Genomic DNA, 57,671 nt, shown 5'->3' with positions numbered 1-57,671 from the left:
GCAGACGGTGACGATGGCGCCGATGGCGGCCAGCAATCCGCAGATGCCGACCCAGTCTCCGGTATGGCCAAAAAACATCCAGCCAATGCCGAACAGCCCCGCCGGGATGAAGGTGATGACCGACGACACGCCTTCGCGCGACAGCCATGAACTGCGCCATTGCGAGAACGCCCGCCACGCGCGTTCGGGTCTGCCGAGATGACCAGTCGAAGACAACAATCCGGCCGCGATCAGGCCGAGCGCCAGCCCCAGGCCGATGAGGCCAAGCCAGAAATCGGGCGGAATGATCTGGAAGCCGCCGAGCACGCCAAGCAGCGCCAGCAGCCCATAGCCGGCGCCGGTGGCGGTGGTGAAGAAAACGACGGAGAAGGCTGGATGCATGGGTTAGTTCGAAAGCATGCGGTCGACCCAGCCGAGGAAGCCGCCTTCGGCCCGCACCGGCTCCAGCGCCTTCGCCGGCACCGATGCCGCGCGTTGCGTATGCGCGCGGGGCGGCAGGTATTTGTTGGTCGGGTGATAGCCCAGCTCAGGCATCAGGTCGACACCGCCGCGCTCCGCCACCAGCTGCGAGACGGCGGAGTGGGGATCGCCGAGATCGCCGAAATGCCGGGCGCTGGTCGGGCAAGCGGCGACGCAGGCCGGCACGCGGTCTTCCTCGGCCAGATTGTCATTGTAGATGCGGTCTACGCACAGCGTGCATTTCTTCATCACGCCGACATCGGTGTCGAATTCGCGTGCGCCATAGGGGCAGGCCCAGCTGCACAATTTGCAGCCGATGCATTTGTCCTCGTCGATCAGCACGATGCCGTCCGAGGCCCGCTTGTAGGAGGCGCCGGTCGGGCAGACGGTGACGCAAGCCGGCGTCGCGCAATGCAGGCAGGAGCGCGGGAAATTCACCGTTCGACCGCCCATCTCGGTCGTGTGCTCGTAGCTGTGCACGCGGTTGAACCAGACACCGTCGACATGGCCGCCATAGGGGTCGATGTCGGTCAGCGGCGCCATGTGGCCCCCGGTGTTCCATTCCTTGCAAGCGGTGACGCAAGCCTGGCAGCCGACGCAGGTGTCGAGATCGATGACGAGACCGAGTTTCTTGCCGCTTTGGCTTGGCAGGCAGGTCATTCCGCGGCCTCTCTTGCCCGACGGAACTCGGCGCCGAAGCTCAGCTTGTCGGGCGCGGGCTCGAAATGCGGCGGTTGGCTGAAACGCTCGAATTGCGGTTCGGTGAAGCCGGCCTCCTCCGCCTCGCATTTTACGATGCGCACGCGCAGGTCGAACCATGCCGCCTGGCCGGTCACCGGATCCGAATTCGAATAGCGTTTGCCCTGTGCATCGGCCGAGGTCTGGTCGCCGATGATATGGTTGAGCAGGAAGCCGCGCTTGCTCTCGGCGGCGTCGTCCTTCAACCCCCAGCTGCCGCGCCTCTTGCCGATCGCGTTCCAGGTCCAGACCGTGCTTTCGTTCACCCCGTCGACCAGCTTGATCTGCCCCTTCACCCGGCCGTTGATGCTTTCGATCCACACCCAGTCGTCGTCGGCGAGATCGAGGCCGGCGCCGGTGCGGTGATGCACGAACAGCCGGTTCTGGCTGGTGATCTGCCTGAGCCACGCATTCTGCGAACCCCAGGAATGATACATGTGCATCGGCCGCTGCGTCAGCGCGTGCAGCGGGTATTTTTCGAGGTCGACCACCGCTTCCTCGAACGGCGTGTGCCAGAACGGCAGCGGGTCCATATAGGTCTCGATGCGCTGGCGCTCGCCCTCGGGTGGCAACACCCGGCCATGGCCGCGTGCGGCCAGCCGAAAGCGCTGCAGCGGCTCGGAATAGAGCTGGAAGACGATCGGCTCCGCCTTCGTGATGAAACCCATCTGCACCGCGAAATCGAGATAGGAGCGGTTGGCCATCTTGTAGTAGCGCTGATCCTGAGCGAAGTCGTGATGCCAGAAGCCGCCATTGTCGATGTAGCGCTGCAACTGGTCCGGATTGGCCTCGCCCTTGCCGATCGACGTCCCGTCCCTGCCGCGCCAGCCGGCCAGTGGTCCGATGCCCGGTGTGCGCTCATGGTTGACGATGTAGTTGGCATAGTCGGTATACTTGGCCGATCCGTCATCATTGACAAAGCCGGGCAGGCCGAGCCGCGCGCCGAGCTCGATCAGCACCGACTGGAACGGCCTGACGTCGCGGTCCGGCTCGACGACGGGATGGCGGATGGCGTCGCCCGGCCCGTCGGCATGGCTGATAGGCCGGTCGAGCAGGCTGATGCAATCATGGCGCTCGAGATAGGTCGTATCGGGCAGCACGAGGTCGGCGAACGGCACCGTCTCTGAATAATAGGCGTCGGAATAGATGATGAAGGGGATCTTGTAGTTGCCCGCCTCATCGTGGTCGGTCAGCATGGCAATGGTCTCGACGGTGTTCATCGAGGAATTCCAGGCCATGTTCGACATGTACATCATCAGCGTGTCGATCGGGTAGGGATCGCCCGCCAAGGCATTGCGGATGACGGTATGCATCAGCCCGTGCGCGGCGAGCGGCGCCTCCCAGGAATAGGCTTTGTCGATGCGAAGCGGCGTGCCTGCCTCATCGACAAGCAGATCGTCCGGCCCGCAGACAAAGCCGAGCGGCATGCCGTCCAGCGGCGTCATTGGCTTGACCGTCTTGCCCGCGGGTTTCGGGCCTGGCGGCGCCGACCGGGGATAGGGCGGCTTGAAACGAAAACCGCCGGGAACATCCACCGTGCCCAGAAGCACCTGCAGCAGGTGGATGGCGCGGCAGGTATGAAAACCGTTCGAATGGGCTGATATACCGCGCATGGCATGCATCGATACGGGCCGGCCCGTGATCGTCTCGTGGCGGCGCCCGGCCCAGTCGGTCCAAGCCACCGGCAATTCGATCGTCTGTTCGAAGGCGACATGGGCGAGTTCCGCGGCGATCCGGCGGATCGTATCGGCTGGAATGCCGCAGCGCTCCGCGACCGCAGCCGGCGCATAGCTGTCATCAAGGTAGCGGTCGGCGATCAGCTGGAACACCGGCGTGCAGCGGCGGCCGGCGACTTCAAAGCTGCCGGTCAGCGCCGGCTTCGCTTTCGGGTCAGCTGCCTTGACTGAGGTCTTCGCCACCCTGTCCCAGGTCAGCGGATTGCCATCGGCGTCGCGGACGAACAACCCGTCGTCGGAGGCGCCAGGCTCCTGCGCGACGAGGGCATGGGCGTTGGTGTAGCGCAGCAGAAAATCGAGGTCGACGCGGCCGGCTTTCAGCAATTCGTGGATGAGCGCGAAGACGAAAAGGCCGTCTGTGCCCGGCCGGATACCGATCCAGTCGTCGGCAATCGCATTGTAGCCGGTGCGGCACGGATTGATCGACACCACCTTGGCGCCGCGCGCCTTAAGCTTGCCCAGCCCGATCTTGATCGGGTTGGAATCATGGTCCTCGGCGACGCCGAACAGCATGAAGTATCTTGTGTTGTCCCAGTCGGGCTCGCCGAACTCCCAGAACGAACCGCCGATCGTGTAGAGGCCCCCGGCCGCCATGTTGACCGAACAGAAGCCGCCATGAGCGGCGAAATTCGGCGTGCCGAACTGGCTCGCCCACCAGCCGGTGAGCGACTGCGACTGGTCGCGGCCAGTGAAGAAGGCAAGCTTCTTCGGATCGGTGCGACGGATCGCGGAGAGCCGCTCCGTCGCGATCGAAAAGGCTTCCTCCCACTCGATCTCGCGAAACGCGCCGGAGCCGCGCGGCCCGCTGCGCAGCAAGGGCTTCTTCAGCCGGGCCGGGCTGTAATGCTGCATGATGCCGGAACTGCCCTTGCCGCAGATCACGCCGCGATTGACCGGATGGTCCCTGTTGCCGTTGATGTAGCGGACCTTGCCGTCTTTGATGTGCACGTCGATACCGCAGCGGCAGGCGCACATGTAGCAGGTCGTCTTGGCGATGCTGTCCGAAACACTTGGCGAGGTGTCGGCGCCGTCGCCCTCATCTGGCGCGCGCGTATCGGCTAGCGGGCGTTGCGATGGTGCCGAATTCGCGCCGCGCGGCGGTCGGTGGTTCATGAGCCGGCGGTGCCAGCGCGGCCGGCTGATTTGGCGCGCGTCTTCGGCCCGGGGCCGCGCATATAGTGCTCTTCGGGGTGATAGCGATCGCCGGCCAGCCGTCTGCGGATGCCGCGGGTCCAATGCGCGAGAAGGGACTTGAACCGCCAGATCATTTTAGTCTCTGCCATCCGCTGGCGAATTTTTTCTAACTTCGCCTGAAAATGTAGAATGAAGCTATCGATCCGTCTAATCAGTTGTTCTTGTAAATTCGATCGATATTGGTTCTTAATGTCACCATGACCCTGGATCAGTTGCGCATTTTCGTCGCCGTCGCCGAGCGCGGCCACATGACCAAGGCGGCGGAGCTTTTGGGCATTTCGCAGTCTGCGGCATCGGCTGCCATCCGCGCGCTTGAAGAGCAGCACGGCGTCCACCTGTTCAACCGCGTCGGCCGCAACATCGAGCTTGCCCAGACCGGCCACCGGTTCCTGCCGGAGGCCAAGGCCGTGCTGGAGCGAGCCGCCGCCGCCCGCAATGTGCTGGAACATGTCTCACAGACGGTCGCCGGCAGCCTCTCGATCGCCGCCAGCCTGACCATCGCCAGCTACTGGCTGCCGCGCCGGCTGGCGTCCTTCCACGAGGCTTACCCTGCGGTGCGGCTGAGCGTCAGCATCGGCAACACAAGGCAGGTCGAGGCCAGCGTGCTGGATGGAACCGCCGATCTCGGCCTGGTCGAGGGGCGCACCGAGTCTGACATATTGCGCCGCGCCAAGGTCGACACCGACCGGCTGATGCTTGTGGTCGCCGCGTCACATCCCGAGATCGCCGAAACCGCGCCGGGCCGCCCCGACATCAAGGGCCTGCGCTGGATCATCCGCGAAGGCGGTTCGGGCACGCGCGAGGTGCTGGAGGATCTGGCGCGGCGCGAGGGGATTTCGCTCGCCGATTTGCAGGTGTTCCTGGTGCTGCCCAGCAACGAGGCGGTTCGCCAGGCGGTCGAGGCGGGTGCCGGCGCCACCATCATTTCGGAGCTCGTCGTCGGACGCGCCGTCGCCGAAGGCAGCCTGCGCTCCGTGCCACTCGAACTGCCGAAACGCGACTTCGCCATGATCACCCACCGCGATCGCCAGGCAAGCCTGGCCCAGATGGCGCTCAAGGCACATCTGGGTACCGAATCCGCAGGGAGCGGCTCAGCGTAGTTAGGCGAACTTCCGTTGCGCATCCAGCGCCAGGCCAAACCCGACCGAGCCGAACATGTCGCCGTCGATCACCGAAGCCTGCGGCACCAGCGACAGGATTTCCCGTCTTGCCAGCGGGATCGCGGTCGAGCCGCCGGTCAGGAATACCGCGGTGATGTCGGACGGCTTGATCCCGGCGTCGCGCATGGTCTCAGCCACCGTTGCGGTGACCCGTTCGATGTCCCTGGCGATCGTGGCGTCCAGCCCGTCGCGCGTGATCTCAGCGGCGAACTCCACGTCAGATAGCCTCACCGCGACTTCGGCCAACGATTGGTCGGTCAATTCTATCTTGGCCTTTTCGACCAATGCCGCCAAAGCGTGCCCATAGCGGTGCTCGACGATGTGGATGAAGCGGTCGACCAGGTCGGCACGCGCGGCCTCGTAGCGGATCTGGCGCAGATGCGTCATCGCCTTGGCGGTGTAGACCAGGTTGATGCGCTGCCATGTCGCGAGATCGATGAAGTAGCTGGCCGGCAGATTGCGCTTGCCGTCCTTGGTCGGGGTCAAATAGCCGAGCTGCGGCATGACATGGGCGATGCTGAGCAGCCGGTCGAAATCCGTACCGCCGATATGGACACCCCGGCTGGCCAGGATATCGTCCTTGCGGTCGGGCAATCGGGCACGCTCCGGCGAGACGCGCACGACCGAAAAGTCAGACGTGCCGCCGCCCATGTCGATGATCAGCGCCAGCTCCTCGCGCGTCACCCTCTGCTCGTAGTCGAGGGCCGCGGCGATCGGCTCGAACTGGAAGGCGATGTGCTTGAAGCCCTGAGCGTGCGCGGCCTTTTCCAGATCGCTCTGTGCGTTCGCGTCGGCTTGCGCATCGTCATCGACGAACTGCACCGGGCGGCCGAGCACCACGGTCTCGACCAGATCGCCGCCATCCTCCTCCAGCCTTTTCCTGAGATGCCCAAGGAACAGGCCGATGATCTCCATGAACCCGATCGAACGCGCCTTGATGCGCGTCTTTTCATGCGCCAGCGAACTGCCGAGCACGCTCTTCAGCGACCTCATCAGCCGGCCCTCCACACTGTCTGTATAGTTGGCGATGGCCTGGCGGCCAAAACAGATTCGGCCATCCTCGAAGTTGAAGAATACAGCACTGGGCAGCGTGACCTGGCCGTCTTCGAGCGCGACGAGGTGGGGCTGTCCGTTGCGGACCACGCCGACCGTGGAGTTCGAAGTGCCGAAATCGATACCGGCGAATGCTGGTCGCAAAGCAGCCTCCTCATTGGCGCCAGGCAGCGGATCGGCGCTCGCGGGAGAAGCGTGCGCTGCGGTTTCGGGCGACCGGACCGCTCTGCCGAATTGAATTGTGCGTGCTTGCCCGTTGGGCGGGGAGGTGCGGTCTATAGCATGACGCGGGAAAGGGAAACCCCTTTTGGGCGCCTCAGTCCTTGCGGAAGATCAGCCTGCCGAGCCAGCCCGTCAGCATGGCCAGCGATATGGCGAAGACGCCATAGAGGAAGGAGTAGTTGTGGGCGACCCGGAAGATCGACTGTTCGAAACCGGATTTGCGGATTTCGAGCTGGGCCGAACTCTCCTTGATGAACAGGCCGCTCTTGAACAGGAACGCGCGGGCTTTATGGGTTCCAACCGGCACGTTCGGCGCCAGCCTGACAGTGGCGCGGAAAAGGTTCTGCGACAGGAACTGCACGCCGCCGACATTCTCGCTGTAGAGGCCGGTGGCGGCCTTGCGTTCGCGCAAGGCCGCCGTGAACTCCTCGATCGTCGCCGGGCTGTCGCCGGCGTCGGCTGGCTGCATGTAGAGATTGGAGGCGCCGAGCGACAGCTGCTTGTAGCTGTTCGGTTCGGTGATGTCCTGCAGCGGCCGCGTCGTCGCCACCGAATAGGACATCGGCACGTTCTCGAATGTTTCGGAATCGAGATTGACCCAGACGCCGAGCACCCGGTCCTTGCGGCGCACCACCACCGGCTTGGGTGGCCCTTCGAGCACGACGATGACGTCGTAGCGGCCCTGGCGCGCGACCAGCGGGTCGGGGTTTTCCAGCGAGCCGAAAATGGTCAGGTCGGCACCGGAAAAGCCGGCGGTGATCGAGACATTGTCGGTGGAGAGCCCGATCTGGATGCCTTCCGGCAGCGGCGTCTGTGCCTTGGCAGGTACGACTACCGCAAGCAGTGACAGGAAAATGGCGGTTGCGAACGCTTTGCGGCCCGTCATCAGTTGAGGCCCAAGGCAGACAGCGAATAGAGATTGGGCGGGGTGACGAAAAGATCGATTGCCAGCCTGATCGCTACCGCCAGCACCAGCAAGGCCAGCAATGCCCTGAGCTGCTCGCCGCGTAGCCTCTGGCCGGCCTTGGCGCCATATTGCGCGCCGGCCACGCCACCCGCCATCAAAATGAAGGCCAGCACGACATCGACCGTCTGGTTGGTGGTGGCGTGGACCAGCGTGGTGTAGGCGGACGTGAAGATGATCTGGAACAGCGAGGTGCCGATAACGACATTGGTCGGCACCTTGAGCAGATAGATCAGCGCCGGCACCATGATGAAGCCGCCGCCGACGCCCATGATCGACGACAGGAAGCCGATGCCGGCGCCAAGGCCCAGCACCGGGATGACGCTGACGAACAGTTTTGACGCCCTGAAGCGCATCTTCAGCGGCAGGCGGTGGATCCAGTTGTGCTGGCCGGATTTCTTCAGCACAGGTGCGGCGCCGCTGCGCGTGGCCCGCAGCGCATTGATGCTTTCGACCAGCATCAGCCCGCCGACCGTGCCGAGCAGCACGACATAAAGCAGCGAGATGAACAGGTCGAGCTGGCCGAGCCGGCGCAGGAAGGCGAAGACGTAGATGCCGGCGGTGGAGCCGATGATGCCGCCCGCGAGAAGCACGCCGCCGAGCTTGAAGTCGAGCGTGCCTCGCTTCATGTGCGAGAGCACGCCGGAGACGGAAGAGGCGATGACCTGGTTGGCGCCGGTGGCAACCGCGATCGCCGGGGGGATGTTGTAGAAGATCAGGAGCGGCGTGATGAGGAAGCCGCCGCCGACGCCGAACATGCCCGACAGGAAGCCGACCGCCGCACCCATGGCCAGCAGCACGAAGACGTTGACGGAAATTTCCGCAATCGGGAGATAGATGCCCACCCGTCAGTCTCGATCAGTTTGCCTGTCGGCGAATACAGCCGTTGTCGGCAGTCTCGCACCGAAAAGCCAATTTTTCCTTGCGCCGACGCGGCGGCGGGGTCAAACCCCGTCGCCGCGCCGAAACAAAAAATATCTCAATCAGTTAACAGGCAAATGTGTGGCAAGAGCGTCGTGGAAACGACGCTTCTTCTTGTTATTTGCGCGCCAGCAGCGCCCGCACCAGTTTTTCATCGACGGCGCCGGTCGCCGGCAGCTTGTTGTCGGTCTGGAAAGCGATGATCGCGTTCTTGGTCTTCTCGCCCATGACGCCGTCGGCGCCGCCGGCATCGTAGCCGTTCTTGTTGAGGATGAGCTGGATGTTCTTGACCGCCTTCTTCATGTCGATGCCGGCGGTCGTCTGTGGCGTGCCTTCCTGCCATGATTCGGGAATGTCGGCCGAATTGGTCGCCGCATTGAGCGGCTTGGCCTTCCACAATTCGGTCGCGGCACGCGCCCGCTCGAGCTGCTCGGGCCGCAGCGCGTTGGCGATCTCGTCGCGCTTGGCGGCCGCGTCCTTGTCGCCGGTCTTGGCGACGAGCGCGAACCATTTGTAGGATTCCTCGAGGTTCTGCTTCATGCCGACGCCCTTGGCGGCGAGGATGCCGAGATTGAACTGGCTGTCCTTGACGCCCAGATCGGCGGCCTCCTGGAACCAGTGCGCGGCCGATTCATTGTCGGTCACGCCATCGGCGGCCATGGCGAACAGCACGGCCAGATTGTGCATGGCGCTGGCATTGCCCTGCTCGGCGGCGAGCTGGTACCAGGTCTTCGACTTCTTGATGTCGCGGGCGACGCCGATGCCCTTCTCATAGAAATTGCCGATGCGGTATTCGGCCGGCGCGAAACCGAGTTCCGCCGATTTCTCGTACCATTTGGCGGCTGCCGCCATGTCTTCCTTGACGCCGCGCGACTCGGCGTAGCGCGAGCCGATCTCGAACAGCGCCTTGGCGTCGCCACCGGCGGCGGCATCGCGCAGCGCGGCCGGGCCGGCCTCGGCCGGAATGTCGAACTTGACCGTGGCTGCCGCCGCCGGCGCATCCGCCGGCGCAACGGCGCCGGTGGTGTCCTTGGCGGTGGCCTCGTTGGTCGCCGTCGGCGCAGCCACGACCGGCTGGGCATCCGCATCCGTCGCTTGCGCACCGCCGGTGACCGCGGCCGGCTCTGAAGCCGTCGCATCCATCGGGGTCGTAGCAATGGGCGCAGCTGGCGCCGGAGCGACCGAAGCGGTCGCATCGGAGCCAGTAGTGCTCGGGCCGGAAGAGGTGGCCGAAGCCGCAGGCGCCGCTGCGGGCCCTGCAACCGGCGCCGTATTCGCCATTGCATCCGTGTCCGACGGCATGGCCATAACGGGCTGCGCCGCCATCTCGTCCTTGCTTGCCGGCGCCGACGGTTCGGCCTGCCTGACGGCACGGGCCGGTGCGCTGTCCGTCGCTGCCGGCTGGGTTTCCGCCTTCGGCTGGCTTGCCGTGTCGACGGACGCGGTTTGCACCGGCTGCGCGGCGACGATCGGCGCCGCGTCGTTGCTGGCCACCTGGGCGGGATCCGAGAGAAACGCCTTGCCGAGCTGCAGTCCGGCAAGCGCCAGCATGATCGCCGCCGCCGCCATCAGGATCGGCTTGCGTCGCGCCTTGAGCAGGTCACCGATCCTGAGCGCCTTCACCGGCCCTTTCACCGTCGACTGGCGCTTCAAGGCGTCGGCCTCCGCGGCGGCGGCCTGTGCCGCACGCCGCGCGGCTGCGATGAAATCCGATTTCGCGGCGTCGCTTTCGCTAGGCTTTGCCGGTTGCCCGCGCTCGTCGCGCACCCGCTTCATGATGGCATTGAGGTCGGGCGCGCCGGAGCCGGGCTCCAGCGGCCGGTTGGCCATTTTCGGGTCGAGCGGCTCGTCGAGGTCGACACTCGGTATATCGCTGCTCGGCGCCGAGCCGGCCAGCGGCGGAGTTTCCGCCGCCTTCTTGCCCTTGAAAGCGCGGGCCAGCCCGCCGAACATCGATTTGCGGCCCGCCGGCTGGTCTTTCTCGGCGATGGTGTCGGACCCGAGTGCGGCCATGGCGGCGGCGGCGGCGGCTTCCGCCGGCGAGCGAGTGCCCAAGTCACCACGCGGGTCGCTGCGCGTACCGAAATCGCCACGCGGCCCCGGCTCGTTGCCCAATATGGCGGCGGCCCGGCCGTCGAGGTCGGCCATGTCGCCGGTCAGCGGCATCGGTTCGTCGATATCCAGGGACGGCGCCTCGACAGCCATCTTGGCGGTCCGCGCGCGGCGCTTGCCGACGGCCTCGTCGTGGCGCGTGTCGAGCAGCTCGCTTACCGCCTCGGACGGTTCGCTGGTCTCCAGCGAACCCAGCCTGTCGACGATCTTGAGCAGCGTGTCATGGATGGCTTCGAAGGTTCTCGAATTGCGCTCGTCGGAACGTCGCGTCAGCGTTTCCAGCGTCTTCAGATCCTGGGCGAGGCCGGAAACGGCTGACGCGTTGGCATTCGACCCGGCCAGCGAACGCACCGCGTTCTCGGCGGCTTCGCGTGCCGCGCCGAGGATGGAATCGCGGGTGCCGGCCAGCGTCTTCTCGATTTCGTTGAGGCGCGGGCTGATGTCCTCGAATTCCGGCAGCGGGGTGCTCGGCCTGGAAAGATGGGCGGACAGGCCGGCGACCTGCGCTTCCAGGCTGCGGATCAGCGCCGGATCGATGCCGGCCACCTGGGCCGCCGATGCGTCGAGCCGGCTGGAAATATCCTCGAGCCGGCTTTCCAGCCCACGGATCGCCGCTTCGCCGGCGGGATCGGGAGCGCGCGTCTCCATGCGCGTGGCGAGCGCGGTGAAGCGGGCATCGATGGCTTCCATGATGCCGGCGCTGTCGATCTGCGGCGTCATGCGCTGGTCGAGCCGGTCGGCAACCTCGTCCAGACGGCGCTCCAGATCGCGGAACAGCATATTGCCCTGTTCGATGGCGTCGCCCTGGCGGCGTTCCATCATGCCGGACAGCACGTCGAAGCGCTGCTCAAGCCCTTGGAAGATATAGTCGGCATCGGGCATGGCCGGCGCCTGGTCGATCTTGTCGGCGATGAGGGTGATCTGTTTGGCCAGCCGTTCCATCGCCTGTTCGGGCAAATTGGCGCGGCCGGCGAGTTCGTCGACCCGGCTCGACAGCGTGCCCAGGCGATCCATGACCGCATTGCCGGGGTGGTCCTGGGCCACTTCCTCGATCTGCCGGGCGAGCGAGTCGATCCGCTTCTCAATACGTTCAAAGGCTTCGTGGTCGACCGAATTGGCCTGGGCCGCGACGGTCGAGGCTACGATGGCGCGGGAAATCTCGTCCAGCCGCTCGTCGATCATGGCAAGCGTGTCGCTGCCGCGATTGTCCTGCTGGCCCGCGAAGTGTTCGACGGCGCCGGCGAGCGTACGGACCTTTTCCTCGAGCGAGCGCAGCGACAGCGATTCCGGCAGATTGTTGACGGCATTGCTGATCTGCTCCAGGCGGTCGGTCAGGGCCGCAAGGGCGGGATCGTCGGAACGTTTGCGCTGGTCGGCGTCGACGCGGTCCTCGAAAGCTGTCCAGCGGCGGTCGAATTCGTCCCAGCGGCGGTCGACCTTCTGCACGCTCTCCTCGCGCGCCAGCGTGTCGAGCGCGGCCTTGACCTGCTCGAGCTCCAGCCGCAGCAGGTTGACGCTTCTGTCGTCGCTCTTCTCCGACAGCGTTTTGATGGCGCCGGAAAGCCGTTCGAATTCGACGCCGAGTTCGGCGCTGCCCTTGCCTGCCGCGCCGGGCTTGGCGTTCGCCTGGAAAGCGCGATCGATATCCTTGCGCAGCGCGTCGAATTCGCGCTGCAGGCCTGCTGTCATCTGGTGACGCAGCTCCTCGCGCATGCCGCGCAGTTCGCCAGCGATCTTGCCAACCATGGCGACGCTGTCTTCCTGGCCGCGCACGCGGTCGATGTCGCGGGCGATGGCCTGGTAGTTCTGGTCGAAGCCGGGGGCGGGTGCCGGGTTCTGTGGGCGCGGCGCCGGCTGCGGGTTCTCGTACCAGCGCTGCTGGGCGGTTGGTTGCGTGGCGGGATAACGCGGCTCCGCGGTGGGAGAGCGCGGATCGGGGGCTGGGTAGCGCGGATCGGCGCCATATTGGCGCGGAGCGGGACGTGCCGTCACCTCCTCGCGGGTCTGCCCCAGTCGCTGTTCCAGCGTCTCCAGCGAGCGGTTCAATTGCTCGAGCGTGGTCTGCGGCCTGCGCTGCCTGCCGGCGTTGAGTGTGTCGAGATAGGACCGCTTGCTGTTCATCGGTGCGTCCGTCTTTCAGATTGGCCGGCTTGCGACCAGCTCCCCAAGTCCCTGCCGGAACGAAGGCGACCGCGCTGCCACGGTGGAAGACGAGCTTCCCGGGGTTTCACCCGCGCTCCGAAAAACCGTGAAGAATTCGATACAGGATAAACACGGGTAGCCGACGCGCCCACATTTCCCCCAACGTGGTAAACAACGCGTTAACCAAGCTTAAGAAGTTGCAAGGAAGTTGGCTGTCGGCGTCCGCGCTGCGGCATAAAGCACCTTCTCAGAACGCCCCTTGCGTCATGAGGCGGCTATCGGTATAGAATTGACGTAAACGTAAAAGGCGCATTTGAGTGTGCTGTTTGCGATTTTGTTTGTCGAAACCACGGCCGGAAGCACGCCCCCGCTTCCAGTCAGGCGACGCATGGTCCAGGACCGCGACGCCACCAGACGGGGAAAGCCAGTGACCATGAAGCTTATCTCGGCCGGCGAGACCGCGGCCAATACCAATAATGTATCTGTCGAAGCCGGTGAGGATCTCGCTCGCATCGGCGAAATGGCGAAGAAGTATGGTGTGACGCTGCGCACGCTGCGTTTCTACGAAGACAAGGGCCTGCTCAACCCGCAGCGTGACGGTTCGACCCGTCTCTACACGCGCCGCGACAAGGCCAGGCTGAAGTTGATCCTGCTCGGCCGCAAGGTCGGGTTCTCGCTGCGCGACGTCAAGCAGATGATGGATCTCTACGATCCGACCGGTTCCAACACCAAGCAACTGCGGTTGGCGCTGGACAAGTCGGAGAAGCAGCTTGCCCGCCTGCAGAAGCAGCGGGCGCTGATCGACGATGCCATCAACGAGCTCTCCGGCTCGATGTCGGCGGTGCGCCAGATGTTGGCCGAGCGCACGGCGCAGGCGAGCGTCGCGAGCTAAACAAGTCTGCTGAACTTCTGACGATCAAAGCCGCGTGGCTCTGCTGCGCGGCTTTTTCTATGGTTCAGGTCAGCGCGGCTCCCGCTTCAGGATGCCTGCGTCTGAGAGCTGCTGATCCGCAAGCCGGCTGTACCCGCAGCCTCAAGAAGCGCGAGCAAACTCCAGAATGCGTCGGGAGAAGCCGTTCCGAAGTCCACGCTCAGCGCCTTGGGCCGGATGGAAAGCGAATGGATGATGTTGCCGAACTCGGCGCCCTCCACGTAACGCTCGTCATCGGGGTCGAACCAGTGCTGGAACCAGGCCCCTATCTGGTCGAGTGGAGACGCCGCGAGCGTGTGATGGATCACGACATCATTCCATTGCAACTGCTCGATCAGCAGTTCGGCGAGTCCAAGCCGACCCGATATCGGCTCGAACGTGACGAAATCCGGCTGAAGTTCCGCAGGCTCGACCTGTCCGTCACTCTTAATAAAGTCGACGCAACAAAGCCCCCGAAAGAGCCCGCTCTCCTCGCCGATCTGGAATTTTACTTCCGCTGACCCCTGGATGCAGTTCCGCCGTTGCTCTTCGACGAACACCCGGAACTGATCCAAATAGTGGCTCTGAATGCTGATTATGAATGCGGCAGGGTTCATTCAACGAAATTGCCTCGCCGCGAACGGATCGACAAGCGGCCTTTTGGAAATCCCGATCGGCTAGAGGCTGTCAAAATTTTCTTCGACACAAAGAATTGACGTTTACGCAAACGTCAATATTTGCTATTGCGGCTTCGACATTGGCCCGCTTGCCGCGCACGGCTTGATTTCGGGGCCTAATCCGCATGGTGGAGGAAAAGCATGCCGATCTACAGGGCCCCGGTCCAGGACACGCTGTTCGTGCTCAACGAGGTGCTGGGCTATCAGCGCTATTCCAACCTTCCCGGATTTGCCGACGCCACGCCCGACGTGCTGGAGGCGATCCTCGCCGAGGGCGCCAAGCTCGCCGAGAACGTCATGCATCCGCTCAACCGTGTCGGCGACATGGAAGGCTGTGTGCGCCACGACGACGGCTCGGTGACGACGCCGAAAGGTTTTAAGGAAGCCTTCGACCATTATCGCGAGGGCGGCTGGATGGGGCTGGCGGCGCCGGTCGAGTTCGGTGGTCAGGGGTTGCCCTACATGGTGCACCAGGCGGTCTCCGAATACATGGTCTCGGCCAACATGGCGCTGATGATGTATCCCGGCCTGACCCAGGGCGCGATCGCGGCGATCATCACCCACGGCACCGACGACCAGAAGGCGACCTGGCTGCCGAAGCTGGTCGAGGGTGCCTGGACCGGCACCATGAATCTGACCGAGCCGCATTGCGGCACCGACCTCGGCCTGCTGCGCACCAAGGCCGTGCCGAACGGCAATGGTACCTACAGGATTTCAGGCCAGAAGATATTCATCTCGGCCGGCGAGCATGACATGTCGGATAACATCGTCCATCTGGTGCTGGCCCGCATCGAGGGCGCGCCGGAAGGCGTCAAGGGCATTTCGCTGTTCATCGTGCCGAAGCTCAAGCTCGATGCTTCGGGCAATCCGGGCGAGCGCAACACGCTCTCCTGCGGCTCGATCGAGGAGAAGATGGGCATCCACGGCAATTCGACCTGCGTCATGAACTATGACGAGGCTGAAGGCACGCTGCTCGGTGAGGAGAATGGCGGCCTCAAGGCGATGTTCACGATGATGAACGAGGCGAGGCTCGGTGTCGCCTTGCAGGGGCTGTCGATCTCCGAAATTGCCTACCAGAATGCCGTTTCCTACGCCAAGGACCGGTTGCAAGGCCGTTCCCTGTCGGGGCCGAAGGCACCGGACAAGAAGGCTGACCCGATCATCGTCCATCCCGACATCCGCCGCTCGCTGATGACCATGAAGGCGTTCAACGAGGCCGGCCGCGCGCTGGCCTTGTGGACGGCGATCAAGTCCGACATCGCGCATCGTTCCCCCGACGACAAGGACCGACAGGCCGCCGAGGACTACACAGGCCTGATGACCCCGGTGGTCAAGGGCGTGTTCACCGACAAGGGCTTCGACCACGCCGTCATGGCCCAGCAGGTGTTCGGCGGCCACGGCTATATCGAAGAGCACGGCATGAGCCAGTTCGTGCGCGATGCCCGTATCGCCATGATCTATGAGGGCGCCAACGGCATCCAGGCGCTCGACCTCGTCGGCCGCAAGCTCGGCCTGAATGGCGGCCGCGCCATCCAGGCTTTCTTCAAGGAGGTCGGTGAATTCTGCGAGGAAAACCGTGCCGACGAGAAGATGACGCCGTTCACCAAGGGGTTGAAGAAGGGCCTCAACGATCTGCAGGCGGCGACCATGTGGCTGGTGCAGAACGGCATGGCCAAACCCGACAATGCCGGTGCGGCCTCGACCGACTACATGCATCTCTTCGGCCTTGTCGCGCTGGGCTACATGTGGGCGCAGATGGCCAAGGCAGCACAAGGCAAGACCGGCGCCAACGGCTCCCAGCCCTTCTACGACAACAAGGTGGTGACGGCGCGCTTCTTCATGGAGCGGATCATGCCGGAGACGTCGGCGCATCTTGCCCGTATTTCGAGTGGCTCGGACACGCTGATGGCCCTGCCGGCGGAAGCGTTCTAAAGATGGTTGCCCTCTCCCTCGAGGGGAGGGTCGGTTGAGGCCTGCGTGACGTGCGCCGGCCTCAACTCCGACGATGCGCTCTGGGAGGAGTATCATATCCACATGACCAACCCCGCCGAAATCCTTGGCCTCCCCAAACCCGCCTGGGCGGCGGACGAGGTCGGCATGCTCTACGACATGGCGACCCGCTTCATGTCGGAGGAGATCGCACCGCGCTACGACGAGTTCGAGAAGAACGAGATGGTCGATCGCGAGAGCTGGCTGAAGGCGGGTGCTGCCGGTCTGCTCTGCGCGTCGATGCCGGAGGAATATGGCGGTTCCGGCGGCACCTTCGCGCATGAGAGCGCCATCATCGAGGCGATCGGCCATGTCGGCGTCGACGGTTTTGGCATCGGCCTGCATAATTCGATCGTCGCGCCCTACATCCTCCACTACGGCTCCGAGGAGCAGAAGAAGAAGTGGCTGCCGAAGCTCGCCACCGGCGAGCTGATCGGCGCCATCGCCATGACCGAGCCGGGCGCCGGTTCCGACCTGCAGGGCGTCAAGACGCGGGCGGAGAAGGACGGCAATCAGTACAAGGTCAACGGCTCCAAGACCTTCATCACCAACGGCCAGCTCGCCAACTTCATCATCGTCGTCACCAAGACCGATCCGGAAAAGGGCGCCAAGGGCACCTCGCTGATCGTCGTCGAGACCGACGAGGTCGAGGGTTTCGAGCGCGGCCGCAACCTCGACAAGATTGGGCTCAAGGCCAACGACACGTCGGAACTGTTCTTCAACGACGTGCGCGTGCCGACATCCAACCTGCTCGGCCACGAAGAAGGCCAGGGCTTCATCCAGCTGATGCAGCAATTGCCGCAGGAGCGGCTGCAAATCGGCACTGGCGCCATCGCCATGATCGAGCGGGCGCTGGCGCTGACCATCGACTACGTCAAGGAGCGCAAGGCCTTCGGCAAGGCGATCATCGACTTCCAGAACACCCAGTTCAAGCTCGCCGAGCTGAAGACCGAGGCGACGATCGGCCGCGTCTTCTACAATGACTGCGTCACCCGCCACATCAATGGCGGGCTCGATCCGGTGACGGCGTCGATGGCGAAATATTGGCTCTCCGACCTGCAGGGCAAAGTCGTCGACGAATGCCTTCAATTGCATGGCGGCTATGGTTACATGAATGAATACCCGATCGCCCGCATGTTCCGCGACGCTCGCGTCCAGCGCATCTACGGCGGCACCAACGAGATCATGAAATTGCTGATCGGACGCTCGCTCTGAGAGTGGCGACCGGCAAACCCAAGGAGCACGAAAATGGCTGAGGCTTATGTCTATGACGCCGTGCGCACGCCGCGCGGCAAGGGCAAGAAAGACGGATCGCTGCACGAGGTTCCGGCGGTGCGGCTTGCCGCCAAGACGCTGGAAGCGCTGCGCGACCGCAATGGGCTCGACACCGGCACTGTCGACGACATCATCTTCGGCTGCGTCGATCCGGTTGGCGAGGCGGGCTCGGTCATTCCGCGCGCGGCCGCCTTCGAGGCAGGCTACGACACTAAGGCGCCCGGCATGCAGATCTCGCGCTTCTGCGCCTCGGGTCTCGACGCCATCAATTTCGGCGCCGCCAAGATCGCGCAGGGCGCCGACGAGATCGTCATTGCCGGTGGCGTCGAATCCATGTCGCGCGTCGGCATGGGCGCCTCCGGCGGTGCCTGGTTCATGGACCCTTCGGTCGGCCTGCCTGGCTGGTTCGTGCCGCAAGGCATCTCGGCCGATCTGATCGCCACCAAATACGGTTTTTCCCGCGACGACGTCGATGCCTATGCGGTCGAGAGCCAGAAGCGTGCGGCCAAATCCTGGGCCGACGGCCGCTTCAAGAATTCGGTGATCCCGATCAAGGACCAGAACGGCCTCACCATTCTCGACCATGACGAGCACATGCGGCCTTCGACCGACATGCAATCGCTGGCCTCGCTCAACCCGTCCTTCGTCATGCCGGGTGAAATGGGCGGCTTCGATGCGGTCGCGGTGCAGAAGCACCCCGAGGTGGAAGAGGTCAACCACGTCCACCACGCCGGCAATTCATCCGGCATCGTCGATGGTGCCGCCGCCGTGCTGCTCGGCTCCAAGAAGGCGGGGAAAGCCATGGGGCTGAAGCCCCGCGCGCGCATCCGCACCTTCGCCAATATCGGCTCCGAGCCGGTGCTGATGCTGACCGGCCCGGTCGACGTCACCGAGAAGCTCCTGAAGCGCGCCAAGATGAAGCTGTCGGACATCGACCTGTTCGAGCTCAACGAGGCCTTCGCCTCGGTGGTGCTGCGCTATATGCAGGCCTTCGACATCCCGCACGACAAGATCAACGTCAATGGCGGCGCCATTGCCATGGGCCACCCGCTCGGCGCCACCGGCGCGATGATCTTCGGCACGGTGCTGGACGAACTCGAGCGCCGTGACCTCAACACCGCGCTGGTGACGCTGTGCATCGGCGCCGGCATGGGCACCGCAACGATCATCGAACGCGTCTGACGGGGAAAGAAACAATGAGCTACATCAATTTCACCCTCGACACCGACGCCGACGGCATCGCGCTCGTCACCTGGAACATGCCGGATCGCTCGATGAACGTGTTCACCGAGGAGGTGATGGGCGAACTCGACAAGATCATCGACCAGGTGGTGGCCGACGCCGGCATCAAGGGTGCGGTGATCACCTCGGGCAAGGACAGCTTCTCCGGCGGCGCCGATCTCACCATGCTGCAGAAGATGCTCGCCGTGTTTGCCAGGGAAAAGACCAAGGATCCGGAGAAGGCGGCAAAGCTTTTGTTCGACAATGCCGGCCGCATGGGCGGTCTGTGGCGCAAGCTCGAAACATCAGGCAAGCCTTGGGTTTCGGCGATCAACGGCACCTGCATGGGCGGCGCCTTCGAATTGTCGCTGGCCTGCCATGGTCGCGTCGCCGCCGATTCAGACAAGGTCAAGATGGCCTTGCCGGAAGTCAAGGTCGGCATCTTCCCCGGCGCCGGCGGCACCCAGCGCGTACCACGGCTGACCGATCAGCAGCAGGCGCTGCAGATGCTGACCTCCGGCCAGAATCTGTCGCCGCAGAAGGCGAAGGCCATGGGCCTGATCCACGAGATCGCCGAGCCGGCCAAGCTGGTCGAGACCGCAAAGGCCATGATCAGGAACGGACTGAAAGCCGTCCAGCCCTGGGACGAGAAGGGCTTCAAGCTGCCCGGCGGCCCGATCTATTCGCCGGCCGGTTTCAATCTCTGGCCGCCGGCCATCGCCATCCTGCGTCGAGAGACCTATGGCAACTACCCGGCCGCCGCCGCCATCCTGAAATGCGTCTACGAAGGCCTGCTGGTGCCGTTCGATACCGGCCTGCGGATCGAGCAGCGCTATTTCACCGAGATCATGCAGACCAAGGAAGCGGCGGCGATGATCCGCTCGCTGTTCGTGTCGTTGCAGGAGCTGAACAAGGGCGCCCGCCGTCCGGCCGGCGTGCCGGAAACCAAGTTCAAGAAGATCGGCATTCTTGGCGCCGGCTTCATGGGTGCCGGCATCGCCTATGTCACCGCCAAGGCCGGTATCCCGGTGGTTCTGCTCGACCGCGATATCGAGTCCGCCACTAAGGGCAAGGCGCATTCCGACAACCTGGTCTCGGATCAGGTCAAGAAGGGCCGCGCCAAGCCTGAGGAGAAGGACAAGCTCTTGTCTTTGATCACGCCGACAGCCGACTATGCCGACCTTGTCGGTTGCGACCTCGTCGTCGAGGCGGTGTTCGAGGATTCCGCCGTCAAGAAGGCAGCCACCGAACAGGCGGAGGCCGTGCTGAAGTCGTCGGCGATCTTCGCCTCCAACACCTCGACCATTCCGATCACCTCGCTGGCGAAGAATTCGGCGCGACCGAAGAATTTTGTCGGCATCCACTTCTTCTCGCCGGTCGACAAGATGATGCTGGTCGAGATCATTTTGGGCAAGAAGACGGGCGACAAGGCGCTGGCAACAGCGATCGATTTTGTCCGTGCCATCAAGAAGACGCCGATCGTCGTCAACGATACGCGCGGCTTCTACGTCAATCGCTGCGTGCTGCGCTACATGTCGGAAGCCTACAAGATGCTGATCGAAGGCGTTCCCGCGCCGATGATCGAGAATGCGGCAAAGGCCGCCGGCATGCCGGTCGGTCCGCTGGCGCTCACCGACGAGACCGCGATCGACCTTGCCCAGAAGATCATGAAGCAGACCATCCGGGATCTCGGCGACAAGGCCGTCGACCCCAAGCAGATGGCGCTGATCAACACCATGGTTGACGACCATGGCCGCTTCGGCCGCAAGAACGGCAAGGGCTTTTATGACTATCCGGCCAAGCCCGCCAAGAAGAAGCTGTGGCCGGGTCTGAAGGACCTCTACCCGCAGCTTGCTCCCGAGAAGGTCGATTACGAGGAACTGCAGCAGCGGCTGCTGGTCACAATCGCGCTGGAAGCGGCACGCGTAATGGAGGAGGGCATCGTCACCGATCCGCGCGAGGCCGATGTCGGTTCGATCCTGGCCTTTGGCTTCGCGCCCTATACCGGCGGTGCGCTGTCCTATATCGACGGCATCGGCGCCAAGGAATTCGTCAAGATCGCCAAGGGGCTGCAGAAGAAATATGGCGCCGAATTCAAGGCGCCCAAGCTGCTCATCGACATGGCCGAGAAGGGCGAGACCTTCTACGAACGCTTCGACCCCTACGCCAAGGGCGACGTGAAGCAAGCCGCCTGACGCTGGATTATGTACGTCTGGGCGCGCATGGCGCGCATGCTGGCCACGGCGCGAAGCCGTGGCCCCTATGTGATGGGCGGTGAAAGCCGGCTGGCCTTTCGCTGCTTGCCGACCGACATCGATTTCAACATCCATCTCAACAATGCGCGCTACATGATGCTGGCCGATCTCGGCCGCATTGACCTCTTTGTCCGCGCCGGACTGATCACGCTGGCGCGCAAGAATGGCTGGGCGCCGATGATGGGCGGGCTGCAGGCGGTCTACGCGCGCGAGATCAAGCTGTGGCGCCGCTTCGAAGTGGTCTCCTCGATCGAAACCTGGGAAGGCAGCCAGGCCATCGGCAAGCATCGCTTCGTCCTCGACAATGGCGAGACAGCCGCCTTGATCCTGACGACGGCCGGCGTCTACGACCGCAAGGCTCGTCGCTTCCTTGATATTGACGAGGTCGTCGCCGCGCTTGGTCGCTCGGTGAACCCGCGTCCGCCGACCGAGGCGGAGCGGATCTTCATGACGTCGCACCAGGGGCTGCGCAGTCTGACCAAAGGGGCCGACTGACCAGCGGAGATCATCATACCCGCAGCCTTCACGAAGGTGTGCCGTCAGAGTGTGTCCGGTGGACAAACCGGGATGCAGAGACTAGAAGGGAAAGGCATTTTTTCCTGTCTCGAAGGAGAGCACGACATGCTCTCGCACGACCGCGTCTGGGCTGCCATCGATGCTCTTGCCGAGCGTTATTCGCTTTCGGCGTCAGGTCTGGCAAGGCGCGCGGGCCTCGATTCGACCGCCTTCAACAAGTCGAAACGCCTGTCCTCGGATGGCCGGCCGCGCTGGCCTTCGACCGAATCGCTGGCCAAGATCATCGAGGCGACGGGAGCGTCACTCGACGAGTTCACCGGGCTGATCGAAGGCCGTATGGGCGCCGCGCCCGCTCCCAGACGAGCCGTGCCTTTGCTTGGCTTTGCCCAGGCCGGCGCCGGCGGCTTCTTCGACGATGCCGGCTTTCCTGCGGGGCAGGGCTGGGATCTGGTCGAACTGCCGGCGCAATCGACCGAGAGCTCCTATGCCTTGCAGGTGCAAGGTGATTCCATGCTACCGCTCTACCGCAATGGCGACGTCCTCATCGTCGAGCCGGGCGCGGTCACCCGCAAGGGCGATCGCGTCGTCGTCAAGACCACGTCAGGCGAGGTGATGGCCAAGGTGCTCGAGCGCCAGACCGTCAAGTCGATCGCGCTGGTCTCGCTCAATCCCGATCACCCCGACCGCGACATTCCCATGCGCGAGGTCGAATGGGTGGCGAGGATTGTCTGGGCAAGCCAGTAGGCCGGGCTGGTGCGGCTTCCCTATCTTGCCCTTGCGGTTGTGATGGTCCCGGTGATGGCGGCCCTGGTCGTCGCCGGCGGTCGCACGCTGAAAGGAAGCGAGGGCACCGTTACCGTGGACCAGATCGATCCCGACGCGGACACGATCTCGCAAGCGGGCGCCGATGCCGGGCCTGAAGAGCCGGCCACCTCAGCTATTCCTGCGCCTACCGCTCCGCTGCCGCCGAAGCCGGTGGTGCATTCGCGGGCAATCGATCCGGATGTCGTTGCGCCGCCGGAACTGCCCGCAGGCGAGCTTGAACGGGTCGAGCCGCGCGAACCGTTGAGCAAGCTGGCGCTGGCCGTGCCGCCCAAGCCGAAGATGCCCGATGACTGGAATGGCACGAAGCTGTTCCAGCCGGTCGCGACGGCTGCCGGCCTGATCGAGGCGAAAGGCTATTCAGTTGCCATTTCCGGCATTGATGTCGTCCCACAGGACGAGACCTGCACCACCGACGGCAAGTCCTGGCCGTGCGGCATCCGTGCGCGCACGGCGTTCCGCGCCTTCCTGCGCGGCCGCGCTGTGGTCTGCACGGTGCCGCCCGAAGGCGGCCGCGACCGGATTGCGGCGCAATGCCGGATCGGCAAGCAGGATGTCGGTCAATGGCTGGTCGACGATGGCTGGGCGCGTGCCGCCAAGGGCGGGCCCTATGCCGAGGCCGGCGAAAAGGCGCAAAGCGCCAGGAAGGGCATTTTCGGATCGGCGCCGAACCTGGCCGGCATCTCAGCGGTGCCGGACCCGCCGGCCCCTGCGCCTCAGGCGCCGGGTTCGATCCTGGAAGAGGTCGACGGTGCCCTCAAGCCAGCTGACCAGCCAGCGCCTGCTGAATGAGCGCGCGGGTCTCGGCGACGCCGTAGAGCGCGGCGAACGAGCCGAAGCGCGGGCCACGTTCCTGGCCGATGAGCACCTGGTAGATCATCTGGAAGAAGGCGCCCGACACGCCCGGGCCGCCTTCCGGGCTCTGCTTGGAGTGATCCTGATAACGTTCGATCTTGCGCGCCACGTTGAGGGAAGCGTTCTGGATCGCCTCGCCGCCGGCATCCGCCGGCAGTGTGCCAAGCGCTGCGTCCAGCGCCTGCAGCGCTTCTCGCTCGACCTCGTCGGCCGGGCGGAAGGTTTTCGTCGGCCGCACGAAATCGTCGAAATAGCGGATCGCATGGCCGACCAGCTGGTCCAGCTCCGGGTGCGTCTTCGGCGTCACATTGGTCGCATGGCGCGAGATGAAGCCCCACAGCACGTCCTTGTTTTGCGCATTTGAGGCGCTGACCAGGTTGAGCAGCAGCGAGAAGGGCACAGGCATGTCTATTGCCGGCGGGTTGCCGTCATGCATATGCCAGACCGGATTACCCAGCCGCTCCTTCCAGTCCTGCCTGGGGTAGGCGGCGAGAAAGGTGTAATATTCGTCCACGGCCCTCGGAATGACGTCGAAATAGAGCTTCTTGGCCTGCCGCGGCCGCTGGTACATGTAGAGCCCCAGGCTCTCGGTCGGCGCATAGGTCAGCCATTCGTCGATGGTCAGCCCGTTGCCCTTCGACTTCGAGATCTTCTGGCCGTTTTCGTCGAGGAACAGTTCGTAGACGAAATGCTCCGGCGCGCGTCCGCCCAATATATTGCAGATGCGGTCATAGACCACGGCATTGGTCTGGTGGTCCTTGCCGAACATTTCGAAATCGACGCCGAGCGCCGCCCAGCGCATGCCGAAATCCGGCTTCCACTGCAGCTTTACCCGGCCGCCGGTGATCGAAAGCGTGGTCTCGGTGCCCTCATCGTCGAAAGTGATGGTGCCGGCCTTGGCGTCGACATGCTTCATCGGCACGTAAAGCACGCGGCCGCTCTTCGGGGAAATCGGTAGGAATGGGCTGTAGGTCGCCTGCCGCTCCGGTCCAAGCGTCGGCAGCATCACCGCCATGATCTTGTCATAGCGCTCGGCGGCGGTGAGCAGCATCGCGTCGAAACGGCCCGACTTGTAATACTGCGTCGCGCTGGCGAATTCGTAATCGAAGCCGAACGTGTCGAGGAAGCGGCACAGCATCGCGTTGTTGTGATCGGCGAAGCTCGCATAGTCGCCGCCGAACGGGTTGGGCACCGATGAGAGCGGCTTGTGCAGATGCGGCTCGAGTGCCGCGCGATCCGGCACGTTGTCGGGTATCTTGCGCATACCATCCATGTCGTCGGAGAAGCACAAGAGCTTGGTCGCGACCTTATCCTGTGTCAGCACGCGGAATGCATGGCGCACCATCGAGGTGCGCGCCACCTCGCCGAACGTGCCGATATGCGGCAGGCCTGAAGGGCCATAGCCAGTCTCGAACAGGATCGTTTCGGGAAAGTCGCTGCCCTTGTAGCGCTCGATGATCTTTTTGGCTTCCTCGAACGGCCACGCCTTGCTCTCGGCCGCAGCTGCCAGCAGTTCGGGGTTGAGATCGAGGATGTTTGATCCCGCCATGGTCGTGTTTTCCAAATTATTCGCCGGCCAGATTATTCGCTGGTATGGCCGCAGTGTCGATTTTCAACCGGTCCTCTAGGCGCGCATGGCCGGAGCGTCAACGCGTGGGGCGCTTTTTCCTTGCGACGCAGTTGGCGCCTGCCTACCTTCGAAGTCCGTTCAAGGAGTAAAGAATGTCGTCGCCGACCCCGCATGAAGCCCTGATCTACCTGATGGTCATCACCTCGGCCTCCGATCGCGACATGACCGATGTCGAACTGGCCAGGATCGGCGAGGTTGTCCGCTCATGGCCGGTGTTCGAGGATTTCAAGCAGGACCGGCTGGTTTCCGTCGCCCAGGCTTGTCAGAAGCTGTTGCAAGAAAAGGATGGCCTGGAGAGTGTCCTGGCCCAGATTGCCGAAGCCCTGCCGGAGCGTTTGCGCGACACTGCCTATGCCGCGGCCTTCGAAGTCGCCGCCGTCGATCTCGAAATGCGCCTGGAGGAAGTGCGGGTGCTGCAACTGATCCGCCGCCAGCTCGATCTCGATACGCTGACCGTCGCCGCCATCGGCCGCGCGGCCAAGGCGCGGCTGCGCACCCTGACCTGAATATCGACAGCCGCTAGTCTAGAAAAAGCTGACCGGAAAATAGCGCAGATAGAATTCGGCGAAGGTGCCTTTCATCGAAATCTCCTGCAGCGCGTAGTCGATCGCCGCGGCCAGCGCCGGATTGTCCGCCCGCGTGGCGATGGCCATGCCGGTGCCCAGATATTCGGGCGCCAGATAGGGACCGCCGGCAAACCGGCAGCAGCCGGCCGCGTCCGAGCCGCCCAGCCAGAAGGCGAAGCGCATGCCGTCACCGAAGGCGGCATCGATCTTGCCAGCCTTGAGATCGCTGTAGAGGGCTTGCGGTCCGTCGAAGGAGACGATCTGGACCGTGTTGAAATAGTCGCGCAGCATGCGCTCATGCGCCGAGCCGGCGAGTACGCCGACGCGCTTGCTGCGCAGCTTGTCGAAAATCGGTTCCGCAAACGCCTTGGTCTTCGGCATGATGAAGCGCGCCGGAAACTGCAGATAGGAGCGCGAGAAGGCGTATGCCTGGCGCGATTGCGGCGTCGCGGCGATGCCGGCGATGATGGCTTCGCCTTCGCCTTTATCGAGCGCGCCTTCGAGCTCGCCCCAGGGCAATGCCTGGATCTGGCATTTGTCGACAATGCCGAGTTCGGCGCAGATGGCGCGTGCCAGGTCGATGTGGAAACCGGACAGCTTTCCCGCGCCATCAAGGAAATTGAAGGGCGGAAAATCCGTGGTCGTCAGGAATCGCAGCCGTGGCAGTGCCGAAAGGTCGGGCTTCGGCAACCGTTCCTTGGCGTCCCACAAAACCGGCACCTGCGGTTCCGTCGCGCGTGCCCCGGAAGCCAATGGCAGCGCCGCGATCAGCAGCGAAGCCAGCACCAGGGACCTCCATTGGAACGCCACGATAGACTCCGCCGCACTCATCTTCGCACCGGTTTTGGTACGAAAATGGTACAGGCACAATGGTTTTTGATTTCAACGCGCCGATTTCAGGATATGCTTTAGCGCGTTTGCAAACAGCGGTGGCTGCCCTGGTTGGGGGACCAGGGTCGAGAACCACAACCGGAGATGTGCGCGTTGCAATCCGCGGTCGGTGGCCAAATGCAGACAAGGCGTGGACCATTGATCTCAATGCATGAGGCAACATGGGGTTGATGTTGCGATGGGTCAATTTGATCGTACGCTGGAATACATAGACCAACTGCAACACGCCGGAACGCCAGCGGCGGTCTGCGAGAAGCTGTTGGGCATAACGTCGGATTTCGGTCTGACGGCGCTGATGGCCGGAACCGTTCCGCAGCCGGGCACGCCGACCGGGCAGCAAAAACAGCATGTGCTGCTTTGCGACTGGCCCGTCGAATGGCTGGAGCGCTACGTGGCGCGCAACTATGTCGACCACGATCCGGTGGTCAGCCATATGAAGCAGTTGCAGGCGCCGTTCCAGTGGCGCGAAGCCGCCCAGGGCATTCGCATCGACAAGAGCAGCGGTGAGGTGATGGGCGATGCCGGCGCTTTCAAGCTGCGCGACGGGCTGGCCTTCCCGTTGATCACGCTCGATGGCCAGATTGTCATGGTGTCGCTGGGTGGCGAGGCTGTGGAACTGTCGGCGGCCGAATTCGGCCTGGTGTCGCTGGTCTCGACCTATGCCGTTGGCCGCGCCATGCAACTCCACACCATGGCCGGCAAGACCATCGACCATATCGAACTGACGCCGCGCGAGCGCGAATGCCTGCAATGGGCCGCCGTTGGCAAGTCGGAATGGGAGATTTCGCAAATCCTCGGCATCTCCGAACACACGTCGGAGAAACATCTTCTTAACGCCAAAAGCAAACTCGGTGCCGTCAACCGGGTCCAGGCTGTCGCAGAAGCGATAAGGCGCGGCTACATTAGCTAGATCGGCCGTGCCGATCTAGAATTCTTGCCTACGCGATCACGCAATTTTCTCGTTGAAGCACGGCCGTATCTTCCTCTTAAACCCAGGAGACGACGGCATGCTTTTTTGTCTTACAACTCAAGAATTGATGGAACGCCCCGACCTTTGGGAGGCAGTCCATCGTCTGCGCTACCAGATATTTGTCGAGGAGATGGGGTGGGAGGACCTGCGGCGCCCGGACGGATTCGAGGTCGACCAGTTCGACCATGACGAGGCAGTGCATCAGATCGTCATCAGAGGCAACGAAGTCGCGGGCTATCAAAGGATGTTGCCGACCACGCGGCCCCATCTGCTGACCGATGTTTTGGCCGACCTTTCCGAAGGAACGCCACCATCGGGTCCTAACATCTGGGAATTGACCCGCTATGCGGTGGCTCCCGGTTTCCGCGATGGCCGTCGCGGCGTTTCGACCGTTGGCACCGAATTGATCGCCGGCTTCGTCGAGTGGGGGCTGAAGCGCGGCGTTGACAAGGTGATCATCGAGTTCGAGCCGATGTGGGTGTTGCGTGCCTTGCAGTTGCATTTCCTGGCGACACCGCTGGGTTATCAGCGCACCTACGGCAATCAGCAGGTCGTGGCGACACTGCTCTCCTTCAACGAGCACACGCTGGATGTGGTGCGTTCGCGCCGCAATCATCATGCTCCGGTTCTGGCCAGGGGATATCCCGACATGTTTGGCCAAAGGAGGGCGTCATGAGATCGGAGACCACGGTGAATCCGCACCCGCAGCCAGAACTGCGCAACCACACGCTGATCGTCACCGTGTCGTCGAATGACGGCCGGCCGGTGCTCGACAGAAGGGCCTATGAAAGCCTTGCCAGGACGTTTCATGAAGCCGCCGACAATGACGAAGTGCGTGTCGTCGTGCTGCGTGGCCTGGCAGGCTGCTTCTGCCTTGGCGGCGACTTTTCCGAATTCCTCGACGCCACCAAACATCAGAAGCTGATTGCCGCCGTCACCGACATGTTCCGCACGCTGGCGACTTTCCCCAAACCTATCCTCGCCTGCGTCGATGGTGATGCCGTCGGCGTCGGCTGCACCATCCTGTTCCACTGCGATATGGTGATCGCCTCGAATGAAAGCACGTTCCGGGTGCCGTTCGTCGACTTCGGCCTTGTGCCGGACGCGGCGACCAGCATCCTGGCGCCGCAGAAGCTCGGCTATGCCGGCGCCTTCCGTTTCTTCTGCCTCGGCGACACACTTCACGCCGAGGACGCCAGGGCACTCGGCCTCGTCGCCGAGATCGTGCATGACGGCGTGGAGGAGGCGACGCTCGGCCGCGCCAGGCAGCTCGCCAAGAAGCCGGTTGCCGCCCTGCTGCAGACCCGCGGCCTGCTCAAGGGAAACACCGGCGCGCTGTGCGACCGGATCGACCAGGAGATATCGCTGTTTCAGCAGGCGCTGCAGGACGACGTCACGCTGCGGCGTCTGCAGCGGATCGCCAGGCTCGCGGCCTGAGCGACCACGAAGATACCGCGCCGCGCTGCCCAGTGGCCGCGCGGCGCGAAAGCATCAACCTTCTTTGCCGAGGAATGACGGCCCTTCGCCGATGATCTTCTTGTCTTCCTTGCCGACGATATCGAGATCGCGGCCGTCATAGGGCAACGACAACAGGATGCGCCGCATCACCGCCAGCCGCGCGCGGCGCTTGTCATTGGCCCGCACGATGATCCATGGCGCGAACTCTTTGTGTGTGCGTTCGAACATGGTGTCGCGCGCCTTGGTGTAATCGTCCCATTTGGTGATGCCGGCGACGTCGATCGGCGAGAATTTCCAGCTCTTCAGAGGGCTGTAGCGGCGATCGTGAAAGCGCTCGAGCTGCGTCTCCTGGCCGATGTTCAGCCAGAATTTGAAGAAGTGGATGTCGTCATTGACGATCATCCGTTCGAAATGCGGCGTCTCGTCGAGAAATTTCTCATGCTGCTCCGGCGTGCAGAAGCCCATCACCGGCTCGACGCCGGCGCGGTTGTACCAGGAACGGTCGAAGGTGACGAACTCGCCCGATGTCGGGAAATGGTCGACATAGCGCTGGTAGTACCATTGTCCCAGTTCGGTGGGGGTCGGCTTGGTCAGCGCCACGTTGCGCGCCGTGCGCGGATTGAGGTACTGGCGCACCACGAAGATCGTGCCGCCCTTGCCGGCGGCGTCGCGGCCCTCGAACAACGCCATCACCCGCTTGCCGCTGGCCTGCAGCCAGGCCTGCGCCTTGACCAGTTCGACCTGCAATTTCTCGAGCGTCTCGTCATACTCGTCGCTGTTCATCTTCTTGTCATAGGGGTAGCCGCCCGCGGTCAGCTTGTTGTCCTCGACCCAACTGGGAAGCTCGGGATTCTCGATGTCGAACTCCCGCTTTTTGCCGTCGATCTTGATCTTCAGCGGACCCGGAGCCGGCGCGGCGGAAGTTTCCTTGGCTTTTTTCATCGAGACGAACCCTTTTCAGCTTGCGGACTCATGCTATTGGGAGCCTCCAAGCCGGTCTAGCAGGAAGTTGCCGTACGGTCGGACAGCGCCTGAGAGGGCTATAGGACGCGCGGATGGCTGAGCAAAGCGCAGAGCAGGCAAGTGTGGCGCAAGCCATGGCCATCCGGCTATGGCACAGCCGCCGGCTGCTCGCGGCCGGTGTCGTCGCAGTTCTGACAGCTTTTGCCTTCGCCAATATTTCCGCCTACGTGCTGGTGCCGGCGCTGCTCCTGTTGCTCGTCGCCGCGATGCTGCCAGCCGCGGGCCTGCGCCAGTACGGCGAGAATACCGCCGCGATCGAGGCGATCGGCCTGCAGCGCCTGTCGGGCGAATATCTGGCAGCGGCCGTCGCCGACCCGCTCGTCATTTTCGACCGCTCCGCCACCATGGTCCATGCCAATGCCGCCGCCTTTGCCGCTTTCGGCGGGATCGCACCAGGTCTGTCGCTGCCGCTGAAGTTCCGGGCGCCGGAGATGCAGACCCTGCTTGACAGCGTGCTGTCGGGCACGATCGCCTCGGATGTCGTCGACTATACCGAGAAGCTGCCGGTCGAGCGGGCCTACCGGGTCAGTGCGTCCTCGGTCGGGCATGGTACCGACCTCTATGTGCTGGTGTTCAAGGACCAGAGCGAGGCGCGCCGCATCGACCGCATGCGCGCCGACTTCATCGCCAATGCCAGCCACGAATTGCGTACCCCGCTCGCTTCGATCGCCGGTTTCATCGAAACACTGCGCGGACCGGCCCGCAACGATCCGGCGGCGCGTGAGCAATTCCTGCAGATTATGCAGAACCAGACCGGCCGCATGGCGCGTCTGATCGATGATCTGCTGTCGCTGTCTCGGCTGGAGATGAAGCCCTATCTGAAGCCCGGAACCGAGGTCGATCTACGCCAGACCGTCGACAGCGTCATCGACTCGCTGGCTCCGCTTGCCCGCGAAAACAACGTTGCCATCGAGCGCGATTTCGCCTCGGGGCCTCTCAATGTGCCGGGCGATCGCGACGAGCTGTTCCAGGTTTTCGAGAACTTGCTGGAAAACGCCTGCAAATACGGCCAGTCTGGGGGCCGTGTTCTGGTGTCGATCGCGCGCGCCGACGACGGTTCCGAACCCGGCATCGACGTGACGATCAGGGATTTCGGCCCCGGCATTCCTGAGGAGCACATTCCGCGCATCACCGAGCGCTTCTATCGCATCGATGTCGAGACCAGCCGGACCCAGAAAGGTACAGGCCTTGGACTGTCGATCGTCAAGCACATCCTGACGCGCCACAATGCCAGGCTGACGATCTGGTCCGAGGTCGGCGAGGGCGCTGCCTTCTCGGTTCATTTGCCGACGCACTGATAACGCCCTAGTTTTCCAAGGGACCGTTTCTTTTTTCTGTCATCCGGCTAGCGTATCGGCGGGGATTCGAGGAAACGACTCAAGATCAAGAACCCGTGGGAAGGCATTTCATCCATGCAGTCCGTGCACATCATGAGCGCCTTTGACGAGGAGCTGAAGTATCTGTCGAAGCGCATCGCAGCGATGGGCGGCCATGCCGAGCGTATGGTCGAGCAGGCGGTCGCCGCTCTCGTCAATGCCGATCCGGGACTGGCAGAGAAGGTCATCCGCGACGACGCGGTGCTCGACGAAGGGCAGCGCGAGATCGACGACAAGGCGATCATCATTATCGCCAAGCGCCAGCCGATGGCGACGGACCTGCGCGAGATCGTCGGCGCTATCCGCATTTCCGCCGACCTCGAACGGGTCGGCGACCTCGGCAAGAACGTTGCCAAGCGCGTGGTCGCCGTCATCGACGGCCGTCAGCCGACCAGCCTGTTTCGTGGCCTGGAGGCCCTGGCCAATCTGGCGCTCACCCAGCTCAAGGAAGTGCTCGACGTCTATGCATCGCGCTCGGTCGACAGGATCGGCTTCGTGCGCGACCGCGACGATCAGATCGATGCCATGTACACCTCGCTGTTTCGCGAATTGCTGACTTACATGATGGAAGATCCGCGCAACATCACGCCCTGCACGCATCTTCTGTTCTGCGCCAAGAACATCGAGCGCATCGGCGATCATGCCACCAACATCGCCGAGACCATCTATTACATTGTCACCGGCGACCAGATGCCGGCCGAGCGGCCGAAAGGCGACAAGACGGACAAGATCAGCGTGTCGGCGACGCTCTCGGCGAAATGAACGTTCGTCCTCTCGAACGCTAGATCATATTGCGCTAAACTATCCCGGCGTTAAGCTTCTCAGGCCTTAAAGGTCCTGCTTTCAGGAGGCTGCGATGGAATATGTTCGAGAGTTCAAGCCCGCGGCGCCGACATCGGGCATCATCGCCTCCAGTGTCTACACGGCCGGGCGGCGCATTGCCGACATTCCCATCGAGGAAGCCGGCGAATGGGCCAAGAAATCAGGACACGTTGTCTGGATCGGACTGCTCGAACCTGACCGCGAACTCCTGCTGCGCGTCCAGGCGCAATTCCATCTGCATGAGCTGGCGATCGAGGATGCCGAGCATCCGCACCAACGGCCGAAGATCGAGCAGTATGGCGACGCGTTGTTCATCGTCGCCCGCACCGCGCAGCTGATCGAGGGCCGCGTCACCTTCGGCGAGACGCATCTGTTCGTCGGCTCGGGCTACATCGTTAGCGTCAGGCATGGCCCTTCGACGTCCTACGCCGCCGTGCGTCAGCACTGGGAAAGCTGCCCGCATTCGCTGGCCAAGGGCGAGGATTTCGTCCTCTATGCCATTCTCGATTTCATCGTCGACAATTACATGCCCGTGCTCGAGCAGATCGAGGACGAGGTCGAGGCGATCGAGGACAGGGTCCTTTTGAAGCCGATGACCGGTCCCGACATCGAGCGGCTCTACATGCTGCGCCGCGATCTCCTGCGACTGCGAAATGCGGCACTTCCGCTGGTGGAAGTCTGCCGCCGGCTGACCAGCGCCGAGCTGCCGCAGATCCATTCAGCCATGCATCCGCTGTTTCGCGATGTGACCGACCACATCCGCACCGTCCAGGAAAAGATCGACAGTCTGCGCGAGGTGCTGGCGTTTGCCTTCGAGGCGAGCCTTCTGGTCGGTCAGAGCCAGGAGACGGCGATCTCGAAGAAGCTGGCCTCCTGGGCCGCCATCCTGGCCGTACCGACGGCATTCGCCGGCATCTACGGCATGAACTTCACCGACATGCCGGAACTGAAGATGGAATACGGCTACCCGATCGTGCTGACCACCATCGCGCTGATCTGCTCGTTTCTCTACTGGCGGTTCCGCAAGAATGGGTGGCTGTGAGGGAAGGCAGTAGGGCAGTAGGTTAAGACAAGGCGCTCATCAGCGCAGCTCAAAACATATTGCCCTACTGCCTTACCGCCCTATTCCCCTTAGCGATTGCGCCTCCGCTCCGCTGCCGGCTGGAAGGCCACGCGGGCGTGATATTTGCAATACGGACCGGTTTCGGCGGCCTCGTTGCCGCAGAAATTGAAGTCCTCCGACAACGGATCGCCGTTCGGCCATTTGCAGGTGCGCTCGGTCAATTCGACGAGCTGCAGATGCCGTGAGATCGGTACCACGACATTTTCGACCGGACGGATGTAATGATGGCGTGCGACGGGCTCGGCATCAAACTGGGTCTGCAGGGCCGTTGCGCCGATCGAAGTCGTGACATGGCGTGCCGTGCTCGCGGCGCGCGCCACCGATTTCTGGACGGTCGATCCCTGAGCCGTCTTCTTCTGGCGTGCCGGCGTCGCCGTTGCGCGCCCGCGGCCCGACAGCTTCAGCCGGTGCACCTTGCCGATGACGGCATTGCGGCTCACCCCTCCAAGCTGGGCAGCGATCTGGCTTGCGCTCAGACCCTCCGACCACAGTTTCCTGAGAAGTTCAACCCGCTCGTCAGTCCAGTTCATGAGACCGCGCTCCTGCTAAGCGTGCGCAATCGGAATCCCTTCCCGACCCAGCAACCTTGCTGGGGCAGACACCACATATATCTGGTGATTAGGTCCGCCGCACGAAATCTAGTTATTTCTCGACTACAATTACCTTATGCGCTGACTCGGTGACAAGAGTCCCAAGTGCAACACGAATCGGTTTTTTCGGTTTTCCCCAACTTGCCCGGTCGCTCATGAGCCGGCGTCGAGTTAGGGGGCCCATCACGCGCCACTACGTGACGTTTTCGTTGACTTCATGGCCGAAAAACACGATAAGCCGCACAAGGCCGCCGCTTTGGCGGCTTTTTTGATTTTCCGGTACCGGAGACGCATATAATGAGCGGTTCGGCGCTTTACGAGACCTTTGCTCGCGCTCCCCTGGCTTTCGACCACGGGGAAGGCACTTGGCTGGTTACCGACAAAGGCGAGCGATATCTCGATTTTGCCGGCGGTATCGCGGTCAATTCGCTCGGCCACAGCCATCCGCATCTGGTCGCGGCTCTTACCGAGCAGGCGGGAAAACTCTGGCACGTCTCCAATCTCTACGAGATTCCGGGGCAGACCCGGCTTGGCGAGCGCCTGGCCGATGCCACCTTCGCCGACAAGGTGTTCTTCACCAATTCCGGCGCCGAGGCGCTGGAATGCGCCATCAAGACGGCGCGGCGCTATCACTTCGTCAAGGGTCATCCCGAGCGCTTCCGCGTCATCACCTTCGAAGGCGCCTTCCATGGCCGCACGCTGGCCACCATCGCGGCCGGCGGCCAGTACAAATACCTCGAAGGCTTCGGACCCAAGGTCGAAGGTTTTGACCAGGTCGGCTTCGACGACATCGATGCCGCCGAGAAGGCGATCACGCCGGAAACCGCCGCGATCCTGATCGAACCCGTGCAGGGCGAGGGCGGTATCCGCCCGGTGCCGACACAATCGTTGAAGCGGCTGCGGCAGCTTTGCGACCAGCACGGCCTGTTGTTGATCTATGACGAGGTCCAGTGCGGCATCGGCCGCACCGGCAAGCTGTTCGCGCATGAATGGTCAGGCGTGGCGCCCGACATCATGGCGATCGCCAAGGGCATTGGCGGCGGCTTCCCCATGGGCGCCTGCCTGGCCACCGATGAAGCCGTGGTCGGTATGACGTCGGGCGTGCATGGCACCACCTTCGGCGGCAATCCGCTGGCCATGGCGGTCGGCAACGCCGTGCTCGATGTGGTGCTGGAAGACGGCTTCCTCGAAGACGTCCAGCGCAAGGCATTGCTGATGAAGCAAGGCCTGGCGGCGATCGCCGACGAGTTTCCGGATGTCATCGAAGACATCAGGGGCACCGGCCTCATGCTTGGCCTCAAATGCGCCATGCCAAACACCAAGGTGAACATGGCGCTACGCGACCAGCATTTGCTGGCGGTTCCGGCCGGCGACAACGTCATTCGCCTGTTGCCGCCGCTCACCGTCACCGACGCCGAGATCCACGAAGCGCTCAACCGCATCCGCGCTGGTGCCAAAGGCCTGGCGGATGCCATCGCCGTGGCCGCCGCGAAGTAATTCCGGAATATTGCTGATGTCAGTTCGCCATTTCACCGATCTGTCCACTGTTTCCGAGGGCGACCTGCGCTTCATGCTGGACGACGCGGTGGTGCGAAAGGCGCGCCTCAAGGCCGGCGAGCGCACCAAGCCGCTCGAAGGCAAGGTGCTGGCGATGATCTTCGATAAACCGTCGACGCGCACGCGCGTCTCCTTCGACGTCGGCATGCGCCAGCTTGGCGGCGAGACCATCATGCTGACCGGCACCGAAATGCAGCTCGGCCGCTCCGAAACCATCGCCGACACCGCCAAGGTGCTGTCACGCTATGTTGACGCGATCATGATCCGCACCACCTCGCATGACCGGCTGCTGGAGCTGACCGAGAATGCCACGGTTCCGGTGATCAACGGACTGACCGACGACACCCATCCGTGCCAGTTGATGGCCGACATCATGACCTTCGAGGAGCATCGCGGTCCGGTGGCCGGCAAGACCATTGCCTGGACCGGCGACGGCAACAATGTGCTGCACTCGCTGCTCGAGGCCTCGGCGCGGTTCCGCTTCAACCTCAACGTGGCCGTGCCCGAAGGCAGCGAGCCGGCGCAGAAGCACATCGACTGGTCCAAGGCGCATGGCGGCAAACTCCACTTCACCCGCTCACCCGAGGAAGCCGTCGATCAGGCCGACTGCATCGTCACCGACTGCTGGGTGTCGATGGGTCAGGAGCACCGCGCCCGCGGCCACAACGTGTTCTCGCCCTACCAGGTCAATGCAAAGCTGATGGCGCACGCCAAGCCGGACGCGCTGTTCATGCATTGCCTGCCGGCGCATCGCGGCGAAGAAGTGACCGACGAGGTCATCGACGGGCCGCATTCGGTGGTCTTCGACGAGGCCGAGAACCGGCTCCACGCCCAGAAGGCGGTGCTTGCCTGGTGTCTAGGCGCTTGATCTCCGGGCGCTTGATCTGCGGGCGCACGATGCCTATCTGCGCCGCATCACGCAAATCAAGCGCGTTTGGACGCATGCACCCCAGGGGGCGGCATGGCCGCGCCCTGGAGCTTTGTCATGTTGGAAACGCATCAAGTGACTGAACATCACCCCAAACTCGGCGAGTTCGGCTATGCCGGCGACGACCATGTCGTGCCGTTCGAGGTCGGCCCGCTCGACGTGCGCGGCCGCACCGTGCAACTCGGACCGATGCTCGACGCCATCCTTGGCCGCCACGACTACCCCGAGCCGGTCGCCCGCCTGCTGGCGGAAGCCTGCGTGCTGACGGTGCTGCTCGGCACCTCGCTCAAATTCGAGGGCAAGTTCATCCTGCAGACCCGCACCGACGGGCCGGTCGACATGCTGGTGGCGGATTTTTCGACGCCGTCGGCGCTGCGTGCCTATGCGCGCTTCGATGCGGATCGGCTCGAGGCGCTCGTCGCGGCAGGCGAAACATCCCAGCAGACGCTGCTTGGCAGCGGCGTGCTGGCGCTGACCATCGACCAAGGCGCCCACACCCAGCGCTATCAGGGCATCGTTCAGCTTGACGGCGAAACGCTGGAGGACGCTGCGCGCACTTATTTCCGCCAGTCGGAGCAGATCCCGACGGATGTCAGGCTCTCGGTGGCCAAGCTTTTGACGCCCGGCGTCGGCGGCGCGCGTGAGCAGTGGCGCGCGGGCGGCATTTTGGCGCAGTTCCTGCCGCAGTCACCCGAGCGCATGCGCGTGCCCGACATTTCGGGCGGCGACGGCGATCCGCGCGACGTGACGTATGAACCGTCAGACAATTCCTGGCAGGAACTGGTGGCGCTGCTCGGCACCATCGAGCCGACCGAACTGATCGATCCGACGATCGGTGCCGAACGGCTGCTCTATCGCCTGTTCCACGAGCATGGCGTGCGCGTCTTTGGCGGCGCCCCGGTCGCCGATCAGTGCTCATGCTCCAGGGACAAGATTCGCGGCATCCTCGAGGGTTTTTCCGCGCAGGAGATCAAGGACTCGACCGAGGATGGCGGCATCCACGTCGCCTGCGAATTCTGCTCGAAACAGTACGACTTCGACCCGGCGGAATTCGCGGCGCAGTAAAGTCCTTCCTTCTCCCCGTTTCACGGGGAGAAGGTGGCCGAAGGGCGGATGAGGGGCGGCGCTAACTTCGGCGAATAGCCGTGCGCAAACCCCGTCCTCGACGATATCTCAGGAGACTCGACGCCGCCCCTCATTGCCCTGCCGGGCATTTCTCCCCGTATAGTAACGGGGAGAAAGACGCTAATTCACCGTGCGCCGCGTCCCCGGCAGATCCAGCGAAAACGCCGGGATGGCGATATCAAAAGTCTCGCCGCGCTTGTTGCGCATCGTGTAGTGCCCGACCATGATCCCTGACGGGGTCGAGAGCGGGCAGCCGGACGTATATTGATAGCTGTCGCCGGGATTGAGCTCGGGCTGGTCGCCGACGACGCCCGGGCCGCGCACTTCCTCGACCCGGCCGGCACCGTCGGTGATGTGCCAATAGCGCGACAGAAGCTGCACGAATTCGTCCGACTGGTTGTCGATCGTTATCTGATAGCCCCAGACATAGCGGTTCTCGGAAGGATCCGAGCGGTCCTCGAGATAGAACGGCCTGACCTGCACTTCGATGTTGCGCGTGACGGCGCGGTACATAAGCGGCTCCAAAACAATCTCAAGCATGATCCCGAAAAGTGGGAACCGGTTTTCTCGGACAAACGGGTTTCCGTTCGTCCAGAGATCATGCTCAACAAGCAGAACCTTTCGGCGCTCCCGGCGAGCAGGTCAACATGCGCGTCTTGTCGCGCCTCGTCTTGAAACGCAGGTGCCGGCAAAGAATGTCATTTAAGTGACACATGACAATGATGGTGTGCACCAACCGAGCGACTCGGCGCTCTGTCGAACTGTTGAAAACGGCCACGATGCTGGCTGTCTTTTCTGGAGTGACCAGATCTCGATGGAACTCACTCTTATAGCCGCCTCGCTTTCGACTGCTCTTATCCTTTCAAACGCCGCCAGTATCCTGCTCGCCGCTTCACAACTGAAACAGCGCACTACCATCGCACGGCCAGCCGGCAAATCGCCGCCGGTGTCGATTGTCATCCCGTCGCGCGGCGTCGAACCGTTCACGCATGAGACACTGGAGCGCGCCTTCTCGCTCGACTGGCCGCGCTACGAGCTGATCTTCTGCGTCGCCCATGCCGACGATCCGGTGGTCAGTCTGATCAGACAAGCCATCGCCCGCTTCCCAAAGGTGCCGGCCCGGCTGTTGATCGGTGACGACCGCGTCAGCGCCAATCCCAAGCTCAACAATTGCGTCAAGGGCTGGGAAGCCGCGCGGCACAACTGGGTCGTCCTGGCCGACTCCAACGTGCTGATGCCGAGAGACTACATCCAGCATCTGATGGCGGCGTGGCGGACGGATACCGGCCTTGTCTGCTCGACGCCGATTGGCTCACGGCCGGACGGCTTCTGGGCCGAGGTCGAATGCGCCTTCCTCAACACGCTGCAGGCGCGCTGGCAGTATGCCGGCGAGGCGCTCGGCCTTGGCTTTGCCCAGGGTAAGAGCATGCTGTGGAACAAGCCGATGCTGGATGCCAATGGCGGCATTGGAGCGCTGGCCGCCGAAATCGCCGAGGACGCCGCCGCGACCAAGCTGGTGAACAGCCTTGGCCTGCGCGTCAATCTCGTCGCCGCACCCTTCGAGCAGCCGCTCGGCCGGCGCAGGCTTGGCGAGATCTGGTCGCGCCAGGCCCGCTGGGCGAGGTTGCGCCGCGTCACCTTCCCGCTGTTCTTCGCTCCCGAGATCCTGACCGGCGCGGTGGTGCCGCTGGCGCTTGCGCTGGTTGCGGCTGCCGGCGCCGGCTTGAGCCTGCCGCCAACGGCCATTGGCGTGCTGGCGGCCTTCTACCTTCCGGAATGTGCCCTGGCCTGGTCCAAGGGCTGGCACCTGTCGCCGCGCTCGGTCGCGGCAATCGTGGCGCGCGACCTGATCCTGCCGGCGATGTGGGCACGCGGCTGGCTGGGCGGGGCCGTCGACTGGCGCGGCAATGCGATGACCATCGGAACCAAGGCGGCCGAACTGGAAGAGACGCCGTCGCGCGCCTGATCTTGGCGGCTCAGCGACGCGACCTGGACGCTCTTACTTGGCGGCCTTCAGCGCCTGCGCGATATCCTCCAGCAGATCGTCGGTATCCTCCAGACCGACCGACAGCCTGAGCGTGCCTGGTCCGATGCCGAGTTCGGCGCGTGCCTCGTCGCTCAAATTCTTGTGCGTCGTCGTCGCCGGATGGGTGATCAGGCTCTTGGCGTCGCCAAGGTTGTTGGAGATCAGCACGATGTCGAGCGCGTTCTGCAGCGCGAAGGCCGCCTGCTTGCCGCCCTTGACGTCGAGGCAGATCAGCGTCGAGCCGCCCGACATCTGCTTCTTGACGATATCGGCCTGCGGATGGTCGGCTCGGCCGGGATAGATGACGCGGGCGATCTGCGGCTGCTCGGCGAGGAAATCGGCCATCTTGCCGGCGCTCTCCGTCTGCTGGCGCACGCGCAGCGGCAGCGTCTCCAGGCCCTTCAGCAGCGTCCAGGCATTGAAGGGCGACAGGCTGGGGCCGGTGTGGCGGAAATAGTCGTGCAGGTTCTCGTCGATCCACTTCTTGTCCGAGAGGATGACACCGCCGAGACAGCGGCCCTGGCCATCGATGTGCTTGGTCGCCGAATAGACGACGATATGCGCGCCAAGCTGCAACGGCTTCTGCTGCAAAGGCGTGGCGAAGACATTGTCGACGACAAGCCGTGCGCCGATCGAGTTGGCCAGCGAAGCGACAGCGGCAATGTCGACCACTTCCAATGTCGGGTTGGTCGGGCTTTCCAGGAAGAACAGCTTGGTGTTTGGCCTGACTGCCTTTTCCCAGTTGGCGATGTCGGTGCCGTCGACCAACGTCGCCTCGATGCCGTAGCGAGGCGCCAGCGTTTCGACCACCCAGCGGCAGGAGCCGAACAGCGCGCGCGCCGCCACGATGTGGTCACCGGCCTTGACGCTGCACAGAAGCGCCGCCGTTACCGCCGCCATGCCCGATGCCGTGGCGCGTGCGTCCTCGGCGCCTTCCAGCGCGCACATCCGCTTTTCGAACATGTCGACGGTCGGATTGGCGTAGCGCGAATAGATGAAACCGGGTTCCTCGCCTTTGAAACGGGCTTCGGCGGCCTGGGCTGTCTGATAGACATAGCCCTGGGTCAGGTACATCGCCTCGGAGGTCTCGCCGAAGCCGGAACGCAGGGTTCCGCTGTGCACGAGGGCTGTCTGAGGCTTCCAGTTGCGCTTCTTGCTGCTCATCGCTCTTGTTCCAGACACAAAAAAACCGGCCGCGAAAGTCGCAACCGGTCCATACGGCCTCGCGGCCAACGGTCCTTTAGCGACTTGTTTAACGTGGCTGCAAGCCGACCGGCCAAATCACCACGGGATAACGACCCTTTAGACCCGTACCACGCTTGCGTCAATTGCCGGCTTCATTAAGAGGTTTGTACCAAGCAGGTTTCGCCAAAAGCCTGCCCTCTAGGAGCGAAGCCTTGCGGCAGACAGGCATTCTTCCCGATCAGGATATTGCGGCGCTGTTCCAGTCCGGCGCGCTGAAGTCGCCGCGCGCGCTCGATGCCGACCAGATCCAGCCGGCCAGCCTCGACCTCAGGCTCGGCGACAAGGCCTGGCGGGTGCGCGCCTCCTTCCTGCCGGGTCCGAACCACAAGGTTTCGGAAAAGCTCGACAGGCTGAAGCTGCACGAGATCAATCTGGCCGAAGGCGCGGTGCTGGAGACCGGCTGCGTCTATATAGTGCCGCTGCTCGAAAGCCTGGCATTGCCGGCCGAGATTTCCGCCTCCGCCAATCCGAAGAGCTCGACCGGACGGCTCGACATCTTCACCCGTGTCATGACCGACCGTGGCCACGAGTTCGACAAGATCGCTGCCGGCTACAACGGTCCGCTCTACCTGGAAGTCAGCCCGCGCACCTTCCCGATCGTCGTGCGCACCGGTTCGCGCCTGTCGCAGATCCGCTTCCGCACCGGCAACGCGCTTCTCTCGGAAGCCGAATTGCATGAATTGCATCGCGCGCAGATGCTAGTCGCCACCGAACCGCCGAATATTTCGGGCGGCGGGATCGCGCTGTCGATCGACCTCAATGGCGACAGTGACGGGCTGGTCGGCTATCGCGGCAAGCATCACACCGGCCTTGTCGATGTCGACAAGCGCGCGGCGCAGGATGTCGTCGATTTCTGGGAGCCGATCCACAAGAGCGGCGACGGCGAACTGGTGCTCGATCCCGACGAGTTCTACATCCTCGTCAGCCAGGAAGCGGTGCATGTGCCGCCGCTCTATGCCGCCGAGATGACGCCCTTCGATCCGCTGGTCGGCGAATTCCGCGTCCATTACGCCGGCTTCTTCGATCCAGGCTTTGGCCATTCAGCGGCCGGCGGCACCGGCAGCCGGGCGGTGCTTGAAGTGCGCAGCCACGAAGTGCCGTTCATCCTCGACCATGGCCAGATCGTCGGCCGGCTGGTCTACGAGCACATGCTGAAGCGGCCGCAGGCGCTTTACGGCACCGATCTTGGCTCCAACTACCAGGCGCAGGGCCTGAAACTCTCCAAGCATTTCCGCGCGGCGCGCTGAACCCCGATTTACCGCGTACTTGCCCGCGCTGCGCATCATACTTGGCTGGCTTGTCGATCGCAGCGATGCGGGGCTCAAGGGACAAGAAAATGCAGATTTCAAAATGGATCCTATCGGCGGCAGGCGCTGCCATGTTGGCGATGGCTGCCGGCTCTCTGACGGCGCAGGCCGCCGAGAAATTGAAAATCGGCACCGAGGGCGCCTATCCGCCGTTCAACACCATCACCTCGGACGGCAAGGTTGTCGGCTTCGATATCGACATCGCCAATGCGCTGTGCGCGCAGATGGCGACCTCTCCCTGCCAGTAGCCAAGAATAGCCTGCAGTCAAAGTTATCGATTGAGACGCTGGCGGGACAGCGCCCCCTCTGGCCTGCCGGTCATCTCCCCCACAAGGGAGGAGATCACGCTCTCACAGCGCCTTCACCGCCACCTTCACCGGCTTTTCGATCTCGAGCGGGTTGCGCAGCGGCAGGCCGAAATCCCCGGCCTCGATCTCGAACACATCGCCGGCCTCGGTCTTGATGCCGTCGGCGAAGGACAGCGTCGCCGTGCCGAACATATGCACATGCACGTCGCCCGGCTGGCGGAACGCCGAATATTTGAAGTGATGGTGTTCGAGATTGGCAATGGTGTGCGACATGTTTGCTTCGCCCGACAGGAACGGCTTCTCCCACAGCGTGTTGCCGCCGCGCACGATGCGCGAGGTGCCGCGGATGTCGGAGGGCAGGTCGCCGATCAGGATCTCCGGGCCGAACGAGGCGTTGCGCAGCTTGGAATGGGCGAGGAAGAGATAGTTCACGCGCTCGGTTACATGGTCGGAAAATTCATTCGACAGGGTGAAGCCGACACGGAAGGGGGCGCCGTCATCGCCGATGACATAGATGCCGGCGATTTCAGGTTCCTCGCCGGCGTCCTTGGCGAAGGCCGGTGACAGCAGTGCGGCACCCGGCGCCACGGCCATCGTGCCGTTGCCCTTGTAGAACCATTCCGGCTGCACGCCGACCTGGCCTTTGGCGGGCTTGCCGCCCTCCAGCCCCATGCGGAACATCTTCATGGAATCGGTGAGCTGTTCCTCGCCATCGGTGCTGAGCTTCTTGTGCATGGAATCGCGCGTCGCCGCCGAGCCGAGATGGGTCAGTCCGGTGCCGGTCAGGTGCAGGTGAGCAGGATCGGGGTGATTGATCGGCGACAACAGCCGCCCCTTCTTGTAGGCGGCATCGAGATCGATCGTCTCGCCGAGCCCCTTGCGTTCGATCAGGGTGGCGAGGCCGACGCCGGTGCGGGCAGCCTCCATCGCCAGAGAGTAGACGCTGCGGGCGCCGTTGATGATCCGGGTCTTGCCGCCATTGCGGGCAACGACACGGATGGTCTCGGCGTCGTCGAGAATCTGCGAGATCAGCATGATCAGTCCTCTCTCATGTGTGGTTGCCTCTTGGCAAACCTTAACCTGCGCGGCTCGGACCTAGCCGCGCCACGGGTGAAATTCTTCGTCCGGATTGCGCTCGCGGGCTTGATCCCCTGGGGGGATTTCTTGATGCCGACAACTCGCCGGCAGCGCCGCGATCGTATGCCTCCTACTTGCCTCGCCTAAGCCTGTCAGGCCTTGTTCTTGTTGTAGACGTCGAAGATCACGGCGCCGAGCAGCACCAAGCCTTTGACCACCTGCTGCCAGTCGACATTGACGCCCATGATCGACATGCCGTTGTTCATCACGCCCATGATGAAGCCGCCGACCACGGCGCCGATGACCTGGCCGACGCCGCCCATTGCCGAGGCGCCGCCGATGAACACGGCAGCGATGACGTCGAGCTCCGAGCCGAGACCCGCAGCCGGCACGGCCTGGCCAAGACGCGCCGCGATGATCAGACCGCCCAGCGCCGACAGCACGCCCATATTGATGAACACCCACAGCGTCAGCCGCTCGGTGTTGATGCCCGACAGCTGCGCCGCCTTGGGGTTGCCGCCCATCGCATAGATGCGGCGGCCGATGGTCATGCGCTTGGTGACGAAGACGAACAGCGAGATCAGCACGCCCATGACGAGCAGCACCACCGGCAGGCCCCTGTAACTGGCGAACTCATAGACCAGGAACAGGGCCAGGGCGCTGGCGACCAGCGTCTTGACGACGAACAGGGGGAAGGGCTCGGCTTCATAGCCATGGCGCTCGCGCTTGCGCCGGGTGCGAAGCCCGAAATAGGCATAGGCCACCACGGCGATCACGCCGAGCACCACCGTCGTCATGTGCAGCGTCAGACCGCTGCCCAAGATGGTCTTGCCGGCGGCATTCACCGTCGGCGGGATCAGCGTCAGGGGGCCGATCACGTCCGGAATGAAGCCGGAGCTCAGTGCCTTGAAGTCGTCCGGAAGAGGCCCCACCGAGGATCCGCCGCCCAGCAGCGCCTGACAGATGCCGCGGAAGATCAGCATGCCGGCCAGCGTGACGATGAAGCTCGGTATCCGGTGATAGGCGATCCAGTAGCCTTGCGCCGCGCCGATCAGGCCGCCCACGATCAGGCAGAGGATCGAAACCACCAGCGGATTGCTGAGCGGTCCGAGCTGCCAGATGACCATCATGTTTGCCGCCAGCGCGCCGATGAAACCGGCGACCGATCCGACGCTGAGGTCGATATAGCCGGAAACGATGACCAGCAGCATGCCTAGCGCCATCACGATGATGAACGAGTTCTGCTGCACCAGATTGCTGAGGTTGACCGGCTTGAACAGCGTCCCCGACGTGGTGAACTGGAAGAACAGCATGATGACGATCAGTGCGATAATCAGACCGTATTCGCGCAGGTTCGTCGTCAGCGCCGAGACGGCGATGGGTGGACGCTGTTCTTCGGCGACGTTGCCCTGCGGGGCGGGGGCAATTTCGGTGCTCATGCTGCTTTTCCTTCTCCGCGAACGATGGCGCGCATTATTTTTTCCTGGCTTGCGTCCGCCGCCGGCATTTCGCCGACGATGCGCCCTTCGTTCATGACGTAGATGCGGTCGGTGATGCCGAGCAATTCCGGCATTTCCGACGAGATGACCACGATCGCCTTACCTTCCGAGGCAAGGCGCGCGATGATCGTGTAGATTTCGTATTTGGCGCCGACATCGATGCCGCGCGTCGGCTCGTCGAGGATCAGCACTTCCGGGTCGGCGAACAGCCATTTCGACAGCACCACCTTCTGCTGGTTGCCGCCGGAAAGATTGCCGGTCATCTGATAGACGCTCGAAGCGCGGATATTGGTCTTCTTGCGATAGTCGTTGGCAACGGCAAGCTCGCGCAAATCGTCGATCACGCTGTGACGCGAGACGCCGCCGAGATTGGCGAGCGTTATGTTGTGCTTGATATGGTCGATGAGGTTGAGACCGTAGGTCTTGCGGTCCTCGGTCACGTAGGCGATGCCGTGTTCGACCGCCTTGCTCACCGTCGACACGTCGATCGGCTTGCCCTTGAGCAGCACCTCGCCGGTGATGCGGCGGCCATAGGAGCGGCCGAACAGGCTCATGGCGAATTCGGTGCGGCCGGCGCCCATCAGCCCGGCTATGCCGACCACCTCGCCCTTGCGCACGTTGATGTCGATGCCCTTGATCACCTGCCGCTCGGCATGGATCGGGTGATAGACCGACCAGTTCTTCACTTCGAACACGACCTCGCCGATGTCAGGCTCGCGCGGCGGGTAGCGGTCGTCGAGCGAGCGGCCGACCATCGAGGTGATGATGCGGTCCTCCGAAATGTCCTTCCTGGCCAGCGTCTCGATGGTGCGCCCGTCACGGATGACGGTAACCTTGTCGGCGACCCTATTCACCTCGTTGAGCTTGTGCGAGATCAGGATCGAGGTCATGCCTTGCCGCTTGAATTCGAGCAAAAGGTCGAGCAGCGCCTGGCTGTCCTTTTCGCTGAGCGATGCGGTCGGCTCGTCGAGGATCAGGAGTTTGACTTCCTTGCTCAGCGCCTTGGCGATCTCGACCAGTTGCTGCTTGCCGACGCCGATATTGGTGATCAGCGTCTTGGGGTCCTCCTTGAGGCCCACCTTCTTCAACAGCGCGCTGGTGCGGGCCTCGTTGGCGTCCCAGTCGATCACGCCATATCTGGCATGTTCGTTGCCGAGGAAGATGTTTTCGGCAATCGACAGCATCGGCACCAGGGCAAGCTCCTGGTGGATGATGACGATGCCCTTGTGTTCGCTGTCATGGATGCCTTTGAACTGGCATTCCTGGCCCTGAAAAATGATCTGGCCGTCATAGGTGCCTACGGGATAGACGCCCGACAGGACTTTCATCAGCGTCGACTTGCCGGCGCCGTTTTCGCCGACCACGGCGTGGATCTCGCCTTCCTCGACACTGAGATTGACGTTCGACAGCGCCTTCACACCGGGGAACGTCTTGGTGATGTCGCGCATCTCCAAAATCGTCGAGGTCATCAGATCAAGCTCCCAGACTTTCTTATTTTTACGCAATTCCCAAGGGGAAAGCGCTACGCTTTTTCCCAGGAAAACCGCTGCGCACTTTTCCTGGAATTGCTCTAGGCCGGCAGAAACAATACCGGGGTCGCTTGTGAACGAAAAGGGGCCCTGCGTTGCGCAGGACCCCTGATTTTACAACCGAGATTACTTCAGGTCTTCGGCCTTGATGTAGCCGGAGTCGACGACCAGCTTCTGGTAGTTCGACTTATCGACTTCATGCGGCGTCAACAGGATCGAGGGAACGACCTTGACGTCGTTGTTGTAGGTCTTTTCGTCGAGGCCGTCGGGCTTGCCGCCCGAGAGCACCTTGTCGACCAGCTGGACAGTGGCCTTGGCGAGGTCGCGGGTGTCCTTGAACACGGTCGAGTACTGTTCGCCCGTGATGATCAGCTTGACCGAGGCGGTCTCGGCGTCCTGACCGGTGACGATCGGCCAGGGCTGTGCGTCCGTGCCGTAACCAACGGCGCGGAGCGAGGCGGTGATGCCGCGCGACAGGCCGTCATAGGGCGACAGAACGCCATCGACACGGCTGCCGTCCGAGTAATTGGCCGAAAGCAGGTTGTCCATGCGCGCCTGGGCGGTAGCCGCCAGCCAGCGCAGCGTGCCGACCTTGTCCATGCCGGTCTGGCCCGACTTGATCTTGATCGAGCCATCGTCGATCAGCGGCTGAAGGACGGAAATCGCGCCATTGTAGAAGAAGAAGGCGTTGTTGTCGTCGGGCGAGCCGCCGAACAGTTCGACGTTCCACGGCTTGGTGTTCGGGAAGCGCTCCTTGAGGCCTTTGACCAGCGAATTGGCCTGGATCACGCCGACGCCGAAATTGTCGAAGGTGGTGTAGTAGTCGACATTCTTGGTCTTCTTGATCAGGCGGTCATAGGCGACGACGACGACGCCCGCGTCAGCGGCCTTCTGCAGCGCATCCGACAAAGTGGTGCCGTCGATCGAGGCGATGATCAGCGCCTTCGGGCCCTTGGTGATTTCGTTTTCCAGCTGGCTGAGCTGGTTGGGGATGTCGTCCTGCGCATACTGCAGGTCGACGGTGTAGCCGAGAGCCTCGAGCTGGGACTTGACGGCGTCGCCGTCATTGATCCAGCGCTGCGAAGTCTTGGTCGGCATCAGCACGCCGACAAGACCCTTGTCGGCTGCATGCGCCGAGTAGGTCATGGCAGCGATGCCAAGCGCCGCGACTGCGGCCAGTGTCTTGATGATTTTCACGTAACTCTCCCTGGTTGATGGACGCAGCACCCCGGGGGTCGCGGGCCGCGCAATCGTGCAGAAGCGCCAAGGCACTGCTGCCGTCATATCGATCTCCGGTATCCTCCCATGGCCCCGAGCCGCTGATTTCAATCGATACGATTTTTATCGTCGGCGACCGTTGCGTCTCGGAACGCGCTGACGTTGTGACCCTTTTGCCATAACTGTCAAATGCGATCTTTGATGGTTGCTATACCGAGAGTGGTATATGGTATGAGGCGTCACAGATTGCTGGCAAATGCCAGAGGGTTGCGAGTGGAGGCTGGGAAGACAATGGCGGCGCTACGGAATTCGTCTTCAATTTCAAACGGTTACAATGAAACTCCGGGTGATGGCGAAACCCTGCTGCGCAGTGGTCTCAGCCTGCGTCACATGCGCATGATCGTCGCGCTCGACGACCACGGTCGGGTGAGCGCGGCGGCGCAGGTCATGAACATTTCACAGCCGGCGGCATCGCGCATGATCGCCGAGATGGAGGCGGTGCTCGAGGTCAAGCTGTGCGAGAGGCTGCCGCGCGGCATCACGCTGACGCCCTACGGCAAGGCGCTGGCCAGGCGTGCGCGCTCGATCCTGCTGGAGATGCGCGAGGTCGACCGCGAGATTTCCGAGCTCAAGGCGGGCAAGGGCGGCTCCGTGTTTCTCGGTGCCGTGACGGCGCCGGCGATCGAGCTGGCGGTGCCGGCGATCCGGGAAATCCGCCGCATCTATCCACGCATCGAGATCACCATGCAGGTCGAGACCTCCAATGTGCTGGCGCGCGAACTGATCGCCACGCGCCATGATTTCATTATCGCCCGCATCCCCGACGACCTCAATCCGCGGCTGTTCGAATCGCGTGTCATCGGCGTCGAGAAAGCCTGCCTGATCGTACGCCGTGGCCACCCGCTCACCAGGGGCAGCGTGGTGCGGCTGGAAGACACCGCCGCCTATGACTGGGTCTTCCAGTCGGGCGGCTCGCCCTTGCGCCAGGCGATGGAGAGCAATTTCCTCAACCGCAACATCGCGCTGCCGGACCGGATCCTCAACACCAGTTCGCTGCTCCTGACGCTGGTCATGGTCGCGCAGTCCGACGCCATCGCGCCGGTTTCGGTGCAGGTGGCGAAATTCATCCAGAATCCCGACGGGCTCGCCGGCGCCATCGACGTCGTCCAGACCGAGTTCGACATCGAGGTCAGGCCCTACAGCCTGATCACGGTCAGGAATCGCGTACTGTCGCCGGCCGCCAAGATGCTGCACGATTTCATCCTGCGCGAAGTGGGCTGATGGAACAACAAGTGCACTGGCGCGTTCACGCCCAATCGGCATTCTCGCTGGAGCCCGTTTTGGGCGAGGGAACGAGGTGCCGATGTCAACAACTCGGGAGGTTTTGATGGAACGTCGGTTGTTTCTCACTGGAATGCTAGGCGTTGCGGGGGCTGTGGCGTTTGGGGGCGTAGTCGGACCCGGCCGCGCGGTTGCCGGTATTCCCCAGGGCAACGGAATTCTCGATGAACTGGACAAGCCGGATCCGGCTGTCTTCGAAGGCGATGACGGGGTCGAGGTCGAGCAGGTCTCCCATCGTCGTTGGCATCATCGCTACTACGGAGATCGCTATTATGGAGGCAGACGGCGCCGCCGCGGTTGGAGACGGGTTTGCCGTCGCTATTGGCGCCATGGCCGCCGTCATGTGCGTTGCTGGCGCGAGCGGGTTTGGCTCGGCGTCTGGCTGTGACGAACCGTTGACGAAAGGCCGGCCACCGCAGCGTGGCCGGTATCGTCACTGCGTAGATTTTCAGGATCCAAGGCTTGCGTCTTGCAATCGGTGCCGGGGTTGGCACCGATCATCCAACCGTGACGGAATGGGCCACCCACTTAGCCTAGGATCGGCTGGGTGAAATCATATTAGACTTTACTAATTGATTGCTGTCAGGCAGACCATGCCGAGGGCCTATCAAGGAGCAGAATCATATCCCGTAACGTCGACGACATGTTTACAGACCAGAGGTGATCCGGCCCGCATGAAAGGTGTGGCGATACTGACAGAAGCCCGCAGCGGCTCCGAATGGCTCGGCAGCCTGGCAAACAGCACCGGAACATTGGGGCGGTCGGCCGAATGGCTCGATACGGACACGCTGGGATGCAGGCCGAAATCCTTCGACGAACTCCTGTCCGCCGTGATCGATCGCGGCGGGACCGAAAATGGCAGGTTCGCTGTAAAGCTGTTTCCACGGCACCTTCACTGGTCGCAGGCCAAATATGGAGCCGACTTCCTCGCTGAATGCGTCCGACGCCATGCCATGGGTTTGATCCTGCTGGAACGGCGGGACCGCCTTCGCCAGGCGATCTCCTATTGCCGGGCAAAGGCGTCAGGTCGTTGGAGAAGCACGATGGACGGCGCGGATATGGTCCCGCAATACGACTTCGCCGGTATCTGCCAGGCCTATTTCCTGATTGGGCAGAGCTATGCCTTCTGGGAGGCCTATCTGCACATGGCCGATCTGCCCTACGACCATTTGTTTTATGAAGATCTCCTGGACGACCCTCGTCCTTACGTCGCATCGGTGGCCCGGCAGTTGTCTGTTGAAATGCCAAATGGCGAGTTCAAGACGAATTTGCGCCTACAGCGCGACAGCAGCACCGAAGAGTGGGCCGAGCGGTTCCAGAGCGACGCCAAATCCAAGGGCCTGCTGGCGCATCTCCCCAAGAAGGTGGCGCCGCGAAATATCAAAAACCTCGCCCGGTTCCTTCTCAAGAAGCAGATGCGTATCGGCCAGGCTTAGATATGCCTGACCAATGCCGTGCCGAACCCTGCTATGTGGACATGTTTCCAGCGCCGACCAAATCTTAGGCGAGAGGTTGGAGCGGGTAGCGGGAATCGAACCCGCGCGTTCAGCTTGGGAAGCTGACAGGCTACCATTACATCATACCCGCGCGAGCCCTCGTTACCATGAGGGTCGGCCTTCGGGCAATCGCAAAGCGGCTCTCGAAACACACTCTTTCAGCGGTTCCCTCAGCGCTGGCCCGCGTTTTTATTTTGCCTTCGCGACTTTGTTGCTGGCGGCAAAGCTTGGCCAGTACTTCGAGATGGCGAGCGTCGCTCCGGCGGACGAGAAGTGGCCGTAGTCGAAGTAGAGAAACTGCCTGGTGCCGGCATCGGCATAGGAACAACCGGCCGCGTCGCACAGATAGGCCAGCGGGTCGATGAAATCCGCCCCTTTGACGAATGGCAGCACCTGTTTGTTGATGTCCGGATCCATGGCCATCGGCCAGGATGTGCTCGCGACATGCTCCCGTTTTGCGAAGAAAGCGATTTTCTGGACGTCGGCGATGAATTCCGGAGACTGACCGATGACATAGACCTTGACGCCCATGTCGCGCAGCCGGTCGACCGTCTTCTGCAGGCCGTCGAAGCCTCTGGCCTGGTAGTCGGTCCAGCGGCCGCTCAGGATCACGGCCTGGATGTTGGCCTCGCGGACGATCGACAGCGCCCGTTCGTTGAAGCGTGTGCAGGCCGGCCGAGCATAGGAGAAGTAGCTCAGGTTGGGTGGGCAGCCGGCATAGGTGTACTGGATGACATTGGCCTGGATCTTCTCGGCATTGGCTTCCAGCCCCGACACATAATGCGCGGCGAAGGAATCGCCCCACAGCAGCACATTGGTGGCAAAGCCATGCGTGCGGGTGCAGTCGGCGAGGTTCCAGTCCTCGATTCGATTCGCGCCCTCGTTGAAACAGACGCCGTTGCGCCAGTCGCCCACCAGGACCCGTTGCGTCGAGAAGTCCGGGAACCGTTGCGGAAAACCCTTGCCCAGCACACCGACCACGCCGCCGATGCACAGCAAGGCGATCGCCGTCGCCGAGAAGGCGAAGATCGGCAGCGGGGCGGTGAACGCCCGCTTCTGGCGGAAGGGTTGCTCGACATACTTCCACGAGAATGTCGCCAGGGCGACGCTCGCCACCACCATCGCCATGATCGTCGGCACGTCGATGGCTTTCAGCGAGAGATAGTGGACGAACGAATTGATCGGCCAGTGAACGAGGTAGAGCGAATAGGAGATGAGCCCGACCCAGACCAGCGGGGTGAGCCGAAGCACCTGCGTGGCGACCGGCACCGGCCTGTCGGCGTGGGGCTGGCCCGCATAGATGAGCAGCGCCGTTCCGATGCAGGGAAACAGGGCATTGTAGCCCGGAAACGGATCGCTCTCCGAAATCGTCAGAAAGCCGAAGGCGATCAGGCCAAAACCGGTGAGGCCAATCAGTTCCGTCAGCGGACGGCTGGCAAGCGCCGTCGGCTTTCTCAGCATCAGCATGGCGCCCAGCGCCAGTTCCCAGATGCGCGTCGGCAACAGGTAGAAGCCGGCGGTCGGCGCCAGCGTGGTCGCCATGACCGCCAGGGCAAAGCTGGCGATAGCGATCGGCAGCAATATCGTCAGCCAGCGCTTCGCGGCGTATTGGTAGATCAGATACACCAGGATCGGCGCGAAGATGTAATACTGCTCCTCGACCGAAAGCGACCATGTGTGCAGCAGCGGCCGCAATTCCGCGTCGATGGAAAAATAGTTGGTCGTTTTCCAGAAATAGATGTTCGACCAGAAGGTCGAGGCCGCGATCACGCTCAGACTGTATTCGTGCAGGTCGGACGGCAGAAGGATGAACCAGGCGGCGATGCTCGCAAGCAGGATGACGAAGGTGAGCGCTGGCAGGATCCGCCGCGCGCGGCGCCAGTAGAAGCGGCCGATCGAGAACTGGCCGCGTTCCAGATCGTCGAGCAGGCTGCCGCTGATCAGATAGCCCGATATGACGAAGAAGATGTCGACGCCGGTGAAGCCGCCGGGAATGGCGGACACGCCGAAATGGAAGAGCACCACGGGCAGCACCGCAACAGCGCGCAAGCCATCGATGTCGCGCCTGTAGTTCATTCGGCTGGTCCGTGTGGTGCGGTCGGCGGTATTGGTGCGGCGCAACTTGCTGTGCTGCTCATGCGGCAACGTCCTGATACTGTGAAAAATGCCGGTTCGTTGGTCGCACAGGCTCATCCTCTGTTGCACAACTTTGCTGCACTGCAACATGAGTGTCAAGGCGGGAAAACCGACGGTTCGATTGGCGAACCCGATTGGCACAGGCGCCGAAAAATCAGGCGCCGGGCAGGTAGATCACGGCGTCGTTGTCCGCATAGGCCCGTTTCCAGCCCAACTCAGTGAAAAAGGGAATGCGGGTGTCGTCGGCCGTAAGCAATGCCCAGCCGATGGCATATTTCTTCAACTGGGCCTCGAGCAGCGGTTTTCCGTCGCTGTGCCCCGTCGCGTCGTCGGTTTTCGTGAACCCGCCCAGGAACAACTGGTCCGTCCTGCCGTCGATGTAGGTCTTGATGCCGTGGAAAATCAGCGTGCCGCCGAAATTGTAGGAGTTCAGCACGTTACCTGTGAGCTGGTGATCCCTGGCGAATGCGAGGGCGCCAGTGGCGGATGTCTTTGGGCTCGGCGCCACCTGATAGGCATTGCCGAGGAACACGACCGCGCCGACCAGCAAGACGGCTATGGCGCCGCAGATCATATGGAACCGGCTGGCGAAGAGTTTTTCCAGCCCGTCACGCCTTTCCGCCAACCAGGCCGTGGTCGACAGCGAAGGGTATTGCTGTGCGATCTCGGCCGCGATCACCAGGGGGATCAACAGGAAGGGCAGATACACAAATCGCAGATGGGCGAGATAGACATGCAAGGCGAAAACGATGAATAACGCTTTGGCCCAGCCGATCCGCGGCCTCGATACCAATAGCCCGAACAGCGCCAACAGCATCGCCGCTTCCTGGAAGACCTGCTCCTGGGCATTGAACGCTTGCCACTCCAGGATAAGGGGCACCGCCTCGTTGCCATAGGCCACCGTGAACGTCGCCAGGATGGCTTTCACGCCATAGGGATGCAGCAGGCTGACCAGTGGGCAGAGCAGACCGAAAGCCACCCATTTTGCCAGGATGACGGGTTTCGACAGGCCCGAGCGCGCCAGGAGAGCGAGCCCGGCAAAGGCGGCGATGACGAAACTCAGGGTGAACGTGGCATGCAGGTTGGCCCACAAGACGACAAGTAGCAGCAGCCACAAAGGCGGAGCCTTCTCCTCCTGCGCGGCACGAAACAGCATTGCTGTCCAGACGACGATGATTGGCAAGGTGAAGACGTGGGGGCGTGCCGTGTAGATTGAAGCGATCAGGAAGGCCGCTGCAAAGGCCAGCGCTATCGCCAGTATCGGCTTCAGCCATGCGCTGAGGAACCATGCCATCAGGAAGACGGTCAGGCCGACCGTGGCGATGATCAGCGTGACGACGCCATTCCAGCCGCCCGCACGGTAGGCAAGGGCCAGAAAGACCTGCCCCAGCCATTCCTTGGCGATCCAGGGTTGGCCGGCGAACGTATAGGAATAGGGGTCGACGGCCGGAAACGTCCGGTTTTCCAGGAAGTCCAGTCCGACCTTCACCTGCCACCAATTGTCGGGATCCTGCAGGATTGCGCCGGCAAAGGTGGTGAGCACAGAGGCCACGACACAGGCGCCGAGAAGGCAGAATATCAGCCTGATGCGTTGCGCGTCCCCGAGCGAAGGTGTCGCCGTCGCGATTGCTGTGGCCTGGTTCATGTCGCAGCTCCGGGTGACTGCGTGCCCGTCACAATTGCTGTGGCCCGGTTCATGTCGCGGCTCCGGGCAATTTCGCGTTCGTCACGGCCAGGGTGTCAGGGTCGTCCGCGCCTCCGACAAAGACGAACCGGGCCGAGCCAAGATAAAAGATGATCGAGTAGAGGCAATTTCCCGCCAGATGGACAAACGGGTTCTCGATGAAGCCCGCAGACATGGCGGCGATCACGACGCCCAGATTGGCGCCATAGGCGACGACAAAGGTGATCGCGTATCGTGCGACGGCGCCTGGGCGAAAGCCGCCGGCACGTCCGAACGTCCATTGGCGATTGAGGAAGAAGCCAAGGGTGAGGCCTGCGGCATAGCCTGCCGCATTGGAAACGATATCGCCGAGGCCCAGCGCAAGCCCTGCCAGGATCAGCGAATATCCAAGCGCCGTGTTGAGAAGCCCGACGGCGCCGAAGCGCAACATCCGCCCGATATCAAACGGAAGCGCCGACCACATTCTGCCCACGCCATTCCTGTTGCATCCGCTCGACTTTCGCCTTAGCCACGCGCGGCTCTTTTCGCCATCTCCTGCAGGCGATGGACGGGCAGGTTGCTGTCCTTGGCGGGCTGGTCGCGCGAAACGATTTCGCTGACGAAATAGAGCGGCCGCCGCTTCGTCTCCATATACATGCGGCCGAGATACTCGCCGAAGATGCCGAGCACCAGGAGTTGGACGCTGCCCAGGATCAGCATGATCGCGGCAAGGCTCGTCCAGCCGGGCACCACGTTACCCCTGGACCATTCGAGCAGCGTATAGCCAAGCACGACCAGGCCGAGCAGACCAAACATCATGCCCAGCATCGAGGCAAACCGCAAAGGCACGATCGAAAAGCTGGTCATCGCATCGACCGCCAGCAGAACCATCTTCTTCAGCGGATAGTGTGTGGTGCCGGCAAAGCGCCGGTGCCGCTCGTAAGGGAAGGCGACCTGCTTCAACCCTATCCAACTCACCATGCCGCGAATGAACCTGTAGCGTTCGGGCATCGCGTTCAGATGGTCGAGCGCCCGGCGGCTCATAAGCCGGAAGTCTCCGGAGTCCGGCGCGATCTCGACATCGACCATCCGGCCGAGCAAGCGGTAGAACATCGAGGCGGAAGCCCGCTTGAACCAGCTTTCGCCGTCGCGCTTCACCCTCTGGCCATAGACGACGTCGAAGCCTTCATCCATCTTCGCCATCATCGCGCCAAGCAGTTCGGGCGGATCCTGGAGATCGGCATCGAGAATGAGGATGCGCTCGCCGCGGCAGAACTCCAGCCCCGCGCTCAAGGCGATCTGGTGGCCGTAATTGCGGGCAAGGTCGATGGCGACCACATGGTCGTCCTTTTCGGCCAGTTCGAAAATGGCCTCGCGGGTGCCGTCGGTCGCCCCGTCGATGACAAGCACGATCTCGTAGGAGGGGCTTTGCTCGAGGCATACGGCGCTGACGCGTCGGTGAAGCTCGGCCACGCCGTCGCGCTCATTGTAGCATGGCACGACGACCGACAGCGTGATTGCGCGGTGCGCGCCGATTTTTCCCGTTCCCACCAAAGCCTGGCTCCCGCTCTTGGAATGGCAATAGCGGCAATTGGTTAGAAAACAGATAAGCCAGGGATCGACATGCGGTCATCGGCCGACGCGATGGACTCGGCACGGTCAAGAGCGCACCGGCAATTCCATGCGGATGCGGGCGCCGCGCCATGAACCCGTCAGGATGCGGATCGTGCCGTCATGCAGCAGTGCGATCTGCCGGGCAAGATTCAGGCCCAGCCCCGCCCCGCGCGACTGCGGCTGCAAGCGATAGAAGGGCTCGAAGACGTTCTCGCACTCTTCCGCGGGAATTCCCGGCCCTTCGTCGCGTACCTCGATGCCGCCGGTCCCGTCGATGGCGATCGTGATCGTGCCGCTGCCACCGCCATGCTCGATTGCGTTGCGCACGAGGTTGGCGAGCGCCCGCTCTATCTGCAGCACATTGACCTCTATCCGGGCCTTGTTGGGCGATGGCTCGAAGGCAAGGTCATAGCCGGCCTCGATGGCGAGCGGGGCGAAGTCGGCGGCGACCCGGCTGACGAGATCGTCGAGGTCGACGATCTCGCGCTGGTCCGACGGCCTGTCGAGCAGCTGATGGTCGAGCAGTTGCTGGGCAAGGTGCGACAGGCGCTCGATGTCGCGCAGCAGCCGCGCGCTCTGCGGCTCCTGCTTCAAGAGTTCGGCGCGTGTGCGCAGGATGGCGATCGGCGTGCGCAGTTCATGCGCCGCGTCGGTGAGGAAGCGGTTGTGGCGGTCATAGCCCTGGGCGAGGCGGGCAAGCGCCTCGTTGAAGGCGTGCACCAGCGGCGCGATTTCCTGCGGCACCTGCTTGACCGGCAGTTGCATGGCGCGAGTGCCGATGTCGATGCGCGCCGCTTGGCGGACCGTTTCGACAAGGCCAGCAAAGGAGCGGCGTACCACGGCTGGCGTCGTCACCAGCGTCGTCGCGCCCATGACGAGGATTATCGGCAAAAGCAGGATCGCGATCACGAGCGCGAGTGCCGGCAGGGCGCGCTCCCAGTTCCTGCTGCCGTCCGGATTTCGGGCGACTTCGACGGTGGCCGAAATGTTGATTTCGAGGCCGTCGGTCTGCTGGCGCGACGACTGCGTCGCGGCGATGATCTGCACCGTGCCGGCTCTGGTCGAAGCGTTTTCGATATAGGCTTCCGGCCGCATGTCCTTGTCGGAGAATCCGATCGTGGCATGATCGGCCTCGCCAAGCAGGGCGCCGAAGCTCTTGGTGTAGATGTCGGGTATGTTGCCGGAGCGGACGCTCTCGCCGCTGCCATCGCGAACGATGTACCAGACATTGGGGAAGCCTTCGCGAAACGCGGTGAGTTCTTCCGTATCACGCACGATCAACCTGCCGTCCCTGTCTCGGTCGACGGCATCCTTGACCGCGGCGACGGCGGCCTCGTTGTCGATCAAAAGGCGCGGATTGGCGATCCAAAGGGCTGCCGCGCAAAGCACGATGAAGATCAGCAGCGTCGCCGCCTGCAGCAGGATCAGCCGCCGGACCAGGATCCATTGCAGCGAGCCTGTGCGGACCTTCTTCACGAGGCCGCCCGCAACAGATAGCCGAGGTTGCGGATCGCCCGGATCTCGATGCCGGCGGCGACATCGTCGAGCTTGCGGCGCAGCCGCGAAATGTGGGCATCGAGCGCATTGGAACCGATCTCGTCGTCCAGCGCGTAGACGGCCTCCTCCAGCGCGCTGCGCATGATGGTTCGGCCCGGCCGGCGGATCAGCGTTTCGAGCACCAGCCTCTCGCGCCGGGGCAGATCGAGCGCCTGGTCCTCGACCAGCGCCTCGCGGTGGCGGAAATCATAGGTGAGGCGGCCGACCATCGTCTGGTTGGCGCGGGAAGTGAACGAGCGCCGGTGCAGGGCATGCAGCCGCGCGACCAGTTCCACCGTGGCGAAGGGCTTGACCATGTAGTCGTCGGCGCCGGCATCGAGCCCGGCGACGCGGTCATCCAGCCCGCTCATCGCCGTCAGCGCGATGACGGGCACA

Annotated in this window: 48 protein-coding genes, 1 tRNA gene, 3 pseudogenes and 1 riboswitch (2 of these 53 running past the window's edge); of the genes and pseudogenes, 24 read left to right on the top strand and 28 right to left on the bottom strand. The window is 63.0% G+C overall.

Going from position 1 to position 57,671, the window contains the following annotated elements:
• The 4 genes in view from JN279_RS37960 to JN279_RS37945 are tightly spaced (at most 3 nt apart) and all read right to left on the bottom strand, a layout consistent with a single transcriptional unit that may run on beyond the window.
• A protein-coding gene (locus JN279_RS37960) for a dimethyl sulfoxide reductase anchor subunit family protein (protein ID WP_202351681.1) crosses the window boundary here: on the bottom strand, positions 1 to 381 show its 5' end (the start). It extends 555 nt beyond the left edge of the window; only the first 381 of its 936 coding nucleotides appear in the window; the start codon lies at positions 379 to 381; its stop codon lies beyond the left edge, outside the window.
• Positions 382 to 384: 3 nt separating this feature from the next.
• A complete protein-coding gene (locus JN279_RS37955; RefSeq protein WP_202351680.1) occupies positions 385 to 1,119 on the bottom strand; it encodes a 4Fe-4S dicluster domain-containing protein in 735 nt (244 codons plus the stop codon).
• On the bottom strand, positions 1,116 to 4,046 hold the full coding sequence (locus JN279_RS37950; RefSeq protein WP_202351679.1) for a molybdopterin oxidoreductase family protein: 2,931 nt from the start codon (positions 4,044 to 4,046) through the stop codon (positions 1,116 to 1,118). The genes JN279_RS37955 and JN279_RS37950 overlap by 4 nt, the downstream gene beginning before the upstream one ends.
• Positions 4,043 to 4,201 carry a hypothetical protein gene (locus JN279_RS37945; protein ID WP_202351678.1) on the bottom strand — a complete coding sequence of 53 codons (159 nt, stop codon included), beginning with the start codon at positions 4,199 to 4,201 and terminating at the stop codon, positions 4,043 to 4,045. Before JN279_RS37945 ends, JN279_RS37950 begins: the two co-directional genes overlap by 4 nt.
• Before the next feature lie 123 nt (positions 4,202 to 4,324).
• Between JN279_RS37945 and JN279_RS37940 the strand changes: the two genes are divergently transcribed.
• The gene (locus JN279_RS37940; protein ID WP_096453387.1) at positions 4,325 to 5,227 is read left to right on the top strand and encodes a LysR family transcriptional regulator; all 903 of its coding nucleotides are present in this window, start codon (positions 4,325 to 4,327) and stop codon (positions 5,225 to 5,227) included.
• Here the strand turns inward: JN279_RS37940 and JN279_RS37935 are convergent, their stop codons facing one another.
• From JN279_RS37935 to JN279_RS39070, 5 genes and pseudogenes are all read right to left on the bottom strand, one after another.
• Positions 5,228 to 6,484, bottom strand: a complete 1,257-nt coding sequence (locus JN279_RS37935) for an Hsp70 family protein (RefSeq protein WP_096453389.1) — start codon at positions 6,482 to 6,484, stop codon at positions 5,228 to 5,230.
• 172 nt (positions 6,485 to 6,656) lie between these two features.
• Positions 6,657 to 7,448, bottom strand: a complete 792-nt coding sequence (locus tag JN279_RS37930) for a TIGR02186 family protein (RefSeq protein ID WP_096453391.1) — start codon at positions 7,446 to 7,448, stop codon at positions 6,657 to 6,659.
• Entirely contained in the window at positions 7,448 to 8,371 is a 924-nt protein-coding gene (locus tag JN279_RS37925) for a sulfite exporter TauE/SafE family protein (RefSeq protein WP_095198337.1), read from the bottom strand. Before JN279_RS37925 ends, JN279_RS37930 begins: the two co-directional genes overlap by 1 nt.
• Before the next feature lie 193 nt (positions 8,372 to 8,564).
• Positions 8,565 to 8,729, bottom strand: a pseudogene (locus JN279_RS39075) (peptidoglycan-binding domain-containing protein); the annotation flags it as partial.
• A 321-nt stretch (positions 8,730 to 9,050) separates the two neighbouring features.
• A pseudogene (locus JN279_RS39070) lies at positions 9,051 to 9,590 on the bottom strand (tetratricopeptide repeat protein); the annotation flags it as partial.
• 3,544 nt (positions 9,591 to 13,134) lie between these two features.
• On the opposite strand from JN279_RS39070, the gene JN279_RS37915 reads away from it, so the two are divergent.
• Positions 13,135 to 13,593 carry a MerR family transcriptional regulator gene (locus JN279_RS37915; RefSeq protein ID WP_095198515.1) on the top strand — a complete coding sequence of 153 codons (459 nt, stop codon included), beginning with the start codon at positions 13,135 to 13,137 and terminating at the stop codon, positions 13,591 to 13,593.
• An 86-nt stretch (positions 13,594 to 13,679) separates the two neighbouring features.
• Here JN279_RS37915 and JN279_RS37910 read toward each other — a convergent pair whose 3' ends face one another.
• Positions 13,680 to 14,228, bottom strand: coding sequence for a hypothetical protein (locus JN279_RS37910; protein ID WP_096453395.1), 549 nt, complete (start codon positions 14,226 to 14,228; stop codon positions 13,680 to 13,682).
• 201 nt (positions 14,229 to 14,429) lie between these two features.
• On the opposite strand from JN279_RS37910, the gene JN279_RS37905 reads away from it, so the two are divergent.
• The 7 genes from JN279_RS37905 (at position 14,430) to JN279_RS37875 (ending at position 23,158) form a co-directional block, all read left to right on the top strand.
• Positions 14,430 to 16,220, top strand: a complete 1,791-nt coding sequence (locus tag JN279_RS37905) for an acyl-CoA dehydrogenase (protein ID WP_096453397.1) — start codon at positions 14,430 to 14,432, stop codon at positions 16,218 to 16,220.
• 102 nt (positions 16,221 to 16,322) lie between these two features.
• Complete coding sequence (locus JN279_RS37900) at positions 16,323 to 17,492, top strand: acyl-CoA dehydrogenase family protein (RefSeq protein ID WP_096458487.1); 1,170 nt, start codon at positions 16,323 to 16,325, stop codon at positions 17,490 to 17,492.
• A 33-nt stretch (positions 17,493 to 17,525) separates the two neighbouring features.
• The gene (locus tag JN279_RS37895; protein ID WP_010913377.1) at positions 17,526 to 18,734 is read left to right on the top strand and encodes an acetyl-CoA C-acetyltransferase; all 1,209 of its coding nucleotides are present in this window, start codon (positions 17,526 to 17,528) and stop codon (positions 18,732 to 18,734) included.
• A 14-nt stretch (positions 18,735 to 18,748) separates the two neighbouring features.
• Positions 18,749 to 20,968 (top strand): 3-hydroxyacyl-CoA dehydrogenase NAD-binding domain-containing protein, encoded by a 2,220-nt coding sequence (locus JN279_RS37890; RefSeq protein WP_096453399.1) that lies wholly within the window; start codon positions 18,749 to 18,751, stop codon positions 20,966 to 20,968.
• Between the two features lie 9 nt (positions 20,969 to 20,977).
• A complete protein-coding gene (locus tag JN279_RS37885; RefSeq protein WP_096453401.1) occupies positions 20,978 to 21,523 on the top strand; it encodes a thioesterase family protein in 546 nt (181 codons plus the stop codon).
• Between the two features lie 126 nt (positions 21,524 to 21,649).
• Positions 21,650 to 22,288, top strand: coding sequence for a S24 family peptidase (locus JN279_RS37880; RefSeq protein ID WP_096453403.1), 639 nt, complete (start codon positions 21,650 to 21,652; stop codon positions 22,286 to 22,288).
• Between the two features lie 9 nt (positions 22,289 to 22,297).
• The gene (locus tag JN279_RS37875; protein WP_446720387.1) at positions 22,298 to 23,158 is read left to right on the top strand and encodes a thermonuclease family protein; all 861 of its coding nucleotides are present in this window, start codon (positions 22,298 to 22,300) and stop codon (positions 23,156 to 23,158) included.
• Here JN279_RS37875 and JN279_RS37870 read toward each other — a convergent pair.
• Positions 23,124 to 24,770, bottom strand: a complete 1,647-nt coding sequence (locus tag JN279_RS37870) for a lysine--tRNA ligase (protein ID WP_096453405.1) — start codon at positions 24,768 to 24,770, stop codon at positions 23,124 to 23,126. The two genes, JN279_RS37875 and JN279_RS37870, sit on opposite strands and share 35 nt — an antisense overlap.
• A 173-nt stretch (positions 24,771 to 24,943) precedes the next feature.
• Between JN279_RS37870 and JN279_RS37865 the strand changes: the two genes are divergently transcribed.
• Entirely contained in the window at positions 24,944 to 25,357 is a 414-nt protein-coding gene (locus tag JN279_RS37865) for a tellurite resistance TerB family protein (RefSeq protein WP_096453407.1), read from the top strand.
• 18 nt (positions 25,358 to 25,375) lie between these two features.
• Here the strand turns inward: JN279_RS37865 and JN279_RS37860 are convergent, their stop codons facing one another.
• Positions 25,376 to 26,227 carry a transporter substrate-binding domain-containing protein gene (locus JN279_RS37860; RefSeq protein ID WP_096458493.1) on the bottom strand — a complete coding sequence of 284 codons (852 nt, stop codon included), beginning with the start codon at positions 26,225 to 26,227 and terminating at the stop codon, positions 25,376 to 25,378.
• Positions 26,228 to 26,486: 259 nt separating this feature from the next.
• Here JN279_RS37860 and JN279_RS37855 point away from each other — a divergent pair, with 259 nt between their 5' ends.
• From JN279_RS37855 to JN279_RS37845, 3 genes are all read left to right on the top strand, one after another.
• Entirely contained in the window at positions 26,487 to 27,218 is a 732-nt protein-coding gene (locus JN279_RS37855; RefSeq protein WP_096453409.1) for a helix-turn-helix transcriptional regulator, read from the top strand.
• Between the two features lie 97 nt (positions 27,219 to 27,315).
• Positions 27,316 to 27,954: an acyl-homoserine-lactone synthase gene (locus JN279_RS37850; RefSeq protein ID WP_096453411.1), complete on the top strand. Its 639-nt coding sequence runs from the start codon at positions 27,316 to 27,318 to the stop codon at positions 27,952 to 27,954.
• Positions 27,951 to 28,715 (top strand): enoyl-CoA hydratase-related protein, encoded by a 765-nt coding sequence (locus tag JN279_RS37845; RefSeq protein ID WP_202351676.1) that lies wholly within the window; start codon positions 27,951 to 27,953, stop codon positions 28,713 to 28,715. The genes JN279_RS37850 and JN279_RS37845 overlap by 4 nt, the downstream gene beginning before the upstream one ends.
• 54 nt (positions 28,716 to 28,769) lie before the next feature.
• Here JN279_RS37845 and ppk2 read toward each other — a convergent pair whose 3' ends face one another.
• Positions 28,770 to 29,678: a polyphosphate kinase 2 gene (gene ppk2 / locus JN279_RS37840; protein ID WP_096453413.1), complete on the bottom strand. Its 909-nt coding sequence runs from the start codon at positions 29,676 to 29,678 to the stop codon at positions 28,770 to 28,772.
• 113 nt (positions 29,679 to 29,791) lie between these two features.
• Between ppk2 and JN279_RS37835 the strand changes: the two genes are divergently transcribed.
• From JN279_RS37835 to JN279_RS37825, 3 genes are all read left to right on the top strand, one after another.
• Entirely contained in the window at positions 29,792 to 31,057 is a 1,266-nt protein-coding gene (locus JN279_RS37835) for a sensor histidine kinase (RefSeq protein WP_202351675.1), read from the top strand.
• A gap of 114 nt (positions 31,058 to 31,171) precedes the next feature.
• Positions 31,172 to 31,897, top strand: a complete 726-nt coding sequence (gene phoU / locus JN279_RS37830; protein WP_202351674.1) for a phosphate signaling complex protein PhoU — start codon at positions 31,172 to 31,174, stop codon at positions 31,895 to 31,897.
• A 94-nt stretch (positions 31,898 to 31,991) separates the two neighbouring features.
• On the top strand, positions 31,992 to 32,999 hold the full coding sequence (locus tag JN279_RS37825; protein ID WP_096453419.1) for a magnesium and cobalt transport protein CorA: 1,008 nt from the start codon (positions 31,992 to 31,994) through the stop codon (positions 32,997 to 32,999).
• An 89-nt stretch (positions 33,000 to 33,088) separates the two neighbouring features.
• Here JN279_RS37825 and JN279_RS37820 read toward each other — a convergent pair whose 3' ends face one another.
• Positions 33,089 to 33,610, bottom strand: a complete 522-nt coding sequence (locus JN279_RS37820; protein ID WP_027043472.1) for a GcrA family cell cycle regulator — start codon at positions 33,608 to 33,610, stop codon at positions 33,089 to 33,091.
• A 357-nt stretch (positions 33,611 to 33,967) separates the two neighbouring features.
• Here JN279_RS37820 and JN279_RS37815 point away from each other — a divergent pair, with 357 nt between their 5' ends.
• The 3 genes from JN279_RS37815 to JN279_RS37805 all read left to right on the top strand — a co-directional run bounded on the left by JN279_RS37815 (position 33,968) and on the right by JN279_RS37805 (position 37,220).
• Positions 33,968 to 35,167, top strand: a complete 1,200-nt coding sequence (locus JN279_RS37815; protein ID WP_096453421.1) for an aspartate aminotransferase family protein — start codon at positions 33,968 to 33,970, stop codon at positions 35,165 to 35,167.
• Positions 35,168 to 35,183: 16 nt separating this feature from the next.
• On the top strand, positions 35,184 to 36,095 hold the full coding sequence (argF, locus tag JN279_RS37810; RefSeq protein ID WP_096453423.1) for an ornithine carbamoyltransferase: 912 nt from the start codon (positions 35,184 to 35,186) through the stop codon (positions 36,093 to 36,095).
• A gap of 93 nt (positions 36,096 to 36,188) precedes the next feature.
• Positions 36,189 to 37,220 carry an Hsp33 family molecular chaperone gene (locus tag JN279_RS37805; protein ID WP_096453425.1) on the top strand — a complete coding sequence of 344 codons (1,032 nt, stop codon included), beginning with the start codon at positions 36,189 to 36,191 and terminating at the stop codon, positions 37,218 to 37,220.
• 180 nt (positions 37,221 to 37,400) lie between these two features.
• Here the strand turns inward: JN279_RS37805 and apaG are convergent, their stop codons facing one another.
• Positions 37,401 to 37,793 (bottom strand): Co2+/Mg2+ efflux protein ApaG, encoded by a 393-nt coding sequence (gene apaG, locus JN279_RS37800; protein ID WP_010913396.1) that lies wholly within the window; start codon positions 37,791 to 37,793, stop codon positions 37,401 to 37,403.
• Between the two features lie 301 nt (positions 37,794 to 38,094).
• Between apaG and JN279_RS37795 the strand changes: the two genes are divergently transcribed.
• A complete protein-coding gene (locus JN279_RS37795) occupies positions 38,095 to 39,246 on the top strand; it encodes a ceramide glucosyltransferase (RefSeq protein ID WP_096453427.1) in 1,152 nt (383 codons plus the stop codon).
• Between the two features lie 33 nt (positions 39,247 to 39,279).
• On the opposite strand, the gene JN279_RS37790 is transcribed toward JN279_RS37795, so the two are convergent.
• Complete coding sequence (locus tag JN279_RS37790; protein WP_096453429.1) at positions 39,280 to 40,470, bottom strand: O-succinylhomoserine sulfhydrylase; 1,191 nt, start codon at positions 40,468 to 40,470, stop codon at positions 39,280 to 39,282.
• 56 nt (positions 40,471 to 40,526) lie between these two features.
• Positions 40,527 to 40,604: riboswitch (SAM riboswitch) on the bottom strand.
• Between the two features lie 99 nt (positions 40,605 to 40,703).
• Between JN279_RS37790 and JN279_RS37785 the strand changes: the two genes are divergently transcribed.
• Complete coding sequence (locus JN279_RS37785; protein ID WP_096453431.1) at positions 40,704 to 41,798, top strand: 2'-deoxycytidine 5'-triphosphate deaminase; 1,095 nt, start codon at positions 40,704 to 40,706, stop codon at positions 41,796 to 41,798.
• Positions 41,799 to 41,887: 89 nt separating this feature from the next.
• Positions 41,888 to 42,085: pseudogene (locus tag JN279_RS37780) on the top strand (transporter substrate-binding domain-containing protein); the annotation flags it as partial.
• Between the two features lie 123 nt (positions 42,086 to 42,208).
• Here the strand turns inward: JN279_RS37780 and araD1 are convergent.
• From araD1 to chvE, 4 genes are all read right to left on the bottom strand, one after another.
• A complete protein-coding gene (gene araD1, locus JN279_RS37775; RefSeq protein ID WP_096453433.1) occupies positions 42,209 to 43,201 on the bottom strand; it encodes an AraD1 family protein in 993 nt (330 codons plus the stop codon).
• Positions 43,202 to 43,395: 194 nt separating this feature from the next.
• Positions 43,396 to 44,682 (bottom strand): multiple monosaccharide ABC transporter permease, encoded by a 1,287-nt coding sequence (mmsB, locus tag JN279_RS37770; RefSeq protein WP_202351673.1) that lies wholly within the window; start codon positions 44,680 to 44,682, stop codon positions 43,396 to 43,398.
• Positions 44,679 to 46,211, bottom strand: a complete 1,533-nt coding sequence (gene mmsA, locus JN279_RS37765) for a multiple monosaccharide ABC transporter ATP-binding protein (protein WP_096453437.1) — start codon at positions 46,209 to 46,211, stop codon at positions 44,679 to 44,681. The genes mmsB and mmsA overlap by 4 nt, the downstream gene beginning before the upstream one ends.
• Before the next feature lie 186 nt (positions 46,212 to 46,397).
• Positions 46,398 to 47,468, bottom strand: a complete 1,071-nt coding sequence (gene chvE, locus JN279_RS37760) for a multiple monosaccharide ABC transporter substrate-binding protein (RefSeq protein WP_027060955.1) — start codon at positions 47,466 to 47,468, stop codon at positions 46,398 to 46,400.
• A gap of 312 nt (positions 47,469 to 47,780) precedes the next feature.
• Here chvE and JN279_RS37755 point away from each other — a divergent pair, with 312 nt between their 5' ends.
• On the top strand, positions 47,781 to 48,770 hold the full coding sequence (locus tag JN279_RS37755; RefSeq protein WP_096453439.1) for a LysR family transcriptional regulator: 990 nt from the start codon (positions 47,781 to 47,783) through the stop codon (positions 48,768 to 48,770).
• Between the two features lie 136 nt (positions 48,771 to 48,906).
• Here JN279_RS37755 and JN279_RS37750 read toward each other — a convergent pair whose 3' ends face one another.
• Positions 48,907 to 49,161, bottom strand: coding sequence for a hypothetical protein (locus JN279_RS37750; RefSeq protein WP_202351672.1), 255 nt, complete (start codon positions 49,159 to 49,161; stop codon positions 48,907 to 48,909).
• 343 nt (positions 49,162 to 49,504) lie between these two features.
• On the opposite strand from JN279_RS37750, the gene JN279_RS37745 reads away from it, so the two are divergent.
• A complete protein-coding gene (locus JN279_RS37745; protein ID WP_202351671.1) occupies positions 49,505 to 50,266 on the top strand; it encodes a Stf0 family sulfotransferase in 762 nt (253 codons plus the stop codon).
• A gap of 77 nt (positions 50,267 to 50,343) precedes the next feature.
• Here JN279_RS37745 and JN279_RS37740 read toward each other — a convergent pair.
• The 7 genes from JN279_RS37740 to JN279_RS37710 all read right to left on the bottom strand — a co-directional run.
• A tRNA-Gly gene (locus JN279_RS37740) sits at positions 50,344 to 50,417 on the bottom strand.
• A 98-nt stretch (positions 50,418 to 50,515) separates the two neighbouring features.
• Positions 50,516 to 52,402: an acyltransferase family protein gene (locus tag JN279_RS37735; protein ID WP_202351670.1), complete on the bottom strand. Its 1,887-nt coding sequence runs from the start codon at positions 52,400 to 52,402 to the stop codon at positions 50,516 to 50,518.
• A gap of 214 nt (positions 52,403 to 52,616) precedes the next feature.
• A complete protein-coding gene (locus tag JN279_RS37730; protein WP_096453445.1) occupies positions 52,617 to 54,107 on the bottom strand; it encodes a hypothetical protein in 1,491 nt (496 codons plus the stop codon).
• A gap of 49 nt (positions 54,108 to 54,156) precedes the next feature.
• Positions 54,157 to 54,576 (bottom strand): GtrA family protein, encoded by a 420-nt coding sequence (locus JN279_RS37725; RefSeq protein WP_244734341.1) that lies wholly within the window; start codon positions 54,574 to 54,576, stop codon positions 54,157 to 54,159.
• Positions 54,577 to 54,650: 74 nt separating this feature from the next.
• Positions 54,651 to 55,676: a glycosyltransferase family 2 protein gene (locus JN279_RS37720; RefSeq protein WP_096453449.1), complete on the bottom strand. Its 1,026-nt coding sequence runs from the start codon at positions 55,674 to 55,676 to the stop codon at positions 54,651 to 54,653.
• A 108-nt stretch (positions 55,677 to 55,784) separates the two neighbouring features.
• Positions 55,785 to 57,215, bottom strand: coding sequence for a sensor histidine kinase (locus tag JN279_RS37715; RefSeq protein ID WP_096453451.1), 1,431 nt, complete (start codon positions 57,213 to 57,215; stop codon positions 55,785 to 55,787).
• A protein-coding gene (locus JN279_RS37710; protein ID WP_096453453.1) for a response regulator transcription factor crosses the window boundary here: on the bottom strand, positions 57,212 to 57,671 show its 3' portion. Its footprint extends 215 nt past the window's final position; 460 of the gene's 675 nt are visible here — the last part of the coding sequence; its start codon lies off the right edge, out of view; the stop codon is at positions 57,212 to 57,214. The genes JN279_RS37715 and JN279_RS37710 overlap by 4 nt, the downstream gene beginning before the upstream one ends.

Source organism: Mesorhizobium sp. 113-1-2, from assembly GCF_016756475.1.
GTDB classification, from domain to species: domain Bacteria; phylum Pseudomonadota; class Alphaproteobacteria; order Rhizobiales; family Rhizobiaceae; genus Mesorhizobium; species Mesorhizobium loti_C.
This window is presented reverse-complemented; position numbering and strand designations above follow the sequence as displayed.

Coding starts and splice junctions, on each gene's coding strand:
- JN279_RS37930 (WP_096453391.1), bottom strand. CDS start 7,448: ATGACGGGCCGCAAAGCGTTCGCAACCGCCATTTTCCTGTCACTGCTT.
- JN279_RS37950 (WP_202351679.1), bottom strand. CDS start 4,046: ATGAACCACCGACCGCCGCGCGGCGCGAATTCGGCACCATCGCAACGC.
- JN279_RS37940 (WP_096453387.1), top strand. CDS start 4,325: ATGACCCTGGATCAGTTGCGCATTTTCGTCGCCGTCGCCGAGCGCGGC.
- JN279_RS37945 (WP_202351678.1), bottom strand. CDS start 4,201: ATGATCTGGCGGTTCAAGTCCCTTCTCGCGCATTGGACCCGCGGCATC.
- JN279_RS37745 (WP_202351671.1), top strand. CDS start 49,505: ATGAAAGGTGTGGCGATACTGACAGAAGCCCGCAGCGGCTCCGAATGG.
- JN279_RS37900 (WP_096458487.1), top strand. CDS start 16,323: ATGACCAACCCCGCCGAAATCCTTGGCCTCCCCAAACCCGCCTGGGCG.
- JN279_RS37865 (WP_096453407.1), top strand. CDS start 24,944: ATGTCGTCGCCGACCCCGCATGAAGCCCTGATCTACCTGATGGTCATC.
- JN279_RS37885 (WP_096453401.1), top strand. CDS start 20,978: ATGTACGTCTGGGCGCGCATGGCGCGCATGCTGGCCACGGCGCGAAGC.
- JN279_RS37835 (WP_202351675.1), top strand. CDS start 29,792: ATGGCTGAGCAAAGCGCAGAGCAGGCAAGTGTGGCGCAAGCCATGGCC.
- JN279_RS37820 (WP_027043472.1), bottom strand. CDS start 33,610: ATGAACTGGACTGACGAGCGGGTTGAACTTCTCAGGAAACTGTGGTCG.
- JN279_RS37850 (WP_096453411.1), top strand. CDS start 27,316: ATGCTTTTTTGTCTTACAACTCAAGAATTGATGGAACGCCCCGACCTT.
- JN279_RS37805 (WP_096453425.1), top strand. CDS start 36,189: ATGGCCGCGCCCTGGAGCTTTGTCATGTTGGAAACGCATCAAGTGACT.
- JN279_RS37880 (WP_096453403.1), top strand. CDS start 21,650: ATGCTCTCGCACGACCGCGTCTGGGCTGCCATCGATGCTCTTGCCGAG.
- JN279_RS37795 (WP_096453427.1), top strand. CDS start 38,095: ATGGAACTCACTCTTATAGCCGCCTCGCTTTCGACTGCTCTTATCCTT.
- mmsB (WP_202351673.1), bottom strand. CDS start 44,682: ATGAGCACCGAAATTGCCCCCGCCCCGCAGGGCAACGTCGCCGAAGAA.
- JN279_RS37870 (WP_096453405.1), bottom strand. CDS start 24,770: ATGGCGGGATCAAACATCCTCGATCTCAACCCCGAACTGCTGGCAGCT.
- JN279_RS37895 (WP_010913377.1), top strand. CDS start 17,526: ATGGCTGAGGCTTATGTCTATGACGCCGTGCGCACGCCGCGCGGCAAG.
- argF (WP_096453423.1), top strand. CDS start 35,184: ATGTCAGTTCGCCATTTCACCGATCTGTCCACTGTTTCCGAGGGCGAC.
- JN279_RS37825 (WP_096453419.1), top strand. CDS start 31,992: ATGGAATATGTTCGAGAGTTCAAGCCCGCGGCGCCGACATCGGGCATC.
- JN279_RS37790 (WP_096453429.1), bottom strand. CDS start 40,470: ATGAGCAGCAAGAAGCGCAACTGGAAGCCTCAGACAGCCCTCGTGCAC.
- araD1 (WP_096453433.1), bottom strand. CDS start 43,201: ATGCTGATCTCGCAGATTCTCGACGACGCCGAGACCATCCGTGTCGTT.
- mmsA (WP_096453437.1), bottom strand. CDS start 46,211: ATGACCTCGACGATTTTGGAGATGCGCGACATCACCAAGACGTTCCCC.
- JN279_RS37755 (WP_096453439.1), top strand. CDS start 47,781: ATGGCGGCGCTACGGAATTCGTCTTCAATTTCAAACGGTTACAATGAA.
- JN279_RS37735 (WP_202351670.1), bottom strand. CDS start 52,402: ATGAACTACAGGCGCGACATCGATGGCTTGCGCGCTGTTGCGGTGCTG.
- JN279_RS37910 (WP_096453395.1), bottom strand. CDS start 14,228: ATGAACCCTGCCGCATTCATAATCAGCATTCAGAGCCACTATTTGGAT.
- JN279_RS37730 (WP_096453445.1), bottom strand. CDS start 54,107: ATGAACCAGGCCACAGCAATCGCGACGGCGACACCTTCGCTCGGGGAC.
- JN279_RS37815 (WP_096453421.1), top strand. CDS start 33,968: ATGAGCGGTTCGGCGCTTTACGAGACCTTTGCTCGCGCTCCCCTGGCT.
- apaG (WP_010913396.1), bottom strand. CDS start 37,793: ATGTACCGCGCCGTCACGCGCAACATCGAAGTGCAGGTCAGGCCGTTC.
- JN279_RS37915 (WP_095198515.1), top strand. CDS start 13,135: ATGAAGCTTATCTCGGCCGGCGAGACCGCGGCCAATACCAATAATGTA.
- JN279_RS37905 (WP_096453397.1), top strand. CDS start 14,430: ATGCCGATCTACAGGGCCCCGGTCCAGGACACGCTGTTCGTGCTCAAC.
- JN279_RS37855 (WP_096453409.1), top strand. CDS start 26,487: ATGGGTCAATTTGATCGTACGCTGGAATACATAGACCAACTGCAACAC.
- phoU (WP_202351674.1), top strand. CDS start 31,172: ATGCAGTCCGTGCACATCATGAGCGCCTTTGACGAGGAGCTGAAGTAT.
- JN279_RS37725 (WP_244734341.1), bottom strand. CDS start 54,576: ATGTTGCGCTTCGGCGCCGTCGGGCTTCTCAACACGGCGCTTGGATAT.
- JN279_RS37890 (WP_096453399.1), top strand. CDS start 18,749: ATGAGCTACATCAATTTCACCCTCGACACCGACGCCGACGGCATCGCG.
- ppk2 (WP_096453413.1), bottom strand. CDS start 29,678: ATGAAAAAAGCCAAGGAAACTTCCGCCGCGCCGGCTCCGGGTCCGCTG.
- JN279_RS37955 (WP_202351680.1), bottom strand. CDS start 1,119: ATGACCTGCCTGCCAAGCCAAAGCGGCAAGAAACTCGGTCTCGTCATC.
- JN279_RS37845 (WP_202351676.1), top strand. CDS start 27,951: ATGAGATCGGAGACCACGGTGAATCCGCACCCGCAGCCAGAACTGCGC.
- JN279_RS37750 (WP_202351672.1), bottom strand. CDS start 49,161: ATGGCGCCAATAGCGACGGCAAACCCGTCTCCAACCGCGGCGGCGCCG.